We start from the raw sequence: 52,298 nt of genomic DNA, 5'->3' as shown, positions 1-52,298 counted from the left end.
GTTAAATCTATGTTATTTATGGCAGCTATGGCGGCCAGACGCTCTAACTCGTCATTGAAAACATTTTTTAATCAGCTTATTTCCGCTGGAAAGAAAAAAATGGTGGCATTAACTGCTTTAATGCGGAAAATCATTGTTATTGCTAATGCCAGAGTGAGAGATGCAGGAACGAAGTTAAATGTGTCAAATTAGGCAAATTTAAATCATTGAAAATATGTTCTGAAACATAGTTGATCTCCTGAAAGCGGCACCGTGCCAATTTTTGGAGATCCTTCGCGCAAAAAGACGCGCTCAGGACGACGTAGATCGTGGAATGAGAACACAGGCAGGCCTTGACTTCTACGTTCCTCGGCTTGTCCGAGGAATCCAGTACTTGTAGCCCGTATTACGACTATCGCCTAATATGGTCTACGAAATATAAATCATGCTCTGTGCCGCAATAAAACTTCCGCTTCCTGACGGTCGCGGCTCGGTTTCCGGCGCACGATGAAGTCAATGCGAACGCACGAAAACCGAGCCGCGACCGTCAGGAAGCGAAACAGTTATACTGGCAGGGACTGTAGCCCGGTCTGAAGTAAATCTTTCTGCCCCCAAATTTAATCCGATATTAAATTTAATCCCACATTAATAGAATAATTTATAGCTAATTCATGGATTAATAGATAAAATTGATTCTATAATTTTACACTTCTTAACCTCTAACATATAGTGAGGCACACAACCGATGCATGATGGCTCTGTATTCTACACAATCTTCTTAATATTTGCTGGGGCTGCATTTTTTTCCACGCTGGTTTTATATACCAAACAATCCTTATTAGTCGCCTATATTCTGCTAGGTGCCGTGTTCGGACCCTGGGGATTAAAGCTAGTCTCTGATGTGACTACAGTGCAGCAGATTGGTGATATAGGCATAGTCTTCCTGCTGTTTTTACTAGGCTTGCATTTGCAGCCACAAAACCTGGTTCATATGCTTAAAAAGGTTACATGGATTGCCATCGTCAGTTCGGTATTGTTTGCCACTATGTCCTTTTTTATAGGCCGTTGGTTCGGTCTTACTGTAACAGAGTCCTGGATACTTGGCGGCGCCATGATGTTTTCCAGTACGATTATCGGTTTGAAATTGCTGCCAACAACTATTCTTCACCATCAGCATACTGGTGAGGTAATGATTAGTGTTCTCTTGATGCAGGACGTGATTGCGATCGTCATTTTGATTCTGATAAATGGTGCACATAATAGTAATGGTTTGTCCTTTGATGATTTGATTCGGGTTGGAATAGCACTTCCTGCTTTGTGTTTATTTGCCTTTGCATTTGAGCGCTACATCATGATTAAGTTACTGGCGCGCTTTGATCGTACACAAGAATATGTGTTCTTACTTTCTATAGGCTGGTGTCTCGGATTGTCAGTACTTGCCCAGCAATTAGGTTTGTCCGAAGATATTGGCGCATTCATCGCAGGTGTTGCGCTTGCTGCAAGTCCTATATCTCTCTTTATTGCAGAGAGTTTAAAGCCATTGCGCGATTTCTTTTTAGTGATGTTTTTCTTTTCCATAGGGGCGACCTTTAATTTTGGCTACGCAGCTCAAGTGGTTATTCCTGCTGTAATCCTTTCGGCACTGATTCTGATAGTAAAGCCTTTATTATTTTATATTTTGCTGGAGCGTGCTGGAGAAAAAAAATCAGTTGCCAAAGAGGTTGGCGTGCGTCTTGGACAAGGCAGTGAATTTTCTTTATTAGTTGCAAGTATTGCATTAAGTACTAAACTAATTTCTGATGTTGCTTCCAATTTAATCCAGGCAACGACCATTTTAACATTTATTGTTTCGTCTTATCTGGTGGTGTTAAAGTATCCAACTCCAATAGCTTTGTCTGAAAAAATGCGTAAGGATTAACATAATGAAATTATTGGTTGTAGTATTGTGCCTGCTCAGCGAACGCTTTTTGATCCATTCATTCTCTCACCAGCGTTTTGCATGGTTTGGGGAGTACGCCGCTTTAATCAGAAAAAAGACGGACAACCATGCGGCTCTGGATAATGCCTGGATGAAGCTGGCTTTGATTGTATTGCCGATTATCATTGCAGTCTCTATTCTTTATTTTTTATTTTATAATGTGTTTTATGGTTTTGGCGGACTGGTTCTCAGCATTATTATTTTTTTCTACTGCCTTGGGCCACAAAACCCCTTTTATCCCGTGTCCGAATCTGGAACCGGAGAGTTATCAGAAGAGTTTTCAGGTCAGTATTTTGTACTGGCGAACAGTCAGTTGTTCGCTGTGTTATTTTGGTACCTTGCAGCAGGACCTATAGCCGCCTTAGCCTACAGATTAATCAGCTTATCGCAAAATATAGACTCTGTAAGCGCTCAGGCGAAACAGGTTACTGATGTTCTCGACTGGATTCCTGCCAGACTTACCGCATTATTGCTTTTGTTAGCTGGAAATTTTCAGCGCGGTTTTTCAACATTTACAAAACTGGTGCTCTCTGCTCCTGATTCTAATGATAAAATCTTAAGTGAATGTGGGATGCAGGCCGTGCGTGTTAAAGATGAGGAGCAAACTCCTGTTTCTGTAGCAGAAGAACTTGTCGAGCATGCAACTATTGTGTTACTTGTTTTTATTGCATTATTTACATTAGCGGCATGGTTATAACGTTGTAACTTATTTTAACCTAATTCAAGGCTTAAATTATGAACTCCATTTTACGTTTAATGTGTTGCATCGTGTTAATAGGGTTATCTGGCTGTGCAACACAACAACCACGTGTTGTTAAATCCTCGGATCTTGCTCAGTGCCAACAACTTTGCGTGCAGCGATTAGACTATTGCAAGCAAAATTGTACTGAGAGCTGTCCAAAATGCATGGCTGCAGCAGATCATAAAGCGACAACCAATTTTCTTGAATACTTGCATGAAAAACGAGTTCAGGGAGGTTATATCACTCGTCGCTTGAAATCTTACCGTGATCCACTACAATGCCGCAAAGTAAGTTGTAACTGTTTATCAGATTTTATTACCTGCAAACAAGGTTGCACGGGTGTAATACAAAAACGATTAAGACCAGTACCATACTGTTCATAAATTCTTTGAATGTCGGGGAACTCTTTCATGGCAAATGAAACTAATATTGATTTGGATCCAATTGAAACGCGTGAATGGCTGGACGCCCTGCAAGCAGTATTCGCCACTGATGGCAATGAACGCGCTGCTTTTCTTTTACAGCAATTATTAAATAAGGCTAACGCTGAAGGTGTTAAATTGACCAGTTCAATTAATACCCCTTATCGCAACACCATTAAACCTCATGAAGAAAAGCAAATGCCGCCTGATGAGGGAATTGGTAAACGAATTAACGCGCTGATTCGCTGGAATGCTGTTGCTATGGTGATCAGGGCTGGTAAATATGCTGCTGAGCTGGGCGGTCATATTGCCTCTTATGCTTCATCTTCTACCTTATATGAAACAGGCTTTAATTATTTCTTTAAAGGACCTAACGGTGAGAATGGTGGTGATTTGCTCTATATACAAGGGCATTGTTCACCAGGAATTTATGCGCGCGCTTTCCTTGAAGGGCGCTTATCTGAAGATAAATTAAAAAAATTCCGTCAGGAAGTAGAGGTTGATGGATTATCTTCTTACCCACATCCATGGCTAATGCCTGATTTTTGGCAATTTCCTACCGTATCTATGGGGCTTGGGCCGTTGCAGGCAATTTATCAGGCACGGTTTTTAAAATATTTGGAAAACAGGGGACTCATTAAAGCAGAGGGCCGCAAAGTTTGGGCATTTCTTGGTGATGGTGAAATGGATGAGCCTGAATCTGTAGGCGCTTTGAGTATTGCGGCTCGCGAAAAGCTGGATAACCTGATTTTCGTTGTCAATTGTAATTTGCAAAGGCTGGATGGTCCTGTACGTGGAAACGGTAAAATCATTCAGGAGCTGGAAGGTTTATTCCGTGGTGCAGGCTGGAACGTTTTAAAAGTGATTTGGGGTGGACGTTGGGATCCGCTTTTTGCACGTGATAAAGAAGGCTGGATGCAAAAGAGGATGGAAGAGTGCCTTGATGGAGATTATCAGGCATATAAAGCCAATGATGGTTCTTATGTGCGCCAGCATTTCTTTAATCAATATCCTGAATTAAAGAAAATGGTCGATAATTTATCAGATGATGAAATCTGGAGACTTAACCGAGGCGGCCACGATCCGCAAAAAGTTTTTGCTGCCTACGCTGAAGCAGTGGAACATAAAGGCAGTCCGACAGTTATATTGGCTAAAACCATCAAAGGTTATGGTATGGGAGCTGCCGGTGAAGGGCAAAATATTACTCATCAGCAAAAGAAGATGACTATCGAACAATTAAAGGCATTCAGAGACAGGTTCAGTATTCCTATTACGGATGAGCAAATTGTAGACGTGCCTTTTTACCGTCCTGATGAAGACAGCCCTGAAATTAAATATCTCAAAAAGCAAAGGGAAGCTCTGGGTGGATATTTACCTTCTCGTTCTACAGAAGTTGAACCACTTCAAATACCTCCTTTGTCTGATTTCGCCTCCGTGACTCAGGGGCTGGGTGACAGGGAAATATCTACGACCATGGCTTTTGTCCGTATTCTTTCAATTTTATTAAAGAACAAGGACTTGAGCTCAAGAATAGTTCCTATAGTTCCTGACGAGTGCAGAACTTTTGGTATGGAAGGTTTATTCCGCCAGATTGGTATTTATTCTCCTGTTGGTCAGTTATATACGCCCGTTGATAGAGAACAGGTAATGTACTATCGCGAAGCACGCGATGGTCAAATACTGGAAGAAGGGATTAATGAAGCAGGGGCTTTCTGTTCCTGGATGGCTGCGGGTACTTCCTACAGCTCCAATAAATTAGCGATGATTCCTTTTTATATTTATTATTCCATGTTTGGTTTTCAGCGTATTGGCGATCTGGCCTGGGCGGCTGGCGACATGCAGGCACGCGGTTTTTTGCTGGGCGGTACTGCTGGTCGTACAACTCTTGCTGGTGAAGGTTTGCAACATCAGGATGGGCACAGTCATATCATGGCTTCTACCATTCCTAACTGTATTTGTTATGACCCTACCTATGCTTACGAGTTGGCTGTTATTATTCAGAATGGCCTGTATCGTATGTATGAAAAAATGGATAATGTGTTCTATTACATTACGGTTATGAACGAAAATTACGTGCAACCCGATATGCCCAAGGGCGTTGAAGAAGGCATTATCAAAGGAATGTATGTAGTACAGGACAGTAAGAAAAAGTCCAAAACCCATGTTCAATTGATGGGTAGTGGTACCATCTTGCGCGAAGTCATTAAAGCCGCTGAAATGCTGGAAAAAGATTATTCCGTTACTTCCGATATCTGGAGCGTAACCAGCTTTAATGAGCTTAGACGTGATGGTCTGGCTGTAGAACGCCATAATGCCATGCATCCGGAAGCCAAAGCGCAGGAATGTTATGTGACCACGCAACTTAAAGACAGAAAAGGCCCTGTTATTGCTGCAACTGATTATATGCGTATTTATGCTGATCAAATTCGTCCTTATGTTCCAAATCGTTTTGTTACCCTGGGAACTGATGGCTATGGTCGTAGTGATACACGGGAACGCTTACGCCATTTCTTTGAAGTGGATGCCAAATACATCGTTTTAGCGGCATTGAATTCTTTGGTTGCAGAGGGTTCTATTGATAAATCCAAAGTGGTGGATGCAATAAAACGATACAGTATTAATCCAGACAAGCTGGATCCAGTTACCCAATAGCAAGTGCCATGTAATGAGCACATTGAACTGAATGCTGAGGAACAATATGGCAAACGAAACAGAAGTTAAAGTACCTGATATTGGCGGCGCCAATCAGGTTGATGTAATTGAAATTTTAGTCAAGGCAGGGGATCAGATTGATGTAGATACCCCCTTAATTACCCTTGAGTCCGATAAAGCCAGCATGGAAATTCCTTCTCCGCTGGCTGGTACTGTGAGTAAGATTTCTGTGAAAACAGGCGATAAGGTATCTGAAGGCGATTTAATCCTTTGGGTTACATCAGATAAGGCTGCTGAGGCTCCAAAAGCTGAGCCTGTGGCTGAGAAACCGCAAGCTGCGCCTGCTGCCTCAGAACCTGCAAAAACTACTGCAACTGCGAGTAATAAAGCTCAGACAATTGAAGTAGCGATTCCCGATATTGGTGGTGCTACTGACGTTGACGTGATTGATGTATTAGTCAAACCGGGTATGGTTATAGAAAAGGATCAGGCACTGGCAACTCTGGAAGGGGATAAGGCCACTATGGATATTCCATCTCCTTACGCCGGAACCGTTAAAGAAGTTAAAATAAAATTGGGCGATAAAGTATCACAAGGTACTCCGCTCGTTGTTCTGGATGCAGAAATAACCAATGAAACCGCCGTTGAGACTACGCCAGTGGCTCCTGAGGCTGCTCCGGCAAAAGAAGAGATGAACAAACCTGTTGATGTTCCAGCTAAACCAGAAACACCATCCAGTGTGTCTGATAATTACGCCTCTTCCGATATCATTTCTGCAGGACCTGCTGTAAGACGTTTGGCTCGTGAGCTTGGCGTTGAGTTGAACTTGGTGAAGGGCAGTGGCAGAAAAACACGTATTACCAAAGAAGACATTCAAAATTACGTGAAAGCGCGTCTGAGTGAAAAGCCTGTAGCGGGTGGTTTTAATCTGCCATCAAATCCGGTAATTGATTTTTCCAAATTTGGTGAGATTGAAGCAAAGCCTTTAAACAAAATTAAAAAGCTCACCGGAATGAATGTACACCGTTCCTGGGTAACTATTCCGCACGTAACGCAATTTGACGAAGCAGACATTACTGATTTGGAAGCATTTAGAAAAGCAGAAACAGAACAGGCTAAAAATTCAGGCTTTAAATTAACGATACTGGCTTTTGTTTGTAAGGCGGTGAGTAAAGCGTTACAGGTATATCCCCAATTCAACGCTTCGCTGGATGCTACAGGCGAGCAGTTAATTTATAAGAAGTACTTTAATATTGGCATCGCGGTAGAAACACCTAATGGGCTTGTTGTTCCTGTCATTAAAAACACCAATCAATTGACTGTCGGTGACATTGCACTGGAAATGGCCAGGTTAAGTACTAAGGCTCGTGAAAAGGGTTTAATGCCTGCCGATATGTCTGGCGGATGTTTTACCATATCAAGCCTTGGCGGAATAGGGGGCACCGCATTTACTCCTATAGTAAACAGCCCTGAAGTGGCGATTCTTGGTTTGTCGCGATCAAGTATCAAACCTGTTTATGACCATGGTGAATTTAAGCCCCGATTGATGCTGCCACTTTCTTTATCTTATGATCACCGGGTTATTGATGGTGCTGAAGCGGCACGCTTTACTCGTCTGATTGGAGATTATTTGAGCGATATTAGAAAGGTTTTGCTCTGAGTGGAAATTTCCCGTATTACGCTGTCGCTAATACGGGCTACGAAATCTGAGTCGTGATTGCATTAGTGCGAATTTCCTCTCGGTCTTGGCTCTAAATAAATTAAATTAAATGAGGCTTTAACAATGGCTAACAAAATTAAAACTGATGTAGTGGTATTGGGTAGCGGACCTGGCGGATATACTGCAGCGTTTCGTGCAGCTGATTTGGGAAAAAATGTTGTTCTGGTGGAGCGTTATGACACTTTAGGTGGTGTGTGCTTAAATGTGGGTTGTATCCCATCAAAAGCATTATTGCATATTGCCAAAGTGGTTGATGAAGCCCATGAAATGGGTGCCCAGGGAGTTGATTTCGGCAAGCCTAAGCTGGACAACAAAAAACTGGTTGCCTGGAAAAATTCTGTAGTATCGAAACTGACTGGCGGTTTAAAAGCATTATCCAAACAACGCAAAGTTGAAGTGCTCACTGGTAAAGGTAAATTCACAGGAACACATCAGGTTGTTGTTGATACCAAAGAGGGTCCTGTTGAAGTGGAATTTGAAAATGCCATCATTGCTGTAGGTTCTGAATCGGTTAATTTACCGTTTATTCCTGAAGACAAACGGATTTTCAGCTCTACAGGGGCTTTGGAACTTAATGATATTAAAGGTAATTTGCTGGTTCTTGGGGGTGGAATCATTGGATTGGAAATGGCAACGGTCTATTCCTCTCTGGGTGTTGATGTCACTGTGGTTGAATTTATGGACCAACTGATTCCCGGCGCTGATGCTGATCTGGTCAATGTATTGCAAAAGAGAATGGCTAAAAAGGGTGTCAAATTCCTGCTAAAGACTAAAGTCACTGCCGTTGATGCTAAAAAGGACGGGATTTATGTGTCTATGGAAGGGGAGCATGCCACTGATAAACCTCTTTGTTATCAACAGGTTCTGGTTTCAGTTGGGCGTAAACCTAATGGTGGAACTATTGATGCAGATAAAGCTGGAGTTAAAGTGGATGAGCGTGGTTTCATCAAAGTAGACAACCAGCTAAGAACAAATGTTCCTCATATTTTTGCTATTGGTGATGTGGTTGGTCAACCTATGTTAGCACACAAGGCAATTCCTGAAGGTAAGGTCGCTGCTGAAGTGATCGCTGGAAAGAAACATTATTTTGAACCTAAATGTATTGCCAGTGTTGCCTATACTGATCCTGAACTGGCATGGGTAGGCTTGACCGAGAAAGAAGCGAAAGAAAAAGGCGTTAATTATGAAAAAGCAACCTTCCCCTGGGCTGCCAGTGGCCGTGCTTTAAGCATGGGGCGTGAAGAAGGAATGACCAAGCTGTTATTCTGTCCTGATACTAATCGTATATTAGGGGCTGGCATTATTGGTGTGAATGCTGGAGATTTAATTGCCGAGACGGCTTTGGCCATTGAGATGTGCTGTGATGTAGAAGACATTGCCTTAACCATTCATCCACACCCTACCTTGTCTGAAACCATTGCTCAAGCTGCTGAAGCATTTGAAGGGACAATTACTGATCTTTACATGCCTAAGAAAAAGAAGAAGTAGTGTGAATCCGATCCACATCGATCCCGGCTGCAAGCAGGCCGGGCTACGCACTGTGCTATTCCTGATCGACTTCGCTTCGATTCACGTCGTCCTGAGCGCGTCTTTTGGCGCGAAGGATCTCCTGAAAGCAGCATGGTGCCAATATTGGGAGATCCTTCGCGCCAAAAGACGCGCTCAGGACGACGTGGATCGGGGAATGGCAAAGACAACAAAATTTATAGGTAAATTTGCTTAATTGCTATTCATAATAAATACTCTATATGGCAGGTAGTGAAAATTTGAGGGTAGGGAATGATACTTAACATTCGTCGGATGAAGGAATCTGATATAGATAATGTTTATTCAATTGAGACGAGTGTTCATATTACACCCTGGAGTCGTGATATATTAAGGGATTGTGTACTGGTTGGTTATGATTGCCGTGTACTTGAAATGAATAAGGGCAGCAGTACCATCCTGGCAGGTTATATTATTTCCCGGATTTCCCGAAATGATTGCCACATCCTCAACTTTTGTATTGCAAAACCTTTACAATCAAAAGGCTTAGGCCGAAAATTGTTGCAGACCGTTCTTTATTCTTTGTCAAAATTCACCCATATCGAATGTGTTCTTTTGGAAGTCAGAACCAGTAATTACCCCGCAATTCACCTCTATGAAAGCATGGGTTTTGAGCAGATTGAAGTTAAAAAGGATTATTATAAAGATGCCACTCATGTCGAAGATGCAATGTTACTTAAAAAAGTAATGCAGCACAGCGCCAATTAAAAGGCACTTTGATCTGATTTAATAATGTTTTCTTAATCTAAATAGGTTAAAATATGGGATCTATGCATTAATCCGAGGCAGTACATGTCACTATATTTTAAAGCACTTATTGAGAAATTAAGGGACAATTCACCCAAGAGCTCAACTGCACATCATCTTTACCTGTTAGGTACTGCTGTAGATTATGTGGATAAGCCGACAACTGATAAGTCTTATATTCGTGGCGAGACCTTCTCTTATGCCGCCCAATTAATGACTCATGTGCTGGGTGAACAAGAATCTGTAATAAAATATGAGGATGCAGCAGATAACAAATCCCCTCATTACGCTCATCCCTATCATTCAAACTCAGTTGATGTCATCAATGGTGCCGATACTCCTGGATTTGAAGTGGGCGATCGTTTAGCTAAAGCGTTGATGCTGGCACTTGGTGCTGTTGCTGAGGGAAAAACAAACCTGAGCATATCTGGCTTTAGCCGCGGCGGAGTAGAATCCATCGTTTTGACGCATGAACTAGAGCGAATCCTCAAGGCATTGGAAGAAGATGCTAAAAAAGAAAAGGACAGCGAAAAAAGGACATTAGCTAGAATTATTCAAGACAGTAACAGTGTGCCGGGTCTTGCAGTTTTCAATGATCCAAGTTACACCCGCAGCGCATTAAAGGGGTTAGTGACTGCTGAAAAGTTAGGGGATGAAGAAGCACTTAAAGCCCGTTTGTTAATGAATTTAAAAGCCCTGCAGGTAAACCTCTTCGTGCTGGATCCTGTACCTGGAGGAAATTTCGGTAAGGTTATTCGATTAGGATGGCAAGAACCAAGCTTTTATACCTTACCCGATTTTGTCAAAAAGAAATTTGAATTCGTCCAAAAGCATGAGACTTCAAATGCCTTTAAACCGATTATTCCACTTGACATGCCTTATGAGGTAATCCCAGGCTGCCATGGCACTGGAGATGGAAATCAATTTGACGATAACGGCGACCCGGTTCCTGAAACTTTTGCAAATCGGGATTTGTCAGGCGTACAAGACCTTGTTTTAAGACGCTGGCTTGATTTTACCTTCACTGGACAAGTACACCCGGAGCAGCCTGTTGATCTTGGGCATTCACAACTGGATGCGGTTACTAACGCTTATTTGCCTGCTTCTGAAGAGCAGAGAAACCATCAATTATTGCAAAACTACACAAAAATTCAGGAAAATTATCCTGCCTTTGAGTGGCTGTCAACGCGAAACTATAAAGGCCTTGGCCAATATATGGCACTACGTCAGACCCACTTCCATCAACGAGGAAATACGCCCATTACTGATCTTGATATACACGGTGATGGTAAAACATTTTTAAATTTACAACATGTCAAATTATGGATGTCTAATAAACTTGAATCGGTCAACTTTTTTGATATGAAATTAGTAGGACAGATCAGCTGGTTAAAGGAGAACATTAAAACGGCATTTACGCCTGTAGATTTGTCACAATCCAGCATGGATCAGACCCATATGGTGTCACGACTACTGCAAGATAAGAACAATCATCTGCTGGCTAAAGAATCATTATCCTATCTGGTCAGTACGATAACTCAAACCTATTTGCGAAATCATTTGTCGCAAGCTGAACGTGAGGAATGCAGGGCATGTGTCGCATCAGCCTTTGAAACTCTGGACGATGTAGAACAGAAACGTGTGATCATTGATAAGGAGCGAACTGAATTTGCGAGTTCCTTCAGTAAAGAGATGAGAAAAGATATCACTACAGTAGTAGTGCAACATCAAAATGCACTGGTGTCCCAGGCAAGAAAGCTTTTGGAAGATGGTGAAGCTATAGCAAATAATACTGTTTCCAGCTCTTCAGAAGAGCGTGCTGCACTTGAAAGAGATGCACTTGCATGGTTGATTAACACTCAAAAGCTGACAGCTGACCTGGACCGTCTGGCGAAACAAATTTCTGGATTGGAAGAATGGTGCGTCAAGCCTATGCTAATCCACAGTTGGACTACAATTATCCCTGGCTTGGAGTTGAATTCTGAAGAGTCCTTCGAAGAAACTAAAGGAAAGTTCTTACGTATTGTACATCAACAACAAGAATTGCTATTGCACAGGTCATCCGATGTGTTAAAGAAAATTCCAGGGGCATTGGATCAAAAGCCTGAGGAATTGGATACTGACTTTTATCAATATATTTATCAGTTTGCTGGAATGGAGAAGAGGGAACATTCATTGCAGTCAGCTAACATGGAGTTAGCAGCAGCACTGAAGCAAGCTGAAAAGCAACTTGATGAGAGGACTCAGGAAAGAGACAACGGATTACACGCTCTAACAGAAGAGCGAAAAATCAAAGCTGAATTGTCAGAAAAAGTTACTCGATTAACAAAAGAACTTGCTACAGCTAAAGAGCATCTGATGAGCGCGTTAGAGTCAGTGGAACAATCCGATCGTAACAATTCTCAAATTGAAGAAGCGCTGGTTCAATTTAAGGAATTGGTTGGTCAGCTTAAAGTTGAACTGGATAAGATTAAAGAAGAAACCGCTCAGGAAAGACGTTTACATCAAGCTGCAAAAGATAAAATTGAATTACTTAAATCTCAAGTTGAGGAAAAGCAGCTTTTAATTGAAGAACTGCAAATTCAAGTTTATACCTTACAGGATACATCTGAGTCACAAGTGCGTTCATTGGATTTTTATAAAGACGCTGCAAAAAGAACAGAGCAAGAGATTGAAGCATTACAACGCGCTTTAGAATCTCTCAAGAGCGAAGCAAGTGCCAGTGCAAAACAGGCGGAAAAAGCGCTAGCTGAAGCTCAATTTAAGATTGAACTTTTGCTACAGAAAAATGAAGAGCTGGAAAAAGAGATTGTAGAAGGTACGGGGCAGAATAATAGTTTGATTCAAGCTTTAGAATCTGAAAAGAGAAAAGCAAAAGTCAATGCAGAAAATGCAGCAATATTGCAAACTTCTGATCAATCTGAAATTCAAAGTTTGCGTAAGGCATTAGAATCTAAAAAGAAAGAGGCTGCTGACAGTGCAGATAATGCTGCAAGAGTGCATGCTGATGATCAAGCGCAGATTGAGCGTTTAAACAAAGCATTAGAAGCTCAAAGGAAAGAGGCTACTGCTGGTGTGGATGAGGCTGCAAGAGTACATGCTGATGATCAGGCAGAGATTGCGCGTTTAAATAAGGTATTAGAATCACAAAGGAGAGAGACTGCTGCCGTTGTGGATAGAGTCGCAAGCGAGCTTTCAGAGGCGGAATCTAAAATCAAAAAAGTTGAAGCTGATTTAGTTTCTCAACAAAGGATTGTAAACGCATACAAAAGTGATAAAGAAAGAGCGGCAATTGTCACTGTAGCCAGGCTTTTGGAAAGAACTACTCATTATATGACTCATCTGAACTCTGCAAACAGTGAAAGTGCTTTGCTGGATGAAAAAAAACAGGCTGTTCAAGCGTTGTTAGGACATTTGCAAAATACAGAAGTGTTGCCGAGCAAACAGCTTGAGTTATTTAACGATTCTCTGCAGCAAAGCCAGGATACACTGAAAGAACACCGCGATCCGGCATGGCAGAGATTTTTCCGTGACTGCCTGCGTATTATCGCCCTTGCACTAAGTGGTGTTGGATTTTATCGCATGCTTCATGGTGAATCGCCAAGATTCTTCAAGCCAAGCGAAGGTGAGAACTTTGTTGACGAGGTTACTGAAACAACAGCGCCCACAAACCTTAACGCCTAAAGCGTGAACTGTTCGAAGCGTAGCCCGTATTAGGCCACTAGCCGTAATACGGGTTCGACGTGGCAATGAGTTCATTCCCGTATTACGGCTAAGGCCTAATACGGGCTACAAATCTACAAAACCCACTGTAAAAAGCCGCGCTCAGGACGACGTGGATCGGGTTAGGAGCAGACGCAATACAGGCTACGAAGTCCCACTGAATCCTGACAAGGTGTGTAGCCCGGTCTGCTTGCAGCCGGGATCAAACAGGCACCATCCCGGCTGCAAGCAGACCGGGCTACAACTCATCTCTCTGAGGGTTTTGAAATTGACAAAAACCATTGAAAATGTATAATTACTGCTTAATTTTCAATCATTTAATACGGATACACAAATGACGAATAAATATTCAGACATGTTTGACGCCCTGCAAAAAATCACAACTGCTCATGATATAGATCTCGCTAAAACAGATTTCTTTGAAGAAACTCTTCTGAAATTAGCCGGCATTGAAGAAAAACCAAAAGGTTGCCAATTTGCAATGAATCAGGCTACACGAGGTGAGAATTGTAATTTTGATTTAACAATTTCTAAAGAGGCTGCAGCAGCTTTCGTTACTCAACTTAACTCCAGATTTCCAGAGTTAAACGCGATTGATTTAACAGACACAAGTCCTCAAATGGTAAACGGCCATCCCGCCAGGTTTATTCGTATGAATTGCGAGGCCATTCAAAAGCATTTACTTCCGCTTATTGAAAGAGAGTTGGAAGCTAATCCAAAAATGTCAGAGCCTTATCAAAAAAAATACGAATTTAACGATGTATTGAGCCATTTACATAAATTGTTTTCCAAATGGGGGATGAGCATATCTCATAGCGATTGTTTTGAAGAAACCTTATGTTATGTGGTTGCGCGACAATTAAGGCAGCAGGCTGCAACTCCCAGATTCTTTAACGAAAAGAGTGCTGCTCTACCTGAGTTAGTTCAGGTAACAGGCACAGAAGAGACTCCAGAGATAATGACTACTTCGAGTCGTTTTCAGCCTAATCCTCAAAATAAATACATAACTGATTTATTCATTACAACCCCAATTGAACCGGCAAAAAGGATTGTTGCCTATTTTAATTCACTAATACCTGACAGTGCCGCTATATCAGAGCAGCAGCACACGGTCAGTGGTAAAACGGAGTTACACACGTTAATTATAATCAAGAATAAGGCACTTGTTCACAAAGACTTTGCAGAGGCCATAGAGCGCGCTTTAAATGAATACAGTCTGGATGAACTGGACAAATATCGTGTCGAGTCAGGCACTTTAAAGCTAAAAACTTCAGAAACAGTCGCAATGTTATACAGACGGACGGTTGATTTTCCTTTGTACACGAATAATGATTATAAAGTTGCTGCAAATGCTCTTATCGGATCAATTGCAAAACTAAAGGATTATTTTGAACAGCAGAATAAGGTTGAAGCGAGCCAACTTCAACTACTGGTTAAAGACATTCATTCGAAACGGCGTATCCTGAAAGGCTTGATAACTACCGAAGATGCTTTATTGGAACATTTTGAAAACACTTTAAATAAAGATATTAAAAAATTGCTTAAGGATGTAGTGGATGCTGTTACCAGTCAGTTTAAGCCGATGGAAACGCCTTATGTTGCGAGTGAAAATAGTGCAGGGCTCCCATACGGTCCAGGCATACGCTGCTAGAGCAAGGGTACATCATGTCTAATGCCAGCTTATTTAAAAACCAGGACTTTTGCTATTGGTTGCAGGGCTATTTTGAAATTGATGAGAATGCTTTTTTAGACCAGATTAAAATAAGTCTTATTCTTGATAAGCTTCAAACAGTTTCTGAGCCATGGGGTGACTTTAACCGCTGGTTAAATGAAGAGCTGCATCTTTTGACCCATATTAAAGAAGACAGTGAATTAATGGCAGAACATACTTTATCTATCAAACAAAACCTCGCTGTTTTGTTTGAGCATGTTATTGATGACAGTTATGATACGCCATATACTAAAGAGCATCTTAAGTCTGTGCATGATGGGTTAAATGATAGCGATGAATAAAGGATATTTCATATGACTCATCTGGAATTTTGTCATTGGCTGGATGGCTATTTCACTTTATCATCCAAACCGCAATTAACAGTTGAACAGCTAACGATTATCCATAATCATCTTAAATTGGCTGAAACCGTGAGCGGTTCTGCGTCTGGATTTTTATTGCAACTGAAGCAGCATCTGAATCATTTGGATGTGACATCATCTGACGATTTAGAGACTCTGATTGCTCTGGTTACAAAAAGCATCAACTGTAACATGGACTCTTTGCGTTAAATCAAAATGTAGCCTTGATGCAGCGAAGCGAAATCACGGTTTTCCTTAGTTTTGAGTCCTCTTTTTGATTATGAAAACCTACGCTAATTTGAAGTCAAATCCCGTCTATAGCGAATTTATTAAACATAGGCTATTCTGATTTAGGAGAATAATCATTTAATCAATGGAGTGACAAGCAATGAACGTTTTAAAACAAGCTGTAGTTGCAGTGACTATCAGTGTTTTGGCATGTACATCATATGCCGATCCTGCACCAAATTCCTCTTTTCAAAGTCAATGCGTTGATGCCTGGATGAAGAAGGCAGATCAGGCAACGGATAAGGTTGACTATAAAAATTTTGGTGAAAAATATTGCGGTTGTGCTGCTGCTATGCCATTGGATAATGATCAGGCGATACAAAAAGCCATTCAACAATGTATGTCACGAACCTTGTTACATGATGCAATGGATTCTCTCGATGAAGAGGTAGGTTTGTCTGATGCAAAAGACACTGATGTTGATGAATATTGCCAGGACAGATGGAATTTAATTTACCCTAATCAGACTGATGCCGATAAAAAAGTAACAGGAGCCTATTGCGAATGCGCGAAACCTAAATTGTTAGATCTTATAAAACAGTCTGATAATATGACTGAAAAACAATACAATGAAAGTATTGATAGCATTGCTGCAAGTTGTTCTGGTAGCGTAAAAGAAGAGCAACCAACAACAGCTCCTGCAACAACACCGGCTCAATAAGTCTGTAGCCCGGCCGCAAGCAGACCGGGCTACGATTGTGCTACATCCAAAACTCGTCCTCACTAATAGATCCCCTAGATCCCCGTCGTCCTGAGCGCGTCTTTTTGCGCGAAGGATCTCTTGAAATCGGCATGGTGCCAGTATTTGGAGATCCTTCGCGCAAAAAGACGCGCTCAGGACGACGTAGATCGGGGAAATGGCAAAAAGTGTAGAACAGGTGGTAGCCCGGTCTGCTTGCAGCCGGGATCGTGCATACTCCGATCCAGGCTGCAAGCAGACCGGACTACACATCCCAATGTCCGCAATCAACTCAAATTGAGTTCTTGCTTTGCATCTGCACAGTTGTCTTTCACTTCTGCAGGTATTGAACGCCCGTGAAGTGTTACGCGGATGGAAGAGGATAAGGGAGGTTCTTCCTTCGCTTTATCCAACCCCTTTTTTACAATGTTTCTCACATCAGCAGAGGTTGCCTTGAGATTAATTCGTCGCAATTGTTCCAACATTAATTGTTGACGCGTGTTGTCGTAATTATCCCAATTAATGAAGCTCTGAGTTAAATTACCCGCTAAAGGTGGATTGAGTTTATCTAAACGGATAATAACATCGGCAATTAATGCATAGCCTTCGCCTGATGAGGCATGAAAACCATAAGGATTTTTGATAAAGGGTCGGAGTAAGGAGTAAACATTATTGGGATTTGACAAATCAAAAGAGGAATGACTCATTAATGATTTAACCCGATTAACCACCTCAGCAGAATGACTGGAAGCCTGAAGGCTGAACCAGTAATTTACGGCACTTGCATCACTCTGCCAATAGTCATAATACTGGTCCAGGAGCTGATTTGCATTCGGAACATTCATATCACAAAGCAGATTCAGGGAAGATACTGTATCCGTCATGTTATGACCTAAAGAATCTGCGAATTTTAATTGCACGAATTTTGCAGTCTGCTCAGGATTAGTAAATTTGAAATAAGTATTGCATAAGGCCTTTAAACGCCGATTGCCTGCATCCTGAATATCAAAAATGGTAAACTCAGGCTTAGATACATCACCTTGTGTCTGTAATTGATTGTATCTTTTGAATAAGTCATCTTTCAGTTTGACTGCCAGAGCACTTTGAATGAGGGTGCGGCCTTCAGTAATCTTTTCAAAATCAGGTTTCGTAACCCCCTCGATCAATTCTTCTTCAGAAGGAATAGTCAGTATTTCTGCCTGGAGCCAACTATTGAGCGATTTATCCGTTAATATGGATCGGAAGGTATTAAAAAAGTCGTCTGATAGTTGCAGTGGCTTACCTTGGCAATGATCATTAACTAATTCTCTGAACAATCGTTTGGCTGCTTCACAACGGTTGTAAATATTGGAATCATGGCGAATCAGGCGTAACAGATCTTCGCGGCTGTATTCATATTTCAAATGAACAGGAGCTGAAAAGCTGCGCAGCAGGGATGGAGTAGGGCGAGATTCTATATGGCTAAATTTAAAAACCATTTCTGGTTCATCAATCATCAAAACCATATCGCCCCTGATGTCTTTACCTTGCGCGTCCAGTAAGCCCAGAACAAAGGGAATGGGGCGTGCCTTCCCATCAATTACTTTAACCTTCAGAGTATATATTTGGTCTTTGGGATTATATTCATCACTGATATCAAGCTCAGGAATTCCTGATTCTGTAAACCAGGGTAAGAAGGTTTGAAAATTTATTCCGGTTGAGTGGGTTAATGAATCAAGGAGATCTTCAAGCGTTACCGCTCCACCATCATGCCTGACAAAAAACTCATTCATTGCCTGGTAAAATAACTCTTTACCAACAGTGAGCATCATCATTCGGAAAATGTCAGCACTCTTCTCGTAAGCCGCGGCTGTGTACAAACTTCTAACCGCAGTATAACTGCTTTGCCGTGGAGCACTTGGATCGAGATTTTTGCCATCAAGCAAACGTACCAAATCAGTTCCAAATAATTCTTCACGAAACATTGCCGCTCTAAAGGTTGTTAATCCTTCTTTGACGGGTAAATTAAACCAGTCGCGGATGGTTACCCTGTCACCTGACCAATAATGAAAAAACTCATGTGCCACTACCTCAAGCACCCGCATCATGCCTAAATCTGTCGTTGCTGCCGAGGTGGCAAATAAATTAGCTGTATTAAATAAATTAAGTCCGGTAGGCTCCGAGGCTCCTGAAGCATATTTATCAACTCCGGCAACCATATGTTTATGGAGGCCGCATTCGAGATTGTAGGTCCGTTCATCCCAGGCCATGGCTTTTTGTAATACTTCTTTGGCAAAATTACATTTTGGAGTTACTGCAGGAGGAACATAAAATTCAATAGGCAAATCGCGTCCTGAACGGGTAGTGAAATGAGCAACAGAACGTTCTAAAGTACCGGCTACTAAAGCAAAGAGGTAACTGGGCTTAGGCACATCATCTGTCCAGGTTACAGAATGCAGTCCACCGGGCAGTATTTTTTTATCGGTTTCCACTCCATTTGAAAGCAGTACAGGAAACTCGATTTCATTAGCAATAATAGTCGTTTCATAGGTTGCCAGATTATCAGGTCTGTCATTACAGTAAAATACACGTCGCAGACCTTCGGTTTCTGCTTTAACCAGAATGGTGCCTTCCGTTTCATACAAGCCAAAAAGATCAGGATTTTCACCGAGGAGGGTCGTGGTTTCAACCGTAAAGGGTCCATCCTGGGGAACATTTTTTAATATCAGAGAGGTGGGTGTGACCTCATATTGATCTTCCGTCAGTGTTTTACCATTGATAGCAATAGAAGTTAAGGTCATGTTTTCACCATCCAAAACCATATCTACAGCGCGTGAATTGGCTTTAGGATTGGGTTTCATTGTGAGAGTGGCTTTGGATTGAACTGGCTTTTCAGAAACATCGATTTGCAATGCTACATGCGACATTAAATAGTCACACACTTTATAGTCACTTAAATTATAAACTTTTGGCATGGGGCATCCTTTAAAAAAATCCTTAAGTCGCGACAATATAAGATAGAGCAACCAATTTCAATACACTCTGTGCCTGTAATTTCATTTAATTACAGATTAGACCATTTGCTCAACAGGCTCTGTGAGTTATGGATAAGAAGATTGATTTAAATATATAAAAAACTGTAGCCTTGATTACGCTATCGCTCTGAGTGCTCCTCTCATAATTTTAATCTCGTAAAAAGATGTAAATAAACAGGATGATCATCGCAAGTAGCCCCTCCACCTCCGGGGAAGGGTGCCCGACAGGGCACTGCCATTAAGTTAAGGAGTTCCGCCGTCCCGCGGCTTGTCCGCGGGATCCAGGAATCTCACTCCGAACTTAGTTCTCTGGATACCGCGGACAAGCCGCGGTACGGTGGAGTAGCGCTTAACTTAATGGCAGTGGCCCGACAGGGTGGGTGGGGGGATCAAAAAGAGAACTCATTTAAGGTAGAAACTCCTTTTTTGATCCCCCCATCGGCCCTGCCGGGCACCTTCCCCCGGAGCGGGGAAGGCGATCCTGCATAGTTCTGAGTGGTACTCAATATGAGAGGATCATTCAGCGCTATCGCTGCATCAAGGCTACGCCTGTTTTAAATGGAACGTACTATACTTAATGAAACAAGTACGATTCGTTTTAAGCTATGAAGTATAAAAAGTGCAAAATAGAAGATCTGGGCAAACTTATTGCAGAAATTCTCTCTTATTGTGTAGAACACTCGCAAAGAAAAACAAACGTGCCGGTTGTTTTTGATGAGTTTTATAAACTATCTCCAGAGCAACAAAAGGATTATCCCAATATTCTAGAATTGAGCAGTACCTTAAAATCACGATCAACTTCTGAGCCTGCACTTTATAACGTGTCTGATTTTAGCCCTGAATTAACAGATATTAAGCTCCACGATCTGCTGGGGTGGATGGACGGCCTTGGCGAAACCAATTATTTATTAACGTTCCGATTTAAAGACTCTACTAAAAGGCATTTTTTGGTGCAAAAGGAAGACAAGCACCTGGCTAAAATGTTGAAAATACTTCATCACTCCATACCTGACCCCTATTTAGAACCCAATAGGCTGGTTAAATCAAAACGTCAAATTCCCAATCTATTTTTCAAAACGGCAGGATGGAAGCCAGGTTGGGATATAAATAATTTAGATCATTATTATTTCTATGATGAAATTACCGATCCAATGATGGTTAAAGCATTTTGGGACTATGCGTGTAAAGAGCCGCGAGAGATGGTCGTGTTAGATGTTGGGGCTGGAAAAGGGCGTCTGGCGGTTAAACTGATTCAGAAGGCAGTTCAGGCAGGAATCAATTTACATTACATTTGTCTGGAGCCAGGTAAAGAACAATGTGACATAGCCGTTCAAGTGCTCGAAGGATTGAGGCTGGAACTGGGAGATGGGAGTTTTACCTATGATGTGCTTAACTCTACTATAGGTGATTTTTCAGCCAAATATCCGGAGCGTTCAGCTGAACTGATGAATCAGGTGGATGTGATCATTTCTTCGGGCGGTGCACTGAACTATCAGGTAGTCGCTACAGGTAAAGATGCCTTATCAAATTTGCATGTTATGCGGGATTTTATGAAGCCAGGAGGCCTGATGTTCGTGACGGGCCTGTCTTCTTTGTTGCTCACTAAAAGGGAAATACGTGCTGCTGAGATGAACTTTCTGAATGCTACTTTTGACAAGGAACGAAGGGAAGTTTATTGCTATGTTTATTCAAAACCGGAATCTCCGGAGTTGCAATCTGATGGTCCTGCAGGGCCGTGATGGCTGCTCATACTCAACTCTACATCGTCTTTATATTTTTTTTAATCGAAAAGGTTTACTTATGGCTAATCTCCAATTATAAATTTATATAAACCCAAAAACAGACGAGACTCAAATGCCTGAAAATTCAACAGAAAATAAAAGAAAAGTTGCTGTAATTGGTGGTGGAACCGGTTTAACAACTGCTTGGGGCTTGGATAATCAGGACAAATTTAATGTCACTCTCTTTGAGTCCTCCGACCGGCTAGGCGGCCATATTCACAGTATCAAACTCAATGATGTTATGGTTGAAGGTGGTGCTGAGTTTATTGGTAGTCCCGAAGTTTATACTAATGTTCATATATTATTTAAACATCTGGGAATTAAGCTTCAGGAGTTTCAGCTTAATATGGATTTTAATAACCTGAACACCAAAGATCATACCGTGCTCCCCCCGCTTTATGAAACTTCATCAGGAAAGGATTCGGCATGGAGTATTTTAAAGCTTTGCGGCCTTTTCGGTAAAAAGAATGCTCAAGATGAAATGCGTCTTTCATGGGATACCTTGCTTACTGAATTGTGTACGATGATCAATTTGAATGAAGCCATTAAAGATGCCAAGAAAAAGCTCACGTCTACCGATGAAATGATTACATTGGAACAATTTGTAAACGATTTTGTTGCGGGCGGTTCTCCTATTTTAAATCATAGAAGAACATTTGCCGACGAGTTTCTTTATCCCTTGATTGCAGCAGGATGGGGCGTGTCTGTCGATACAATCAAAACGTTTGGAGCTCATTATGCCATGCAATACCTGGAAGCTGATCTGACCTGGTATGATGCTCCCCGTGGTTTAAGTCAGTACATTCGCCATATGCAAAGGGTGTGCACTAATACTTCGTTTCAAATGAATACTTCAATTAGTAAAGTCATTCCAGTTGCTGTGGACGGAGAAACAAAATATCAATTGCAAAAAGAAGACGGTACTTTTTTTCATGACGAAGCGGGTAATGTTGCTTTATACGATGATGTAGTTCTTTCCACTTCGGGTGAAGTCACTGCTAACCTGATTTCAGGCATAAACAATCAAGAGTTGCGCGAATTGCGTGATAAATTGTCCAGGGTGACTTACTACGACACTACTGTAGTCTTTCATCAAGATCCCAAATATCGCTCAAAAAACAATACCGTAGTTCACAGCCGTTTTGATGGTACTCAGTCTGCTAACACCATGTGTAAACCCTGGAAATATCCTGAAGGTACGGTGCCAATAATGAAAACCTGGATCTTACCTGGTCAACCTATGCCTAAAAATGTGCTTTATGAGGCACACTACAGACACCCGGTCATGGATAGAAATTATTATGAGGCTCAAAAAGCCTTACATGAAATGCAGGGTAAGACTGGCATTTGGTATGGCGGTATCATCGCTGGCGTTAATGATTCTCATGAAAGTGGTGTTACCGTTGCACTTGAAGTGGCCGCACGCCTGAATCAGCAGGAGAATACGCTGGAAGACAATGAGCGTTTGAAGTTATTTCCCAAGGTGATGGCTGCAGTAAAATCGCCTGTTGGGCACGACAGGGAGTCCTCTTCTACCTCGTCTATGTCATCATCATCATCCATGTAATGACGAACTGAGCTTTGCATCCCCCGGATGATCTACGTCGTCCTGAGCGCGTCTTTTTGCGCGAAGGATCTCCCGAAAGTGGCATAGTGCCAGTATTTGGAGATCCTTCGCGCAAAAAGACGCGCTCAGGACGACGTGGTCCGGACGACCTAATACAGGCTACGGAGCTACCCGATTCCTTGCCACAACAAAAATTCCGCTCCCTCACGGTCGCGGCTCGGTTTTCGTGCGTGCGTATTGACTTCATCGTGCACCGGAAACCGAGCCGCGACCGTGAGGGAGCGGAACAGTTATCCTGTCACAGTGCTTTATTTTCAACACATACATTTAATTTGTTTCAAAATTACTCGTTTTTTACGGTATTGATACAATACTTGCACGATTAAAAACAAAACTGTGTCTATAATTTGATCAATTAGCTGATCGTGTGTCCTATAATAAAAGTATCTGAATAAATAGCAAGAGGCATTCACTCCCGTGAATTTGCTTCTGTTATTGTTTGTCTGGTGGGTAGAACTATGATCGTTGAGTCCATATCTGGTGCAGTACAATTGTTACAAGGAATTCTAACCAAGACAGATTCTCAGGGACACACAAGCCTGGTCAAAGTAGGGTCATCTCTCAATCCAGGCGATTCTTTAGTCTTACTCAGTGGTGAGAGCCAACTTAGTCTTCTCAATGGACTAATCCTTGCGTTAACACCTAATCAGCCTTTTATATTAGACAGTATTTCGCCTTTAATAAAACAGAGCGCCTCTCCTGCCATAGATGAGATGGTTGACAAGGCTTTGGCAAAGAGTCTCGATATCAGTAAATTTATCGAAACTCTGGAGGCTCCAGCTGCTGGTGAGGAAGTGTTGGGTAGTGGTGGTACGGCGTTTATAGTTGATCCTAATTATGCTTTTGGTTTAGTGACTTCAGGCTATCAGACCAGAGGCCCATTCTTTGATGGCACTGGCAACTTGGAACATACTGTGATGTTGTACGGAAACACCAAACCTGAAGCTGTTTTGACGCTTACCGGTAACAGCCTGACCAGTGATGAATCCATTGTGGTCAGGAATGGTGATAGAAATGCAGGCGATCAGATTGGCGTAACTGACCCTTTCAATTTTGGAACAGTTATAGGGTATTCACAGGGATTTCTGGTCTCATCAGCCGGTTCCGTTATGAATCAACCCGCTCACTTTGTTACAGCAAGCTATTCGTTGGAAATAGGAAGGAGTGAGTCAGGCCTGATGGCTAGTAATGGATCTCCCATTACCCTGTCTCTTGTTAATCATAAAATTGTTGCCCAAAGTGAAGGTAAAGTGATTTTCGCTATCGGTATTGATGAGCAAACCGGTAAAATTACTGTAGTCCAATACCATGGAATTTATCATCCTGATTCTGACTCTGCTGATGAGAGTATTTCTCTGACTAATCTCGTCAAAGTGACTTTAACCCTGACGGATAAGTCAGGCGATGTCTCTAAAGCAACTATAGATGTGGGCGGCAAAATTTATTTTGAAGACGATGCTCCTTTTATCAATCATATTGATTCACTGTTACTTGATGATAATTCAAACTTAAACCAGGCTGGAACAATTGTAAGTGGTACTATTGATGTTGATTTTGGTAGTGATTTGGCAAAGAATCTGATTTTTTCTGAAACAGCAATTGCGTCGTTGGAACAGATTAACTTAACCTCGAATGGCCGGTCATTGAGTTATACTCTAGATGATACTGGCCACGTGCTCACAGCTACGGCAACAGATGCTAATGGTATCGCTCATGTTATTTTCACCCTTACCTTATCAGAAGTGATACCTAACTCGATACAACAAGAAATGCCAAAATATCATTTGAATATTGTAGAGTCTGTTGATCAGCCAACTTCAAGTGATGCAATACATATAGTTATCCCAATCAGGGCAATAGATGCGGATAATGATTCTGCGCTAGGGGATATTGTAATTACTATTGATGATGGAGATGATGCTCAAGGAGGCATTACAACTTCTTTTACTTTAACCGAAGGGGATTTGGATGCACTGTTGCCTGCTGATACATATCCCGTTCAAGAAACACATACTTTTTCAATTCCTGCTGGTGCAGACAGGCTTGTTCCTGAAAGCCTCATCATAGAAGACAGTTTTCTCAATCAGTTGATCGGTGAATTGCAAAATGAAATTACAGCAGGCGGCAGTCATTTGACTGTAACGCAAACCAATCTAAATGGGGAAATTACTCTCACTGCAAAAAATGAGCAAGGTGACAAAGTTTTTGAAGTAATAATAACTTCTGCTAACGATACTGTTCTTGGTAGTGAGAAAAATTTAGTCGTAACCGTTACGTTGACTCAGATAAAACCTCTGGATCATCAGGAAAATGGCGATACAAATGGTTTTGTCCGCCAGGATGGTGAACGTATTCATATTGATCTGCAATTACAGGCTAAAGACAGTGATGGAGATCCACTGCAAAGTCCGGTTACTGTAGAAATGACTATTCTTGATGGTGCAGCAGCTAAGCTGGGTACTGATCAAATAACTTTTACTGAGCAGCGCAACGCGCAAACTGGAATTTGGGATGTACCTATTCAAGAGGGAAATGTGCCTTTGGATCTTGGCAGCGATACCATTGCCACCCTGGTCTTTGAAGATACACAGACGATGCAGCAATCCTTGAATGGCCTCACCAGTGGCGGCTGGGCTACCAGCTATTCTATTGAAGATGATGGAAAGGTATTAGTCTTAAGGATAGATGACTCATCCAGTCCGCTTAATGGCCAGGAAATACTAAAAGTAACTGTTGATACAGACGGAAAATATACCGCAATTCTTTCTGCCCCTCTGGATCAAACGAATAATAATCAATCAATATTAACTTTGAATGTTCGTGCTACAGATAAAGATGGTGATCCCAGTGATCTGGGTACAATTGAAATTACTGTCAATGATGCGGTACTACAGAACACTGTGAATGCGGCTGTAAGCATTACTGAAGGAAGTATAAGCCAGGGAACTTATCCCGTCAGCACTGAAGTGGATTTCACCCTGAAATCCGGTGCAGACAGGCTTCTTCCCGGCACAGTGGTTTTTGACCAGTCAACTATTGGTACTTTAATTTCAGAGTTGAATAACGAAATTAAAGTTAATGGTGAAGCATTAAGTTTTGAAGTTGTTGGTAACACTATTATCGGCTCTCATAATGGAACAGATGTTCTGATTATTGAGTTAACAGCGACTCAAAACGCAAATCACTATGATGCAGATGTAACAATTAAAGTGACTTTAAATGGTCCTATTGATCATAATCAGTCAAATAATTCGGGTCTGGTGATACTGGATGGTGATGAGATTGCTATTAACATAGGTGTGCAGATTCAAGATTCTGATGGCGACTCTTTAGACAATCCTGCTTTAGTGGCAGTGACAGTTAATGACGGTCCTAATCCGTTAATTGTTGAGGTTACTGACCCGGTTCTTGTCAGGGAAAGTGATATTGACCCTAGTACGGGGAACCATGAGGGTTCTAATGCCACAGGAGCTGGTGAAACTGCAAGTGGAACGCTTATTCATGCGGCAGGTAGTGATGATGTAGTCAGTTATAGAATTGATGAGAATGCCTTTAATAATAATGCTTATAATTACGGAACATGGACATCTGGTAACAAACCAATTACTCTCGCTCTTACCTCTGCAAATACTTACACAGGCAGTGCTGATGGTGTTGCCAAATTCACCATTGTTTTAAACAATGATGGCTCATATACCTTTACTTTATTGGGTTCAATAGATCATCCTAACCCACCTGATGGTGTGGTTGCCGATAAAAACTTTCTTGATATTATTTTTCCCGTAATCGCGACAGATGCTGATGGTGATGATAGTCTTGTTGCCCAACTTCCTATTCGTGTTGAGGATGATATTCCCAGTGACAGTACTGTTGTGCGTAGTTTTACGGAGGGTGGTGGTTTTTCCAATGTCGATCTTACCAGTGTGTCTCAGGAGGGGGCTGATACGGGAGTGATTATCTCTGTAACAGCATACAATGCTGATGGTACTCTGGCTAAGACTGATCTGAATCAAAATGGGACCACTCCTCCTATCGACATATACGATGAAAATCAACAGAAGTTGGGAACATTAACAATACAGCCTAACGGTACAGCCAGTTTTACAAGCCTTCCTAATATTGACCATAATGCTTCAGTACTACAGCAGTCGATTACCTACACAATCAGGGATGCAGATGGCGATGAAGCCACTGGCACTCTCATTTTAAATATAAACGACAGGGCTGCAACAGTTACTGCTCCAAAAGCTGCCGGTGTAGAGGATGTTGGACGGGATGAGGATAAAGTATTGCTTGATCCAGCACTGGGTATCCCAATTAATATGAGCATTAACATAGGAGATGCTGATATTGGTGAAACCCTGGGGCAAGTTACAATTCGGACTGCTACTGTGAATGTACATGGAACATTTTATTATGAGGGAGTTGAGATTCCTCCTACAACATCTGGAGCTAATACTGTTTATAATATTCCTATCGGAGCTTTTGTTGTTGATAATTCGGATCCCAATAACGTTATCTATACCCTTGCAAATGTAACCTATGTTCCTGATGCTGATTACGCAACTGCGGCTGCAGGATTAAACTTTACAGTCAGTGCAATTGTTTACATGAATGGAGACTCTAATCAGGCTAAACCCGCTGTAACCGGCACTCTTAACATCGATGTGAAAAGCATAGCTGATATTCCGGTATGGGATATGACTGGTACTGTAGAACATTACAACGTTCTGGAGGACGGACCCTCTGTTGATCTGAATCTTCTTGGAAAGGTCACGGATATCGACACGTCTGAAACTATTGAGTATTATTTAATTAAAATGTTACCGGATGGTAATGGGGCTCTTAATGGTGTGTTTGAAGGTACCTATACTATAGGAACCGGGGATGAAGCAGGCTATATCAGAGTCAATGCTGGGGATATAAACACGATTCAGGTGAATCCTAATACTGATTATAGTGGCGTGATTAGGTTAGAGGCCATAGTTGTCAGCAAAGAGGCAAGCAATTTTGTGCTCGGTCACGAATATGCTCAATCAGCACCTATTGAGCTAGTGATAGATGTGGCTCCAGTGGCTGACCCCATCCGATTGAACATCACTAAACCTTATTTGGTTTCTTATGAAGATGATCCGATCAATATTAGTGAGCTGGTCAATCTGACAAAAATGGCAGATAACCTTGACAATTCAGAAAATACATTTATACGGATTTCCGGAATCCCTGTTGGAGCTACCTTTAAACTGTATGAAGTGCCTCTGAATGTAGACGGTTTACCATCAGGAGTACATAATCTTTCTATTACTTATACTGATATTACAGGAACTCATACAGTAAATTATGTTTACAATAATACGAATGAGAATAATCCCTATTATCAGGTCAGTACTAACGACTTAAATGAATTTTCAATGAAACCGGTACCTGAAAGTAATGTAGATTTTACACTTACAATCCAGGGTGTGGTTATTGATACGGCTGAATTGAGCACAGGAACACAAACCAGTGAACTGGTCACCAACGCACAAACCGTTACTATCAATATGAAGGGTGTCGCTGATGTGCCAATCTTTGTGCCTCAGGGGGATGAATGGACTTTAATTACCGATCCAAATAACGCTGAAATTATCACTGGGATTGAAACAACCATTCAGGAAGACGGAGAAGCAAAGCTCAATTTCAATATTATCTCCGGTGAAAAAGCGCTTGCACCAACGGATACCTCTGAAACATTGACTATGGTCATTTCCGGGCTGCCTGCCGGGGCGCAGCTTTGGGATAGAGACGGCAATACGCTTACCCTGACTTATGTGGGGCTTGATGGTGCAGGACAACCTAAATACGAAGTCAATTTGTCTTCATTGACTGATTTGGTGGTGATACCTCCACCGAACAGCACTAAAGACATTTATTTGAATGCACGAATAGTGGTTACAGAGAACGATGGTGATGTTCTGATTTTAGGAGAGCAAAAAATTGTTATCCATATTACCCCTGTGATAGATGCTGGCGATTACAGCAGGACGTCAGCAGGCCTTGAGGATGAAGTATTTACTGTGAACTGGATACCACCACAATTTAGTGATTCTCAGGAACATATTGCTGGCATCAGGCTGGAAAACGTTCCCACTGATGGATCCAAATTGTTCATCGAATATAATAATGGCGATAGAACTGAACTAACTATCGGTGTAGATGGAAAAGTTGATTTAAGTGATTATGTAGATGATCTGGTGAATAACGGAGCGCAGTTGAAATTTCAAGGGCCAGAAGATTCTGATGTAGATGTAAATTTAAATGTCATTGTGACGGTCAGGCAGTGGGATGCTGATGATCCAGGCGATCCAAACAATCCAGAAGATCCAAACCATATTCCTCATGCGACTAAGGATATTACAGGATCTTTGCATCTGAATATTACAGCTGTTGTGGAAAGTGACGCTGCATTACAAGTGCTTGATATGTCAGCTCCAGGCACTCCGGAAGTAACATCTATTGTAGCCGTTAACGGGCTGGTTGATTTATCAGCAGCAACAGGTCAGTACCGTATTAGCTTTCAGGATAAGGATGGTGTAACGAACCCGGGATCGATTTTTGACAGTGTAGAAACGATTAAGATGCTGGTCATTAATTTTCCCAATAACGACATCGACACCAACGCTGCGCGATTTACTGTTATCGGCGGTATCTATAATGGGGTAGGTTGGGTAATACCTGAGTCTGAATTGGATAATCTGCAAATTATCTCCAATTTTGGTTATGGCGGTATTTTTGATATTACGATACATGCTCAGGTTCAGGACATGGGAGATAATGGTGAAAATGACGTCAGTGAACCAGAGACACGTACAATCACGTTGACGTTGACTTTTGATGGTTCTGGAGGCGGTGGAAGTGACCCAATAACTGAGGCAGGAACGATTACCATCAACCCAGCCGCCATTACCGGACAGGAAGACGCGCCAGTAACTTTCGGCGAGCAATTAGAGGCCATGTTAGAACTTACAAATGGCACTCCAGATGATGTGTATGCTTTAATCATTGATGGACCATTACCTGATGGTTTTACTTTGTCTGGTACTGGTGTTATCTATGATTTTGCCAACGACCGCTATGTCATTACCGCTAAACCCAATGGTTCTGGTGGCTTGGATGTTGGTGAGGTCATACTTGAAACACCTGAAGATTATGCAGGCAGTTTACCCTTCGACATAAACTGGACTGCCGCTAATATGGCAAGTGGAGACGTGAATCAGAGTGCTTCACCGGTTGAAATTCCTGTTAACATTACTCCGATAGCTGATGTGCCTACTGTTACCTTACAGGTAGTACAGACTGAGGGCCTGGATGATAATTTGCAGCCTGGTGGTAATACAACCATTCCTAACCTCGCATATGAAGATGGATTGATTACTTTGAATCTGAATATTCAATCCACGGATAATGACAGCAGCGAAAACATTACTTCTGTATTACTAAGAGTCGATCCTGCTATTGGTACTTTACTGGATAGTAATGGCGATCCACTTGCGATCGTTAATGTTGGCGGCCTGGATTATGTTTCCGTACCTGTATCTGGTCTAACTGGAATGGTGAATGTCAATGTTAAATTCAGTCCTGCAGAAGATTACAGTGGCCCTGTTCAAATCATTGCCTTAACAACCATTAATGATACTGTTGTTACGGGTACCGATACACAGACCTTTACCCAAAATCTGAATTTTAGTGTCATACCGGTGAATGATACGGTTACTTTTAGTGGGCCCGATCACTTTACTGATTATGAAGATACGTTTGGTGGTATTGGTTTCACTAATATGAGGGTAACGACTAACGATATTGATGGATCAGAACAGCTTGTTTCGCTGATTATCCATAATGTACCCGAAGGATTTTTAATTGGGTCTGCACAAAACCTGGGGGATGGTGATTGGAAAATCACCGTGAACGCCAGTAGTTTTGACTTATCCAATATCAAGTTAATTCCTCCGGATGATTTTAGCGGCTCTGTGGTTTTGGAGGTTACTGCCTATACCAAAGAGGCATTAGCAACCTTGCCCAAAGAGGCAGGAACACATCAGTTTACAGTAGAGGTTGCCCCTCTCAGTGATGTGGTGGATATTATAGGTAACGGCTCTGACTCCAGTGTCACCGGTATGGAAAATGGAGACCTCACCATTAATCTGAATGTTCAGGCCAGGGATGATACAAATTCTTATACAGGAACAGCGACTAATGTTACTGAAAATCCTCCGGAAAACCTGTTACTGACGATACATGGCGTGCCTGAAGGAGCTTCCATATCCTTGCCTGTTGGTGTGAGTGGTACTGTTACTTCAGTATTCGATACCAATAGCAACAGCTGGATCTGGACTATCAATGTAAATGGCGCGCAATTGCCCAGTATTATTTACTCACCTGGTGATACTAACGGTCTTGGCGAGTTAACCATAGATGTACAGGCCGTTGATGGCAGCGCAGTACCTGGCTCTGTGAGGCAAATTGTCGTCGAGTTGGATGTTATCGCAGTAAATGATGCCCCTGTAAATATAGTGCCCACTGAATTTAATGCTGTTGAGGATACATCAGTCAGTTTAACAGGCATTCAAATAGTTGATATTGATGCCCGGGAAGACAATGGCGACATGACGGTTACCTTGCAAGTCGGCTATGGAATTATTTCTATAATAGACGGCACAGGAGTTTCTGTAGACGGTAATAACAGTAATACGGTCACACTGACTGGCACCATTGATGCTATCAATGCTGTATTGGCTCAGACTGATAATGTGATGTATCAGGGAAATGAAAACTTCAATGGTTCTGATGAATTAAAAATTACAACCAACGATCTCGGTAATTCAGGTGAGGGAGGTCCTTTAACAACAATATCCACAGTACCAATCACTATTGAAGCTGTTAATGACGCTCCGGTGAATACTGTTCCTGGACCTATTGCGGCTGAGGAAGACATTCCGTTTACTCTATACGATCTGAGTGTAACTGATGTAGATGCAGGAACCGAATGGATAACAGTAACTCTTAGTGTTGAGAATGGAACATTAAAAGTAGGAGATAGAATTGGTGTAACCGTGGAAGATAATGAAACCACTAGTGTGAAACTGCAGGGCAGTGTAGAGGATATTAATCATTTGCTTGCTTTGGGAGTGATATATCAGGGTAATGGCGATTTCCATGGTACTGATTCTTTGACTATGACTACTAATGACAATGGTAATACTGGAAGTGGTGGTCCATTGGAAGTTACTGATGTGGTGCCAATCACTGTCAATCCACGTGCAGATACACCTGACATAACTGTTGTTTATCAAACCATGGTAGCTGCATTGGGCGCTTTAATTCCCTTGCATATATCAGCATCAGTAATTAATGAGGCTGATAATGAACTGACGGTAAGATTGGATGGCTTAGGAACAGCAGTGCCTGTGGATAGCGCGGGAAATCAGGTAGGAACTTCATTGGGAGGTGGTTCCTGGCAGTTACAACCTGATCAGTTAAACAATTTATATTTAAGTAACCTGGCTGAAGGCGAGCATAATATAACAGCGACTGCCGTATCAGATGTGAATAATGGGCCTGTTGAGGAATCTATGCCTCTGCCTATCAATGTTACCGTTATAGATTCAACGCTACATGAGTTGCAAGGAGGGATTGGTAATGACTACATTATAGGTTTCGACTCCAATGACGTGTTGATAGGCGACTGGGGGGACGATGTGCTGATTGGCGGTGGTGGCGATGACACTTTAATTGGCGGCCCTGGAAATGACACTTTGACTGGTGGCGGTGGAATTGACACTTTCATTTGGATGCAGGGAGATGACGGTACTGTTGCGAATAAGGCTGTTGACATTATTACTGATTTTAAAGCCAATAATGTTGAAAATTCTACTGATGCCAGTGTGTTAAATTTAGCTGATTTATTATCTGGAGAAAATGCTGATAATTTGGATAATTATTTGAATATTAGTACAACAGGATCAGACACAAGAATCAGTATAAATCCTGACGGTCAATTAGATCATGGTAATATTGATGGGACTGCAACACAAACAATTATATTACAGGGGGTAGATTTGACAGCGGTATTTTCCACAACAAATTCGCACGAGATTATTAATCATTTGGTTGCTAATGGGAATTTGATTACAGATTCTTAGCCCGTACTACAGATACGGGCTACACATTTAATAGATTATCTAATCAATGATGAATATCCAAGGGTGTAATGTCACCTGCAGTAAATGTTGGCCCATGATCTCCTGGCTCGAAACTGTCAGGATTCTGGTTGTCATGCACATACAACTGAACACTTACCCCTGTTAATGGAAAATCATGCATTAATTCCCGACCCATACTCGTTGCGATAATTTCCCAGAACACTTCAGCAGGGAGTTCTTCCGATGGCTCCATGTACTTTAATATTCGGGTTCTTAATAACCTGTAATCAGGGTATTCACTGGTAGGCAAACCGGGTTTATAGGCATATCGTACATAGACATCAAGGGTTTGGCCTGATTGTCGGGTTGTATGGTATTCGGGAATGACAAATTGGAAATAATTTCGTTCATTAAGTTCTTCATGGCTCGTAGCCCAAGAGGAAACAGGCCAATACGAAATCAGGACAAATAGTATAAGTGTTTTTAAAAGATTGTTCATAAAACGCTCCAGTAATATTAATTTTAAGGTAGCCTTGATGTAGCGATAGCGAAATCAAGGTTTAAATTCAATTAAATATCTGGGGAGGTTTATAGATTGGAAGTCTAAATCCTTTGGATAAGGCTGAAGGATAAATAAAAAAGAGAATCTGGCTTAAACGGGATTGCAAATCATAATCTACCGTGAACACCATCAAATTAAAGCAAGAAGTTCCTGATTTGCAGGCAGAGGTCAGACTTTTCTGTACGGATTTTTGCGGGCATTGCTCTGTGTGTTGTACGGTATCGGCTACAACAGATGATGTCTGAGTTAAGTCCTTATTCAACACATAGGGCATTGATATAAGAAGCAGGGCGATGAGCACAAAATGTATCTTCATGGCAATATTTTAACAAATTTGATTATTCTATGCAAAGATTAATTTATCCTATCCACTGGGGTGGTAACCTCGTCTCGAAGCAGGCACAAGGCAAAAAGTCTGTGCCAGTGCTTCGAGACGGCGCAAAAACACGCGCCTCCTCAGCACGAACGGATTGTGCGAGTGCCAAAAAGGTTACGGTGTTATTCAGAACTGATGTGAACCCGAAATAAGGATTTTCTTAGCCCATCCCACCCACCGGCCCGTTCGTGCTGAGGAGGGGTGGTAACCCCGTCTCGAAGCATAGGCACAGTTTTTTTGTCCTGATGGAAGTATCCCCACGAAAATGATTTATTTATCAGCACTACCTCTTCTGTTTGCTTATGCTTTCATTACCTAAAGAAAACCGAGCCGCGACCGTAAGGAAGCGGAAATTTTGGATGTACACCTAATGAGTAATCAACTATGGAGTGCATCGAACTGTTCCGCTTCCTTACGGTCGCGGCTCGGTTTTCTTAGCATGATGCTCTTTTCGAGACGGCACTTCCTCAGTGCGTTTTTTGTTCAGAATGACATTAATATACCCCCCTTTGTTTTTTACCATAAAAACTGATAATTTATCTCTGCAAGTCACGAAGTACTCGCAATGTATGTTAATTCAGGGAGAATAACATTATGTCTGGACATAAAGTCACTGCTTACCAAAGCACCAAAAATCAAATTTTGAATAATTATGGAAAATGTTTAACTCTGGCTGTTGCCCCTCTGGCAATTTCTTATTTGCTTGGCTTTCAGAGTGGCCACACTGTTCCCATAGGACGCGGATCAAAAAAAATGGGGCTGGCAAGCCTTGTTGTTACTCTTCCTCTTACGGTTGTAACTTCAGGACTTGCTACTGTTGGCGTTGTAGCTAATACAGTTTATGGAGGCATAGCATTGCCTGTTTCTGTCATAAAGGATAAAGTTTCCCCAAAGACTGAAACTTCAGAAACAGAAAGTCTGCAAAGTAATGAAGACTCTGATGAAGAGTTGAATTCATCAACAAAACAAATGCTCGAATCAATGCCAAAACAGCAAGAAAAAGTGACTGAAATAGTGTCAGCAAGCTCGAATAGCGTGACAAGTTCTTCTGCAATGGACGTTAAAACAAATACAATGGATGAGGATGGTTTTAATACGAGCTATGCGATATAACCGTATGACCAATAAATTCACCCGCGAGCTGGGCATAAAACATCCAATCATCCAGGCCCCTATGGCGGGTGGAGCAACCACCCCAGAATTGGTCGCTTCTGTTTCCAATAGTGGCGGTTTGGGTTCTTTGGCAGGAGGCTATCTTCCTCCTGCTGAAATAAAATCTGCAATACGGCGTATCCGTGAATTAACTGCCAAACCTTTCTCCGTCAATCTGTTCCTTCCTGAGGAACATCAGGCCACTCAGGAACAAATGCAACAGGCTTGTGATGCGATAAACGATTGTGCTTCTGAGATAGGGATTTCCATTTCTCCGATAGCGGGACCTTATGCCCCATCATTTGACGAGCAACTTGCCGTTTTGCTGGAAGAAAAGATACCGGCAGCCAGTTTTACTTTTGGCATACCAAGCCCTGCTGCAATCAAAGCGCTGAAGAGCAATCAAATTTTCGTCATGGCAACGGCAACTACTCTGGACGAAGCATATGCTCTTTATGAATGCGGTGTAGATGCTATTGTTGCACAAGGTAGTGAAGCAGGAGGACACCGCGGCAGTTTTTTAAACAGTGCAGAACATTCCTTGATCCCAATCAACACTTTAGTTCAACAAATAATTGCGGAAATCAGTCTCCCGGTTATTGCTTCTGGCGGTATTATGAATGGGGTTGCGATTGCCAGGGTAATCAAATCAGGAGCATCAGCAGCCCAATTAGGCACTGCCTTTTTGTGTTGCAAGGAGTCTGGAATTGCTGAATCTTACAAACGCGTGCTATTAAACCAAACTGTTGATAATACAGTATTGACCCGGGCATTTTCGGGAAAACTGGCAAGAGGGATTAATAACAGGTTTATACAATGTATGGCAGGAAAAACTGATAGCATTCTTGATTACCCTATTCAGAATAAATTAACCAATAGCATGAGGCTAAAGGCGAAACAGGATAACAATACGGACTACATGTCTTTATGGGCTGGGCGATCTGTTTATTTGGCAAGAGAGCTTGATGCCAGGAGTTTAATTGCAGAGCTTTTAAAGGAAATGGAGATCTTGGAATAGTAGGCGGGGCAGAAACACAGTGCCAGTAGAACTGTTCCGCTCCCTTACGGTCGCGGCTCGGTTTCCGTGCGTTCGTAGATACTTCATCGTGCACCGGAAACCGAGCCGCGACCGTGAGGAAGCGGAATTTTTGTTGTGGCACAGAGCCTGATTTAGCATTGGTGTAGGGCATAGACTAAGATGTGATCAAGAGACAGCTGTCGGAACCAGCTTTCTTCCGCTCCCGGCTGCAAGCAGACCGGGCTACGCACTGTGCTACTTTTCCACCAGTCTACGTCGTCCTGAGCGCGTCTTTTTGCGCGAAGGATCTCCTCGGTGTGGCCTTATGTCAAATCAAGGGGAGATCCTTGTGTGCTCAGGACGACTTCACAGGAAAAAGAAGCTCCATTTCTAACTGAAATTGCCAGGCTGGGCCTATGTTTTCAGGCCTTATTGCATTGTAATAAGCGTGACTGGATAGATTAAATCCCTGTTTTCCCAGATAGAACGTTTTACCCCCACCCAATCCAAAGGGAACCAGCCATTTTTGATTTTTGTCATTCTGCCAGTTAGCAGTGATATTAGGATTAGTCGATACATACCAACCATTATCAAAGGTATAAGCCAGCAAATACTGAAAAGAGAATTGGCTCGATTTAATCCGGTTGCTATCAGGTGCAGTGGCATAAACGTTATAGGTTAAAAGCCCATACATCCAGTTTTCCAAAATCGCCATGGCAGCAAACTCAGGACCGACACTCCATTTGTTACTGGCCAGGTATTGAGAATTTGATGTGGTTGGCATAAACACAGTAGGCCCCAGACCTAAAACCCACTTGTCAAAATATTTGGGGGTAATGAAAAAGGTAGGATTCAGATCCCCTGTGCCTCTTATTGTCCCTTCCTGATTAGGCAAAGGGGTATTTTCATAAACAGGAGCAATAGTACGAATAATCAAATCATAATCAGAACCTAGTTTCAGGGGAACAACGGGCTTGAAACTCAATACATTCTGGTTTGTGTAGCGAGAGAGGTAACGAAAATTAATATCATGTTCCAAAGGTAAGGACAGGTATTCAGAAAAATGATTTTTCTTTAAAAAGCTTATAGACGCTTTAGCCAATGATTTTTCATCCTCAAGGGCAAAGCCAGGAGCAGTACTTACTAAAAGTGCTGCTCCTGAAAGAAAAGAAACAAGCTTAAGCATTATGCATCTAATTCAGCGCATACATGATCAATAGGCTTACCCGCAAAACGATCTGCAACCCAGGGAACATACAATGGTTCCGCAGTTGCAGGAGTCGTAAAGTGATTTTGATTTCCTGGCAGTTTCACACGAGTTACCTGGCCACCCATTTTGCACATTTGTTTGAAATAAAGCTCGCCCATGACTGGCGGTACAGTCGTATCATTAGTGCCCCAATAAATAATCACTGGTGCCAGTGGAGGAACAGGATTTACACTGCCCTTGAGGTTTGCTTTCACCCAGGCAAACGCATTTTTAATATCAGGACGTAAAAAGGTCTTATATTGCGTACCGTAGTTAAAATTCAAGGTATCTGAAGCACCATGCATGCATTTTCTTGCCATGAGCTGATTGACAACCTCTACACCTTCATCAGTTAACATGTCATTCAGTTTTAACTCAGGGAAGGCTGCAACCATGCCCCAAAGATTTTGAGCGTAATGAGTAAAATTAAAAACATTGGCGCTAAATAAATCACTGATGCTTTTTAAATGTGCCAAAGCTTCCTGTTCTGTATTGATCTTGTCAGGAAAGGTCGCTGCTATATCGTAAGGTGCCATAGTAACAAAACCGAGAATTTTGATTTGGTCATTTACAGAATCCTTAACAGTAAGATAATCCTGCATACCAGCAACAGCCAGAGTAGCTCCACCACCTTGAGACCATCCGTACACTATAGCTCTGTTACCTGCTTGTGCCTCTTTAAGCTGAGTGGCAGCCCTGATTGAGTTGATGACATCCTGGGCCTGAGTTGCTGCAACAGTATATTGATGCTTACCACCGCCACCCAGCCCCTGATAATCGGTTGCAACGATGACATAGCCTGCTTTAATGAAGGCATCCATAGCTGGCAGTCCGAAATCAGTCCAGGAATTACCGTTCATCATGAAATATTGATTCAAGGGTTGAGCCGGGTTCAATATCTGTGAGGGACCACAAGTTTGGGCTGTACCTGTAGTACCATGTGCCCAGGCCATAACAGGGCGATCCTTCGTTGCTTCGGATTGGGATAGTGGAGTTACCACAATACCAGTGGCTATAGTTTTGTTTCCATTTACATCAGAAGAGACATAAGCTATTTTCCAGGCTTTCGCTCCGCTGACGGTGGTGGCTATAGGCTCAGATTTAATTACTGAACCCAGTTTGGCATCGGCAGGAACATCGGGTAACGAACTGTAAAATTCACCCATGTCTACAGGACCAAAATCAGGGGTAGCATGAAGCAATCCTGATAATAAAAAGAAAAAGCCGAACAATAATTTTCCTGAGCGCCGCATTTTAATATCCTTTAATTTGCAAGTCCATTCAAATAAAGAGATTAGCATGCAGCGAATTAAAAAGTCACCCAAACTCTATTAATTTCATCATGTTATTCACTCCAGCTTCAGGACGCGTAGCCCGGCTGCAAGCAGACCGGGCTACAACCCCCCGAAAAGCAGCGGAGCATGTCATCCTGCCAGTTTAATTCCCAAACGATGCGCATTCAAAGAACATATTTTTTGCAAAGTACTTTCCGGCAGCGAACAACCACGAATAAAATCCATAGTTTGCTGCAGATTTTCATAAGGGTAATCCGTGGCCAACATGATCCTGTCCTCTCCCATAACCTTTAAAGTATATTCCAGTAATGGCCTGGAAAAGCGGCCACTGGTGGTCACATACACATTTTCCAAAAGCACCTCGGACGGGATGCGCTTAATATCCGGCCTTTCGGCAATAAAGCCTGGTAATTTGGAAATATTGGGATTTGCATAGGCCCAATCGATGCGGTCAGGAATCAAGAAGGGGAGGGTTTCTCCCATATGACCAAGAATAACGGTTAACTTGGGAAACTGATCAAACACACCCGCATAGATCATCCGCAATAAACACAAGGCGACATCAAATTGAAATCCAAGTGGCGGCCCACCCAAGGCAAAACCATAGGTACCAAATTCTTTTGTTAATGGCGTTGTCGGGTGAAGATAAATCGGAATACTCAAGCTTTCAGCCGCTTCCAGCAAAGGCCAATACTTTTTATCATCCAGATAATCTCCTGCACCAAAATTAGAATGCGCCAGCCAACCCACAAAACCTAGTTGATTCACTGCCCGCTCCAATTCCCTGACTGCTTGTTTTGTTTGATACGGCGAAATTGCTGCAAAACCCATGAAACGGGCAGGGTGCTGTTTTATGGTTTCAAAGAGAAGATCATTGAGTTCTACAGAGAGTGATTGGGCAATGTTAAAATCAGGTGTAAATTCATCTATTCCAGGAGAGGAAAAACTTAAAACCTGAGTGTCCAGGCCTGCTTCATCCATTTTCCTGATGCGGTTTTGCCCCAGATCACAGAGCATATCGATAAATTCTGTAGTTTGAAAAAGGGAAATGCTTTCTGTAAACCGCAGCGAAAAGGCATCTTTATTTTTAACAAAAAGAGGGAACTCCTTTCGTGTTGATAAATAATCAAATACCGCACGAGTATAAAAATGGGCTTCGAGATCTATGGTTTTCATTTTGTGTCCTCGTCTGATGATGGTGTGTTACAACTTAAGGGGTGCACATTCGAATGCGTTGATTGCGCCAATGCGTTACGTAATAGTTCAGAATCTTCACCCGTTGCACCCGACCAGAATCCTGTGGCGCAACTATCGGTATTACAAGAGCCACCAAAAGTAAAGAAAGGCTGAGTCGCATTCAGCGTACAGAGACAAAATGCTCGCTTATCATTTTGGGGATCAACAGTACATGGCATATCAACACAATTCGCCCAAGGCGTACCCTTAGGGCAATTCATCGATTTTTTTGTTGCAAACTGAGCAAATGAAAAAGTTGAGACAAGAGATAGTGTCTTATATTGGGTATAAGCAGGCTTTCTCTTTTCACAGCTGGTAAAACCAACGCTTGGGCCTTGCTCCGTCACACACTCACACAAAGCTACATCGGGGTTTTCCGGTGACGGGACACAGCGTGCGGAGGTACACAGCGCATACCTCTGGTCACATACAATTGGGGTTGCTGCCTGAATACAGGCACAGGAAAAGAGCAAACCACATAACAAACTCAGCTTTTTAATTAATAAATCCATTGAAAACATCCTTATTTATCAACCTGATAAATAATTTTAGCTCATTTTATTAATTAAAGTGAGTCATGGATAAGAGGCTTGTTTTATCCATTCGTTACTTCGATGCCGTTCGGGCTGAGGAAGCGCGCTAGCGCTGTCTCGAAGCCTTGGCATGGTGCTAAGGCTTCGAGACGAGGCTATCGCCTCTCCTCAGCCCGAACGGATCGAGGTAAATCAAGCTTCTTATCCATAACTCACGTTATAATTAATAAACCCGTATAGAAAGATCTGGATTAGTTTTATGCAAGTCATAAACCTCATCATGCAATACTATAAAATTCTTTTATTATCCGTGCTGCTGATAACGCTGTAATATGGTTATGATCTAATTTTGGGATTAGTTCACAAATATCCATACCAATGTAAGTAAAATGATTTCGCAAGCTGTGAAGTAAATAGATGAGCTGGTTTACGCTAGGCCCTCCAGGGTAAGGGCTTTCTACCGCTGGTGCGCATGATGGGTTTAATCCATCGAGATCGATTGAAAAATAAAGATATTTTAGTCCAGCAAATTGAGTGATAATTTTTTTTGTCATCATTTCCAGGTTAGCGCAGGCAAATTCACTACCCATGATAACGCCAATATCAGGTTGATAAGTGGTTAATGCAGTCGCTTCACTTTCTGTGAATTGTCGAATACCCATTAGCATAATTTGCTGCGGGGCTAATGAAGGCAGCAAGAATCCATGGTGTAGAATTGAACTGTATGACAGTACGTCTTGAGCTTCACAATCAGGATGGGCATCAAGATAAATAACTCCATACTCACCTGGTATCGTATCATCCAGTGCTTTTAATGCTGCATATTTGATAATATGATCCCCTCCCAGGCAAATAGGTTTTTTTTGGTTTCTCATCAGTGTGCAAAATTTTGAATAGACCAACTGGATTTCATCCGAAAGAGTATGTTGCTGTATCTCCAGATTACCTTCATCCCAAAGTTGAGCACCTGATTTAAAATTTTCGGGAAGTGAATATAATCTGTTATCAACCTGTCGGATAAAATCAGCAGAAAATTCATTTCGATCAGATGTTGATGAAAATGTAGGTGCAGTTCCTGCGCATTTTGTGTTAACACCAAAAATGACGGATTGTGCACTCGCAAAATCCAGGCTACTTGCATATTTCAATTTAGTCATAATCTAACCCCTTGATTTTTGGAAATGGTTCTATCCAAATTGTATTTAAAAAACTCATTGTAATTCAGATAATATTATCTGTATAATTCATTATTTTTAATAAGTGATGAATTATTTTGATATTACTTGATCCGCAATTATTAGCATTTGAAGCAATTGTTAGCGAAGGGACAGTTCATGCTGCTGCAGAATCACTTTTTTTGACCCAAACAGCAGTCACTCAACGCTTGCGTCTGTTAGAACAAAAAATGCAAACTACGTTGTTCATCCGTAGTCGCCGTGGCATGTTGTTAACTGCGGAAGGTGAGCAGCTGCACCGCTATTGTCAGAGAGTAACTGAAATGGGAAGTGTGGTGCTTGCAAACATTCAAGGGGCGGGTGTTTTATCCGATTTACGGATGAAAATTGCGGGGCCATCCAGTATTATGCGTTCAAGAATTATCCCTCAATGCCAACCGATATTGAAAAACTTTCCTAAGTTGCATATGTCATTTTTAATAGATGACACTTTTGATATCAGCCAGCAGTTGAAATCTGGTGCCGTTGATTTTGTGTTAGTAAGGCCAGAACAAGTGACTCAAGAGATGAACAATAAGCCTTTATCTCCAGAACATTATTTATTAGTTTGTTCTGCAAACTGGAAGCATCGCAAATTATCTGACATCATTAGGAATGAAAAAATAATCGATTTTGATCAGAATGATCAAATGACCTTTTCGTATTTAAACAAATATGGTCTATTAAACGGAATTCAGTCAGAGCGACACTTTGTTAATAACACGGAAAGTATTGCCCAATTATTTATTGCCGAATTTGGTTATGGTGTCCTTACCAGGGAATTTGCAGAACCTTACATACAAGCAGGGGGCTTACATATTCTTAATGAGGGGAAAGCCTACATTAATCCGATTACACTGGCATGGTACAAGAGACTTGAGCAGCCAGATTATTTTGCAGCTACAATTGATGCTATTAAATAGTTTTGCGTCCAAGCTACAGATTCTGAGTCAAAGTCGCAAAAGCGATGTCCGCTGCGTAAATCCTTAAATACTCTTTCGGGCATTTAAGGATTAAGCCATAGAATAAATTTTTTAATTGCTGACCGATTCAGATAATCGTGTTGTATTCAGCTCAACTCCATGATCCAAATCAGATACTGGGGAAAGTTCAATTTTTGCCAGTCCTAAATCATTGCCATCTATCAATCGAAGGTCATAATTCATTACTAAATCGGCAATAAAGGTCTGAAAAATAAATTCGGTAATTACATTCGCTGGGCATTTTCTTTTGCCGTAGAAGAAAATCGACTTCACGCAGTTCTCCAGTGATTTATCATCATCACTAATGTAACGTGAGGGATCAAATTTTTCAGGATTAGGCCAGACTTTAGGATCGAAACGAGGTAGAGCATTCAATATTGCTATCAGAGTACCAGGAGGAACCTGGGTTACTATCTCTCCCTGCTTGTCCTTTACAGCAACGCCATATTCGCTATAACGCAAAATAATAGTTTCAGCCTCCAGATGCTCGGGCGTTTTTTGTTGGAAATCACGCCTTAAAGACTCTAGATAAATTCGATGTAACAAGCCATTGTGTTCTCTGTCTTGCATGATGTCATCGCGTTTTTGTTCTGAGTTCTTTTCAGCAAATTTTCGTTGTTGCAACTCATGTCGTAATTGGAGAAAAAGTTCCTGATTTCTAGCCAATTCAGTTAATGCGCTACTTACAGGAATAACTATCATATCTCCAGGCAAAGGTAATATAGGCAAGGTTTTAATGGTTGCTTCGTGCAAATAAGGCTGTAAATCTGCCTCCGTCATGGCTGCCAGATAATCCAGAAACTGGTCTTTGTCCTTCGCCAATTCAGGCTTTGTTTCTTTCACTCGTTGGGCAATGAAACGAGCCAAAGCATTAGTAATACCAGATAAGTTTTCTGGAAGCGCTCCAGTGTCATCATGTTCCATTAAGGTATGAAAACACTGTAGAATCTGATCGCTCTGTTGGGCAAGAAATTTTTCTGCTGCAACAAGATAATCCGTCTTTGTCTGTTGATAACGCGGGATAAAAGAGAAAAACCACGAATAATAAGCGGTCATTAATTTAACCGATAACGTTTTACCAAAACTATCCAATTTATCTTGAATCAATCCGGAGAACCCCTGCAAGGCCTGGTGCAAATCAAATGGAATGGATTCAATATTAAATAAGCCGCGAGCAACTGTATTTCTTAAAGGAACGGTCGCCAGCTCAAGTAGAGATATTTCTCTTCTTCCGTCTTGAAGAAATAAGTGCATGGCCTGATGAGTATTTTCAATATAATCCGCTGGACGAGTAAGCAGACTTGAGAGCAAATGGTGATGGGTTAGAGCAGTATTTTCTGCATCGTCTTTAGCACGTGTACTCAGAAAATTGCCTCCGACGAAAAAGCGCAACCCGGTTTCACCACGCCTGCCATTAGGCTCTCCATCAAGAGTATCAATCAAGTGAGCCATATCCAGATTCGTTGGATTTACAAATGCAACCTGTCCGCCAAGCAAGCCAAAATTCATCGTTACGACAGGTTCAGGGGCGTTTTTTATAGTATCAAATAACGACGGAGAACTAATTTCCCCCCATAAAACACGAGAAATAAATGAAGAAAATCCACTAAGAAAATGAAACATAAAGCAGTATCCTTACGCAATAGATGATTTAAATTAATAAAGTCAGTGCAATCAAAAGCACAGACTGTTTTTTATTGGTCAACGATATAATCACATGTTACCAGGCGATTTACAACTCTAGTTTCTTTGATGTAATGGTCGGGAGGTTTAATCTTGTTATCGCTGCATCAAGGAAATACTACTCTATGTAATTCAGATAATATTATCTGTATAATCATTATTTTTAATAAATGATGAATTATTTTGATATTACTTGATCCGCAATTATTAGCCTATTAGCCTATTAGCCTATTAGCCTATTAGCCTATTAGCCTATTAGCCTATTAGCCTATTAGCCTATTAGCCTATTAGCCTATTAGCCTATTAGCCTATTAGCCTATTAGCCTATTAGCCTATTAGCCTTTGAAGACAGTTAAATTTTTTTCGAGGTATACAATAAAATGAATATTCTTTTAAAAGGACTTTGTATTACATTAGGCCTATCTTTTTTTTCAACTGCAATGGCCTATGGAACGACCACAGAGGCTAACGCTGTAGAATCAGGGCCATTGATGGTATTTCAGGTAATTCAAAGCCAGTTGACTCTTAATGCTGCAATGATTGAGTCAGCAACAATTATCGAACCGGCGAATTCTACAGACTCATATGGATTGCAAATAAAATTGAGCAGTTCTGCGGCAACTGAGTTAAAGCGATTAAGCGGTGAAAACATAGGCAAGAGAATGAATCTGGTCTTGGGTGATGTTGTGGTTTCTTCACCGATAATTCGAAGCAGTCTGGGAGCCGAGTTCCAGATGTCTGGTTTGACTAAAGAGCAGGCACAACGATTTCTGAGTCAAAGTCATAAATAACCGTAGCCTTGATGCAGCGATAGCGAAATCAAGGTTTTCCTTAGCTTTCAGATCTTTAGGAATATGAAAACCTTGATTTCGCTATCGCTGCATCAAGGCTACATGTCATTGATATTAAAGACAATCACTGAACCATCTTGTAACAGTCTCTTCACCTCTTTGCCGTTTCTCGATCTACGTCGTCCTGAGCGCGTCTTTTTGCGCGAAGGATCTCCTGAAAGCGGCAGGGTGCCAGTATTTGGAAATTCTTAGCAAAAAGGACGCGCGAAGAAACGAAGTGAATCGGTACACAAAGATATGTAGAAGAGGCTGCTGCTATTAGCTTTCCCGGCTGCAAGCAGACCGGGCTACACGTCCTGCAAAGGCTTCTTTCTGGCTTCGACATTACCGCGTAAACTGGGAGAATTACTAAGTGCAATGGATGCGTCAAAGTGTTTTTCCAGTGTAGGTCAGGTGAACATCATTTTCTGAGTAAGCCGAATTCTGACTCCACTTCAGCAGCTTCTTGTTTTTTCCGTGTATCTGCTTGTTGAGTTGCTTCGTTGACAAATCTTCTGGTATGAAAAAACAGGCAGGAAGCCCCATATCCATGCTCATATTCACCATTATGAGCATTACGCAGCACTGCTCCCCAGTCTGATTCGGGTTCGACTGCATTTGCAGCTTCAAGCTCTGCAAAAAGCAAATGATTTGGCAGGGGATGAGATGATCCGAAATCAGAATAATCGCCTTTTAATGCGTGTTGAAGCAATATCCTATTTTCTCTGGTATCTGGTCTGCTCATTATTTGATTGACCAATTTTTGCAATTCTTTTTCACGAATGCTACATGTTTCTACAAACTCTCCACGTTTCATTTAATCATCCTCAAGTGATATAAAGGTATTACAAAAGTTTATTGTACTTTATATGGGCAGTTATGGTTTGGTTCTAAAAGGACAACATGCTGTCCGATAAGGACAAATTGGAACAAGCTGACCTTGTGATTTTATGGTCTATTATTTATTCTATAGAAATCGGAATTACTTCATTTAAGGAAATAGTTATGTACATTTTAAAATGGATTTCTGAAATACATGCTATTTCGCAAAATGGTCTTACCTACTCAAGGAATGAATTTGATATAGAACGTTATAATCAACTTGAGCGTGTCGCTAAAGAAATGGCAGCTTATTTTTCTGATAAAAATATTGATGATGTTGAACATTTTTTTTCATTAGAAAAAGGTTACGCCACACCAAAATTAGATGTCAGAGCATTTATATTAAAAGATGGCCAACTATTACTTGCAAAGGAACGCTCTGATAACTTGTGGACTTTACCGGGAGGCTGGGTTGATGTTAATGAATCTCCATCTGAATCTGTTGTAAGAGAAGTGCTTGAAGAAACTGGTTTCAACGTACGATTAACAGGAGTTAATCATCGTGTAGCCCGGTCTGCTTGCAGCCGGGATAGAGTGCCGCAATTATGGTACGGAGCCTTGTGTAGCACGATTTGAGTATCGGTGTAAAGTACGTGCCAGTATAACTGTTCCGCTCCTTAACAGTCGCGGCTCGGTTTTCTGGTGTACGATAAAGTCAATACAAACGCACGGAAACCGAGCCGCGACTGTTAAGGAGCGGAATTTTTGTCGGGGCACAGAGCATTGATTTAGATTAAACAGGACAGCCACGTGCTGTATACAGAAAACCAAAATGGTTGCATCCGACCAAAGATTAATGAAAAATGCTTGACCTTAACGTCACGTAAACCTTTATCGTGTATCTGGTTATTAGGAGGAGTGCAATATGAAGTACACGATTAAACAATTAGCCAGACTTTCTGGTGTGAGCAGTCGCACTTTGCGCTTTTATGATGAGATTGGTTTACTAAAGCCAGCATTTTATGGCGAGAATCAGTATCGCTATTATCAAGAAGAGCAACTACTTTTGCTGCAGCAAATCTTGTTTTTCCGCGAACTTGAATTTCCTCTTAATGACATAAAGCGGATTTTGCATTGCGATGATTTCGATAAAATAAATTCATTGCAACTGCATAAATCTTCTTTGCAATCTAATGTTGAGCGAACACTAACACTCATCCAGACGATTGATAAAACCATTTCACACTTAAGAGGACAAAATAAAATGGCTATTGAAGAAATTTTTGACGGTTTTGACCCAATGAAACAACAAGAACATGAACAATACATGCTCGATACTGGCGTTCTTTCTCAACAACAAATTGATGAAAGCTGGCAACGTGTTGCCCATTGGAAAAAACCTGATTGGGAGCAATTTACAGAGGCTGGTGAACAACTGAACTTAGCGCTTGTGAACGTACTCCAGCAAGGGCAAAAAGTAGATTCTGATGAGGTTCAGGAACTTATTCAAAAGCACTACGACTGGGTTAATAATTTTTGGACTCCTAATAAGGAAACCTATTTAGGACTTGGACAAGTGTATTTAGATCATCCTGATTTTCGTGAATATTATAATCGCTTTCATCCGGATTTGGCTGAATACATAGTTGCTGCTATGAAGGTATTTGCAAAACATAATTTAACTTAAAGTTTGACTGCCTGCTTTGCTTGCTGATAAATCTATTTTTATTGATACTGTTCCGCTTCCTGACGGTCGCGGCTCGGTTTCCGTGCGTTCGTATTTACTTTATCGTACCCCAGAAAACCGAGCCGCGACTGTTAAGGAGCGGAATTTTTAATGAAAAATGCTTGACCCTAACGCAACGTAAACCCTGGTTATTAGGAGGAGGGGGATGTGTAACAAATAATTCCATTTGTCTATGCTAAAATTAGACATATAGAACTTTATTTGGTAATCATCATGGGAAAGAAAATCAGGTATCATTCTTTTGATTTTGATGGTAGTTTGAGTAATGAAGCTTATTGTGACGAATTAGATCGAACAGTACATGACCAGAGTAAAGGGCAGAAATGGACAGATCAGGCGACTGCAGAACAAGCTGACCAAGCCATTTTAAAGGCTAATAAGGACTTCTTAGATGGGATTATTTTAACACGTGGAGATAGCGAAGATTATGTCATTGTAGGCTCTAACAGGCAGGATATTATCATGGATTTTGGTAATGGCTCTGCAGGAGTAACGCCGCCAGGCTCTGCATTTCCAAGACTTCAGGCTCTTGCCACCAGATTAAATGCAAAATTTGATAAATTTCTCCTTGCCGATCTTGAGTCTGGAAATAAATTTGGTACGGAATTTGATACAATACTTGATAGCGGGATTCTCGAATCCAACGGCAGTTATAAATCCGACACTAAATGGAGTAAACTGGATGCGGATGACAGATTTGCCAAATTGGTTGATGATTCCAGTAAAGTCTCCTTATTGTTTGCACAAATGCAAAAAGCATCCATGGAACATCCTCATGATGAAATCGAGTTTAATTTCCATGACGACAGAAAAGATATCGTCGAAGAGCTACAGAGCTTTTTTGAAAAAAATCCCAATCTTATTCCAAAAAATGTGGTGTTGAACTTACGTGGCTATTCAGGCCCACAGCCAGAAGGTGTGCATAAAACCCAAAGAAGAGATGATGTTTATCCTTATGGAAAAGTACAAGATATTGCAAAAATTCAAGGTAAAGGTACTATTCCTAAAGCGACCGAAGAGTGGGCAGATTTTTATAAACACATGAGAGCTGCCATTATATCAGAAGCTAACGATCCTGATCTTTCGCATATAAATGTTGCCAGACAATTTAACCCTGGTAAACTGCTTGCTCACTATACTAATGAAGCCATTACTATAAATGAGATCCCAAAACTGGCCCAAGAGCAAATTGCCACACATCTGAGAAAGGTGAGTTTTACAGATCGACAAGCTTTTACTGAAGGGGGACTTGAACAACAACTTCTTGCTAAAGCCGTTGGTCATGAAAAATCAACTGGACGAGCACATCGATATAGCGTTAGTGCCGAAACAATGAAAACAATAAAGCAGGAGTTCCAACAGTTGAAAGGGGATCACTTGAAACGCGAAATTTTGTTGGATTTTAAAAGCCAGATTGAAAATATATCAACTATAGAAGAGTTACAAAAGTTCGAAACAGAAAATATAAAAAACAAATCAGAAAGTTATAAAATCCTTGCAACAAGCCAAGACTTAACCACGAGAATACTGCATTTAGAGACAGATTCAGTTAAGGCTCTGAAACATATGATTAATGAAAAAAGAGTTGTTCTAAATACAGATCTGGAATCAAGCAAAAAATCCAGTCTGAGTTAATTGTTTCATGCGCTGCATCAAGGCTACAGTTTTTTATATATTTTAATCAATTTATGGTAATGAAATTCCCAAAAAAATCTTTTTATTAATTTAAAGTAAGATAAATTCGATGACATCTCATATTATTGGTATTAGCGGAAACATGGGGGCTGGAAAATCCACCCTTACTAGGGCGCTTGCAAAAGAGTGGCATAGTACTTTTCTTATGTGGGATGATTTCGATGCGATTTCCACAGGACCAGAGGACTACATTGATTGGTATAAACGTGGAGAAAACTATACAGAATGGAATTATCAGAAGTTGGCAGACATTCTGGAATCTCTTAAAATGGAACAACCCATAGTTCATCCAACATTACAAATTACTCTTAATCCTACAAAATATATTATTTTTGATGCTCCTTTAGGGCGATTTCATACGCAAACTGGAATGTATATCGATACATGGGTTCATCTTGACGTGCCACTGGATGTTTCATTATGTAGATGGTTACTTAGAAATTACAAAGAAACAAATAGAACAAAAGATGAGCTTATTTCTGAAATAGATTTTTATTTAAATAACTCAAGACCTCTATTTGACGATACGAAATTCAAAACTGAGGCGGATATAATCATAGATGGAATGCTTTCTACTGAACTTCAGGTTAAGAGCATTGAAAAATATATAATGAATGAAAAGCTCTAACAACGGTTAAAAAATTAGAAGGGGGGATTCAACTCGTTAACGCAATTTTTTATATAAAACAATCAGTTAAGATGGGATAAAATTCTTTATTGATTTTGTATATTACCTTAACGTAAGTTATGGATGAGAAGCTTGATTTACTTCGATGCCGTTCGGGCTGAGGAGAGGCGATAGCCTCGTCTCGAAGCCTTAGCACCATGCCCAGGCTTCGAGACAGCGCTATCGCGCTTCCTCAGCCCGAACGGCATCGAAGTAACGACTGGATAAAGCAAGCTTCTTATCCATAACTCAGTTAGCAAGCAGATAATATTTCGAGCATTACAGAATTAATGATACATTAAGAAACAATACTCCGCTCTAATGGCGTTCTCGAGCGCGCCGGAATGGCTAGTACTTCATTGCAAAATTTTGATGCCTATCTTCCTTAACTACACTTATAGCATTAAGTCTGATTATATATATTAAAGGAGCCCCGAGGTAAGCGTTTGGAACGTTCATAACGTAGCTTTAATTGTACTCTTTTTCATTAATTTCTAAAATAAAATAATTATAAAAAAATAGTCTTATATTTTTGCACGCCTGTAAATACCCTTGTCGAATCATCTTTCAGGCGTGCATTATTGGTATACTGGGGATCATGTTTTCTACCTCTTGATCGGTAATCCTCCCATTTTTAACTTATCTTAAAAGTAGAAACTATTTAAGCTTCGACAGGTGTTGCTAATTTAAACGGCACTAAGGAAAAAAATTGACAAAATATAATTTGAATAATATAGTACCAATTTTTCGACATTTACATTAAATTGAATGTGACTTTGGGGTTATAAATGATGAAATTTTTTGAGCGTTCTGGGGTATTATTAACGACATTAAGTCGAAACGCTTGGAGAATCCAATCTACTACCTATGATAATCGTTTACGGTTGTTTGAAGCAAGTTTTGTACCACGCGAAACCATAGTCCAGCAACTTACCAACAACAATTGGGCATACGCTGAGGAGACTGCGGATCAGAATCTACGCCATCAACAAGAATCTGTAGAAAGTTATAATGAAAGTAAACAATATCTTCTTAATGAATTGGCAGAAGCAATTGCGACTGGTCAAGGTTCAATTTTAGTCCAAAACAGCCTTGTATTAACAGTGGTTGAGCCCATTTTGCTTTCGTTCAATATTGATGTCAGACATAATGGGGATCTCTTCTCCGAGGTCATCATACCCGATGAGTTTTGTTTGCCTAATAGTCAATTACCTAAACCTGAAGGCTTGCCAGGACATGAAGCATGGCTTTCTCAATTCACTGCTGAATTAAAAAAGACGATTGCAGAGACAGAAAACCCAACCAAAACACTCGATGTAGTGAAATATTGTCCCCTTTAGTCTGATTAGGGTTTATATTTTGCATCTAAACAGTGTCTATTTAAAAATGCTTGAGTAGGCAACTTCCAACTGTTTTTTTAGCTCTTCAATTTGTCGTTGTAAGTTCTTATTTTGTTTTTTAAGAACGCTGATCTCCTTATCTTTTGATTTCAGTTTCAATGCCTGTTCTTGTACGTAATGATTTCGCTTGAAACTATCTCTGGACTGATTTATATGCTTTTTTAAAGCAGGATCTTTATATAGAGTAGTTTTTGAAACCTTAGCAAAATTAGCTACCGACTCAAAATTAATCGGTAGCTGCTGTTCCTCCATGACTTTTAAGGCAATTAATACACGTTCAAGAGTGGCAGCACGCTTTTGGCGTGCTGCTTCTTTAAGGGCGGTTATTTGTTTTGAATCAGTACTACTCATCTTTATCACTCTCTAAAGTCTGTATAATTGATTTAAGGTTATTGACAACATCTGTATTCATCTCAACGATGCGATCCCAGCCATTTTGTTTGGCATTATCGATGATTTTTACCGTTTCATCTAATTGCTTTTTATGATTAGGTAAATGCGCTCCAACATTGGTTTGTGTAATATAATGATTTCTTTAACGTTGTGAACGATCTGAACGGTTAAGCTTAATGGTCTGATTATCACAATAATCAGACTTAAGACTATTGTCTGGGAGTGTTGATATTCCCTATTTCAGGTTGAGACTCTCTTGGTATTTGTTCTTTGTAGTTTTTGGTTTGTTCAA

At 41.2% G+C, this 52,298-nt stretch carries 35 protein-coding genes and 1 pseudogene (1 of these 36 only partly in view); 24 read left to right on the top strand and 12 right to left on the bottom strand.

The window, feature by feature from the left end:
* The 12 genes and pseudogenes from B094_RS0115415 to B094_RS0115355 form a co-directional block, all read left to right on the top strand.
* Window positions 1-192, top strand: a pseudogene (locus tag B094_RS0115415) (hypothetical protein); the annotation flags it as partial.
* Between the two features lie 532 nt (window positions 193-724).
* Window positions 725-1,897, top strand: a complete 1,173-nt coding sequence (locus B094_RS0115410) for a cation:proton antiporter (RefSeq protein WP_018578724.1) — start codon at window positions 725-727, stop codon at window positions 1,895-1,897.
* A 4-nt stretch (window positions 1,898-1,901) separates the two neighbouring features.
* The gene (locus B094_RS0115405; RefSeq protein WP_018578723.1) at window positions 1,902-2,654 is read left to right on the top strand and encodes a CobD/CbiB family protein; all 753 of its coding nucleotides are present in this window, start codon (window positions 1,902-1,904) and stop codon (window positions 2,652-2,654) included.
* Between the two features lie 455 nt (window positions 2,655-3,109).
* Window positions 3,110-5,773: a pyruvate dehydrogenase (acetyl-transferring), homodimeric type gene (aceE, locus tag B094_RS0115400; protein WP_018578722.1), complete on the top strand. Its 2,664-nt coding sequence runs from the start codon at window positions 3,110-3,112 to the stop codon at window positions 5,771-5,773.
* 46 nt (window positions 5,774-5,819) lie between these two features.
* Window positions 5,820-7,433 (top strand): dihydrolipoyllysine-residue acetyltransferase, encoded by a 1,614-nt coding sequence (aceF, locus tag B094_RS0115395; protein WP_018578721.1) that lies wholly within the window; start codon window positions 5,820-5,822, stop codon window positions 7,431-7,433.
* Window positions 7,434-7,556: 123 nt separating this feature from the next.
* Window positions 7,557-8,981, top strand: a complete 1,425-nt coding sequence (lpdA, locus tag B094_RS0115390) for a dihydrolipoyl dehydrogenase (protein ID WP_018578720.1) — start codon at window positions 7,557-7,559, stop codon at window positions 8,979-8,981.
* Window positions 8,982-9,272: 291 nt separating this feature from the next.
* Window positions 9,273-9,746, top strand: coding sequence for a ribosomal protein S18-alanine N-acetyltransferase (gene rimI, locus B094_RS0115380; protein ID WP_026254063.1), 474 nt, complete (start codon window positions 9,273-9,275; stop codon window positions 9,744-9,746).
* 84 nt (window positions 9,747-9,830) lie between these two features.
* Window positions 9,831-13,469 (top strand): coiled-coil domain-containing protein, encoded by a 3,639-nt coding sequence (locus B094_RS0115375; RefSeq protein ID WP_018578717.1) that lies wholly within the window; start codon window positions 9,831-9,833, stop codon window positions 13,467-13,469.
* Window positions 13,470-13,842: 373 nt separating this feature from the next.
* Window positions 13,843-15,159 carry a hypothetical protein gene (locus tag B094_RS0115370; protein WP_018578716.1) on the top strand — a complete coding sequence of 439 codons (1,317 nt, stop codon included), beginning with the start codon at window positions 13,843-13,845 and terminating at the stop codon, window positions 15,157-15,159.
* Between the two features lie 14 nt (window positions 15,160-15,173).
* Window positions 15,174-15,521 carry a hypothetical protein gene (locus B094_RS0115365; protein ID WP_018578715.1) on the top strand — a complete coding sequence of 116 codons (348 nt, stop codon included), beginning with the start codon at window positions 15,174-15,176 and terminating at the stop codon, window positions 15,519-15,521.
* Between the two features lie 12 nt (window positions 15,522-15,533).
* Window positions 15,534-15,791 carry a hypothetical protein gene (locus B094_RS0115360; protein WP_018578714.1) on the top strand — a complete coding sequence of 86 codons (258 nt, stop codon included), beginning with the start codon at window positions 15,534-15,536 and terminating at the stop codon, window positions 15,789-15,791.
* 178 nt (window positions 15,792-15,969) lie between these two features.
* Entirely contained in the window at window positions 15,970-16,530 is a 561-nt protein-coding gene (locus B094_RS0115355; RefSeq protein ID WP_018578713.1) for a hypothetical protein, read from the top strand.
* Window positions 16,531-16,835: 305 nt separating this feature from the next.
* Here B094_RS0115355 and pepN read toward each other — a convergent pair whose 3' ends face one another.
* Window positions 16,836-19,502, bottom strand: a complete 2,667-nt coding sequence (gene pepN / locus B094_RS0115350) for an aminopeptidase N (RefSeq protein ID WP_018578712.1) — start codon at window positions 19,500-19,502, stop codon at window positions 16,836-16,838.
* Between the two features lie 665 nt (window positions 19,503-20,167).
* Between pepN and B094_RS0115345 the strand changes: the two genes are divergently transcribed.
* From B094_RS0115345 to B094_RS0115335, 3 genes are all read left to right on the top strand, one after another.
* Window positions 20,168-21,301, top strand: coding sequence for a class I SAM-dependent methyltransferase (locus B094_RS0115345; RefSeq protein ID WP_018578710.1), 1,134 nt, complete (start codon window positions 20,168-20,170; stop codon window positions 21,299-21,301).
* Window positions 21,302-21,416: 115 nt separating this feature from the next.
* Complete coding sequence (locus B094_RS0115340) at window positions 21,417-22,910, top strand: FAD-dependent oxidoreductase (protein ID WP_018578709.1); 1,494 nt, start codon at window positions 21,417-21,419, stop codon at window positions 22,908-22,910.
* A gap of 518 nt (window positions 22,911-23,428) precedes the next feature.
* Window positions 23,429-33,151 (top strand): T1SS-143 repeat domain-containing protein, encoded by a 9,723-nt coding sequence (locus B094_RS0115335; protein ID WP_018578708.1) that lies wholly within the window; start codon window positions 23,429-23,431, stop codon window positions 33,149-33,151.
* A 43-nt stretch (window positions 33,152-33,194) separates the two neighbouring features.
* On the opposite strand, the gene B094_RS0115330 is transcribed toward B094_RS0115335, so the two are convergent.
* The gene (locus B094_RS0115330) at window positions 33,195-33,650 is read right to left on the bottom strand and encodes a hypothetical protein (RefSeq protein WP_018578707.1); all 456 of its coding nucleotides are present in this window, start codon (window positions 33,648-33,650) and stop codon (window positions 33,195-33,197) included.
* Window positions 33,651-33,717: 67 nt separating this feature from the next.
* On the bottom strand, window positions 33,718-34,029 hold the full coding sequence (locus B094_RS0115325; protein WP_026254062.1) for a hypothetical protein: 312 nt from the start codon (window positions 34,027-34,029) through the stop codon (window positions 33,718-33,720).
* 654 nt (window positions 34,030-34,683) lie between these two features.
* Between B094_RS0115325 and B094_RS0115320 the strand changes: the two genes are divergently transcribed.
* Together B094_RS0115320 and B094_RS0115315 are read left to right on the top strand one after the other, a co-directional pair.
* Window positions 34,684-35,202: a hypothetical protein gene (locus B094_RS0115320; protein ID WP_018578705.1), complete on the top strand. Its 519-nt coding sequence runs from the start codon at window positions 34,684-34,686 to the stop codon at window positions 35,200-35,202.
* Window positions 35,174-36,259, top strand: coding sequence for an NAD(P)H-dependent flavin oxidoreductase (locus B094_RS0115315; protein WP_018578704.1), 1,086 nt, complete (start codon window positions 35,174-35,176; stop codon window positions 36,257-36,259). The genes B094_RS0115320 and B094_RS0115315 overlap by 29 nt, the downstream gene beginning before the upstream one ends.
* 355 nt (window positions 36,260-36,614) lie before the next feature.
* On the opposite strand, the gene B094_RS0115310 is transcribed toward B094_RS0115315, so the two are convergent.
* From B094_RS0115310 to B094_RS0115290, 5 genes are all read right to left on the bottom strand, one after another.
* On the bottom strand, window positions 36,615-37,445 hold the full coding sequence (locus tag B094_RS0115310; RefSeq protein ID WP_018578703.1) for a transporter: 831 nt from the start codon (window positions 37,443-37,445) through the stop codon (window positions 36,615-36,617).
* On the bottom strand, window positions 37,445-38,761 hold the full coding sequence (locus B094_RS0115305; RefSeq protein ID WP_018578702.1) for an alpha/beta fold hydrolase: 1,317 nt from the start codon (window positions 38,759-38,761) through the stop codon (window positions 37,445-37,447). Before B094_RS0115305 ends, B094_RS0115310 begins: the two co-directional genes overlap by 1 nt.
* A gap of 171 nt (window positions 38,762-38,932) precedes the next feature.
* Window positions 38,933-39,979: an amidohydrolase family protein gene (locus B094_RS0115300; RefSeq protein ID WP_018578701.1), complete on the bottom strand. Its 1,047-nt coding sequence runs from the start codon at window positions 39,977-39,979 to the stop codon at window positions 38,933-38,935.
* Entirely contained in the window at window positions 39,976-40,551 is a 576-nt protein-coding gene (locus B094_RS0115295) for a hypothetical protein (protein WP_018578700.1), read from the bottom strand. Before B094_RS0115295 ends, B094_RS0115300 begins: the two co-directional genes overlap by 4 nt.
* Window positions 40,552-40,850: 299 nt before the next feature.
* Complete coding sequence (locus tag B094_RS0115290; RefSeq protein ID WP_018578699.1) at window positions 40,851-41,729, bottom strand: arginase family protein; 879 nt, start codon at window positions 41,727-41,729, stop codon at window positions 40,851-40,853.
* A 116-nt stretch (window positions 41,730-41,845) separates the two neighbouring features.
* Here B094_RS0115290 and B094_RS0115285 point away from each other — a divergent pair, with 116 nt between their 5' ends.
* Window positions 41,846-42,709, top strand: coding sequence for a LysR family transcriptional regulator (locus B094_RS0115285; protein ID WP_018578698.1), 864 nt, complete (start codon window positions 41,846-41,848; stop codon window positions 42,707-42,709).
* A 111-nt stretch (window positions 42,710-42,820) separates the two neighbouring features.
* On the opposite strand, the gene B094_RS0115280 is transcribed toward B094_RS0115285, so the two are convergent.
* Complete coding sequence (locus B094_RS0115280; protein ID WP_018578697.1) at window positions 42,821-44,392, bottom strand: cytochrome P450; 1,572 nt, start codon at window positions 44,390-44,392, stop codon at window positions 42,821-42,823.
* 440 nt (window positions 44,393-44,832) lie between these two features.
* Between B094_RS0115280 and B094_RS0115275 the strand changes: the two genes are divergently transcribed.
* Window positions 44,833-45,243 (top strand): SecDF P1 head subdomain-containing protein, encoded by a 411-nt coding sequence (locus tag B094_RS0115275; protein ID WP_018578696.1) that lies wholly within the window; start codon window positions 44,833-44,835, stop codon window positions 45,241-45,243.
* 460 nt (window positions 45,244-45,703) lie between these two features.
* Here the strand turns inward: B094_RS0115275 and B094_RS0115270 are convergent, their stop codons facing one another.
* On the bottom strand, window positions 45,704-46,099 hold the full coding sequence (locus B094_RS0115270; protein ID WP_018578695.1) for a hypothetical protein: 396 nt from the start codon (window positions 46,097-46,099) through the stop codon (window positions 45,704-45,706).
* Between the two features lie 86 nt (window positions 46,100-46,185).
* Between B094_RS0115270 and B094_RS16610 the strand changes: the two genes are divergently transcribed.
* The 5 genes from B094_RS16610 (at window position 46,186) to B094_RS0115245 (ending at window position 51,553) form a co-directional block, all read left to right on the top strand.
* Window positions 46,186-46,740 carry an NUDIX hydrolase gene (locus tag B094_RS16610; RefSeq protein WP_018578694.1) on the top strand — a complete coding sequence of 185 codons (555 nt, stop codon included), beginning with the start codon at window positions 46,186-46,188 and terminating at the stop codon, window positions 46,738-46,740.
* Between the two features lie 289 nt (window positions 46,741-47,029).
* Entirely contained in the window at window positions 47,030-47,791 is a 762-nt protein-coding gene (locus tag B094_RS0115260; protein ID WP_018578693.1) for a MerR family transcriptional regulator, read from the top strand.
* A gap of 273 nt (window positions 47,792-48,064) precedes the next feature.
* Window positions 48,065-49,486, top strand: coding sequence for a hypothetical protein (locus tag B094_RS0115255; RefSeq protein WP_018578692.1), 1,422 nt, complete (start codon window positions 48,065-48,067; stop codon window positions 49,484-49,486).
* 109 nt (window positions 49,487-49,595) lie between these two features.
* On the top strand, window positions 49,596-50,174 hold the full coding sequence (locus B094_RS0115250; RefSeq protein WP_018578691.1) for an AAA family ATPase: 579 nt from the start codon (window positions 49,596-49,598) through the stop codon (window positions 50,172-50,174).
* An 827-nt stretch (window positions 50,175-51,001) separates the two neighbouring features.
* A complete protein-coding gene (locus tag B094_RS0115245; RefSeq protein ID WP_018578690.1) occupies window positions 51,002-51,553 on the top strand; it encodes a hypothetical protein in 552 nt (183 codons plus the stop codon).
* A gap of 36 nt (window positions 51,554-51,589) precedes the next feature.
* On the opposite strand, the gene B094_RS0115240 is transcribed toward B094_RS0115245, so the two are convergent.
* Window positions 51,590-51,964 (bottom strand): DUF6262 family protein, encoded by a 375-nt coding sequence (locus B094_RS0115240; RefSeq protein WP_018578689.1) that lies wholly within the window; start codon window positions 51,962-51,964, stop codon window positions 51,590-51,592.
* Window positions 51,965-52,215: 251 nt separating this feature from the next.
* Window positions 52,216-52,298, bottom strand: the 3' end of a protein-coding gene (gene ralF, locus B094_RS0115235) for a T4SS guanine nucleotide exchange effector RalF (protein WP_018578688.1). Its footprint extends 1,039 nt past the window's final position; 83 of the gene's 1,122 nt are visible here — the last part of the coding sequence; its start codon lies beyond the right edge, outside the window; it ends in the stop codon at window positions 52,216-52,218.

Origin of the sequence: Legionella shakespearei DSM 23087, from assembly GCF_000373765.1 — a bacterium.
In the GTDB taxonomy this organism is placed as follows: Bacteria; Pseudomonadota; Gammaproteobacteria; order Legionellales; family Legionellaceae; genus Legionella; species Legionella shakespearei.
This window is presented reverse-complemented; position numbering and strand designations above follow the sequence as displayed.

What these genes read in the sequence shown, in the direction of transcription:
- B094_RS0115335 (WP_018578708.1), top strand. Translation starts at nt 23,429, where the DNA reads ATGATCGTTGAGTCCATATCTGGTGCAGTACAATTGTTACAAGGAATT.
- B094_RS0115355 (WP_018578713.1), top strand. Translation starts at nt 15,970, where the DNA reads ATGAACGTTTTAAAACAAGCTGTAGTTGCAGTGACTATCAGTGTTTTG.
- rimI (WP_026254063.1), top strand. Translation starts at nt 9,273, where the DNA reads ATGATACTTAACATTCGTCGGATGAAGGAATCTGATATAGATAATGTT.
- B094_RS0115270 (WP_018578695.1), bottom strand. Translation starts at nt 46,099, where the DNA reads ATGAAACGTGGAGAGTTTGTAGAAACATGTAGCATTCGTGAAAAAGAA.
- B094_RS0115370 (WP_018578716.1), top strand. Translation starts at nt 13,843, where the DNA reads ATGACGAATAAATATTCAGACATGTTTGACGCCCTGCAAAAAATCACA.
- B094_RS0115315 (WP_018578704.1), top strand. Translation starts at nt 35,174, where the DNA reads ATGGTTTTAATACGAGCTATGCGATATAACCGTATGACCAATAAATTC.
- B094_RS0115330 (WP_018578707.1), bottom strand. Translation starts at nt 33,650, where the DNA reads ATGAACAATCTTTTAAAAACACTTATACTATTTGTCCTGATTTCGTAT.
- B094_RS0115295 (WP_018578700.1), bottom strand. Translation starts at nt 40,551, where the DNA reads ATGGATTTATTAATTAAAAAGCTGAGTTTGTTATGTGGTTTGCTCTTT.
- B094_RS0115240 (WP_018578689.1), bottom strand. Translation starts at nt 51,964, where the DNA reads ATGAGTAGTACTGATTCAAAACAAATAACCGCCCTTAAAGAAGCAGCA.
- B094_RS0115320 (WP_018578705.1), top strand. Translation starts at nt 34,684, where the DNA reads ATGTCTGGACATAAAGTCACTGCTTACCAAAGCACCAAAAATCAAATT.
- B094_RS0115360 (WP_018578714.1), top strand. Translation starts at nt 15,534, where the DNA reads ATGACTCATCTGGAATTTTGTCATTGGCTGGATGGCTATTTCACTTTA.
- pepN (WP_018578712.1), bottom strand. Translation starts at nt 19,502, where the DNA reads ATGCCAAAAGTTTATAATTTAAGTGACTATAAAGTGTGTGACTATTTA.
- B094_RS0115410 (WP_018578724.1), top strand. Translation starts at nt 725, where the DNA reads ATGCATGATGGCTCTGTATTCTACACAATCTTCTTAATATTTGCTGGG.
- B094_RS0115325 (WP_026254062.1), bottom strand. Translation starts at nt 34,029, where the DNA reads ATGAAGATACATTTTGTGCTCATCGCCCTGCTTCTTATATCAATGCCC.
- B094_RS0115340 (WP_018578709.1), top strand. Translation starts at nt 21,417, where the DNA reads ATGCCTGAAAATTCAACAGAAAATAAAAGAAAAGTTGCTGTAATTGGT.
- lpdA (WP_018578720.1), top strand. Translation starts at nt 7,557, where the DNA reads ATGGCTAACAAAATTAAAACTGATGTAGTGGTATTGGGTAGCGGACCT.
- aceF (WP_018578721.1), top strand. Translation starts at nt 5,820, where the DNA reads ATGGCAAACGAAACAGAAGTTAAAGTACCTGATATTGGCGGCGCCAAT.
- B094_RS0115375 (WP_018578717.1), top strand. Translation starts at nt 9,831, where the DNA reads ATGTCACTATATTTTAAAGCACTTATTGAGAAATTAAGGGACAATTCA.
- B094_RS16610 (WP_018578694.1), top strand. Translation starts at nt 46,186, where the DNA reads ATGCTGTCCGATAAGGACAAATTGGAACAAGCTGACCTTGTGATTTTA.
- B094_RS0115310 (WP_018578703.1), bottom strand. Translation starts at nt 37,445, where the DNA reads ATGCTTAAGCTTGTTTCTTTTCTTTCAGGAGCAGCACTTTTAGTAAGT.
- B094_RS0115250 (WP_018578691.1), top strand. Translation starts at nt 49,596, where the DNA reads ATGACATCTCATATTATTGGTATTAGCGGAAACATGGGGGCTGGAAAA.
- B094_RS0115305 (WP_018578702.1), bottom strand. Translation starts at nt 38,761, where the DNA reads ATGCGGCGCTCAGGAAAATTATTGTTCGGCTTTTTCTTTTTATTATCA.
- B094_RS0115260 (WP_018578693.1), top strand. Translation starts at nt 47,030, where the DNA reads ATGAAGTACACGATTAAACAATTAGCCAGACTTTCTGGTGTGAGCAGT.
- B094_RS0115255 (WP_018578692.1), top strand. Translation starts at nt 48,065, where the DNA reads ATGGGAAAGAAAATCAGGTATCATTCTTTTGATTTTGATGGTAGTTTG.
- B094_RS0115245 (WP_018578690.1), top strand. Translation starts at nt 51,002, where the DNA reads ATGATGAAATTTTTTGAGCGTTCTGGGGTATTATTAACGACATTAAGT.
- B094_RS0115405 (WP_018578723.1), top strand. Translation starts at nt 1,902, where the DNA reads ATGAAATTATTGGTTGTAGTATTGTGCCTGCTCAGCGAACGCTTTTTG.
- B094_RS0115275 (WP_018578696.1), top strand. Translation starts at nt 44,833, where the DNA reads ATGAATATTCTTTTAAAAGGACTTTGTATTACATTAGGCCTATCTTTT.
- B094_RS0115280 (WP_018578697.1), bottom strand. Translation starts at nt 44,392, where the DNA reads ATGTTTCATTTTCTTAGTGGATTTTCTTCATTTATTTCTCGTGTTTTA.
- B094_RS0115300 (WP_018578701.1), bottom strand. Translation starts at nt 39,979, where the DNA reads ATGAAAACCATAGATCTCGAAGCCCATTTTTATACTCGTGCGGTATTT.
- B094_RS0115290 (WP_018578699.1), bottom strand. Translation starts at nt 41,729, where the DNA reads ATGACTAAATTGAAATATGCAAGTAGCCTGGATTTTGCGAGTGCACAA.
- aceE (WP_018578722.1), top strand. Translation starts at nt 3,110, where the DNA reads ATGGCAAATGAAACTAATATTGATTTGGATCCAATTGAAACGCGTGAA.
- B094_RS0115365 (WP_018578715.1), top strand. Translation starts at nt 15,174, where the DNA reads ATGTCTAATGCCAGCTTATTTAAAAACCAGGACTTTTGCTATTGGTTG.
- B094_RS0115345 (WP_018578710.1), top strand. Translation starts at nt 20,168, where the DNA reads ATGAAGTATAAAAAGTGCAAAATAGAAGATCTGGGCAAACTTATTGCA.